General features: G+C 70.4%; 47 protein-coding genes, 2 tRNA genes and 4 pseudogenes (2 of these 53 only partly in view). 26 read left to right on the top strand and 27 right to left on the bottom strand.

The features are described 5' to 3' along the window. The 8 genes from OH735_RS18980 to OH735_RS18945 form a co-directional block, all read right to left on the bottom strand. Positions 1-1,303 carry the 5' portion of a long-chain fatty acid--CoA ligase gene (locus OH735_RS18980; RefSeq protein WP_406386637.1) on the bottom strand. The gene continues 350 nt to the left of window position 1, outside the view, so the window shows 1,303 of its 1,653 coding nt (coding positions 1-1,303); its start codon is at positions 1,301-1,303; its stop codon lies beyond the left edge, outside the window. Between the two features lie 145 nt (positions 1,304-1,448). Next, positions 1,449-2,177 carry a SigE family RNA polymerase sigma factor gene (locus OH735_RS18975; protein WP_406382717.1) on the bottom strand — a complete coding sequence of 243 codons (729 nt, stop codon included), beginning with the start codon at positions 2,175-2,177 and terminating at the stop codon, positions 1,449-1,451. A 142-nt stretch (positions 2,178-2,319) separates the two neighbouring features. Next, complete coding sequence (locus OH735_RS18970; RefSeq protein WP_406382716.1) at positions 2,320-3,486, bottom strand: lipid-transfer protein; 1,167 nt, start codon at positions 3,484-3,486, stop codon at positions 2,320-2,322. Continuing rightward, positions 3,483-3,917: a MaoC family dehydratase gene (locus tag OH735_RS18965; RefSeq protein WP_406382715.1), complete on the bottom strand. Its 435-nt coding sequence runs from the start codon at positions 3,915-3,917 to the stop codon at positions 3,483-3,485. The genes OH735_RS18970 and OH735_RS18965 overlap by 4 nt, the downstream gene beginning before the upstream one ends. Then, a complete protein-coding gene (locus tag OH735_RS18960; RefSeq protein WP_406382714.1) occupies positions 3,914-5,008 on the bottom strand; it encodes an acyl-CoA dehydrogenase family protein in 1,095 nt (364 codons plus the stop codon). The genes OH735_RS18965 and OH735_RS18960 overlap by 4 nt, the downstream gene beginning before the upstream one ends. Before the next feature lies 1 nt (position 5,009). Continuing rightward, complete coding sequence (locus tag OH735_RS18955; RefSeq protein ID WP_406382713.1) at positions 5,010-5,969, bottom strand: bifunctional MaoC family dehydratase N-terminal/OB-fold nucleic acid binding domain-containing protein; 960 nt, start codon at positions 5,967-5,969, stop codon at positions 5,010-5,012. Continuing rightward, positions 5,966-7,141 (bottom strand): acyl-CoA dehydrogenase family protein, encoded by a 1,176-nt coding sequence (locus OH735_RS18950; protein WP_406386635.1) that lies wholly within the window; start codon positions 7,139-7,141, stop codon positions 5,966-5,968. Before OH735_RS18950 ends, OH735_RS18955 begins: the two co-directional genes overlap by 4 nt. Positions 7,142-7,377: 236 nt before the next feature. Further along, positions 7,378-7,689 carry a hypothetical protein gene (locus tag OH735_RS18945; RefSeq protein WP_406382712.1) on the bottom strand — a complete coding sequence of 104 codons (312 nt, stop codon included), beginning with the start codon at positions 7,687-7,689 and terminating at the stop codon, positions 7,378-7,380. 338 nt (positions 7,690-8,027) lie between these two features. Between OH735_RS18945 and OH735_RS18940 the strand changes: the two genes are divergently transcribed. Next, positions 8,028-8,900, top strand: a complete 873-nt coding sequence (locus OH735_RS18940) for a bifunctional DNA primase/polymerase (protein WP_406382711.1) — start codon at positions 8,028-8,030, stop codon at positions 8,898-8,900. A gap of 68 nt (positions 8,901-8,968) precedes the next feature. On the opposite strand, the gene OH735_RS18935 is transcribed toward OH735_RS18940, so the two are convergent. Both OH735_RS18935 and OH735_RS18930 read right to left on the bottom strand, forming a co-directional pair. Next, positions 8,969-9,055, bottom strand: a tRNA-Ser gene (locus OH735_RS18935). Between the two features lie 47 nt (positions 9,056-9,102). Next, entirely contained in the window at positions 9,103-10,608 is a 1,506-nt protein-coding gene (locus tag OH735_RS18930) for a S1C family serine protease (RefSeq protein WP_406382710.1), read from the bottom strand. Between the two features lie 241 nt (positions 10,609-10,849). On the opposite strand from OH735_RS18930, the gene OH735_RS18925 reads away from it, so the two are divergent. From OH735_RS18925 to OH735_RS18915, 3 genes are all read left to right on the top strand, one after another. Further along, complete coding sequence (locus OH735_RS18925; protein WP_406382709.1) at positions 10,850-11,683, top strand: glycerophosphodiester phosphodiesterase; 834 nt, start codon at positions 10,850-10,852, stop codon at positions 11,681-11,683. A gap of 53 nt (positions 11,684-11,736) precedes the next feature. Continuing rightward, positions 11,737-12,342, top strand: coding sequence for an ATP-binding protein (locus OH735_RS18920; RefSeq protein ID WP_406382708.1), 606 nt, complete (start codon positions 11,737-11,739; stop codon positions 12,340-12,342). Positions 12,343-12,604: 262 nt separating this feature from the next. Continuing rightward, positions 12,605-13,570 carry a DUF5926 family protein gene (locus OH735_RS18915; protein WP_406382707.1) on the top strand — a complete coding sequence of 322 codons (966 nt, stop codon included), beginning with the start codon at positions 12,605-12,607 and terminating at the stop codon, positions 13,568-13,570. A 744-nt stretch (positions 13,571-14,314) separates the two neighbouring features. Here OH735_RS18915 and OH735_RS18910 read toward each other — a convergent pair. Beyond that, positions 14,315-15,037: a bifunctional DNA primase/polymerase gene (locus tag OH735_RS18910; RefSeq protein ID WP_406382706.1), complete on the bottom strand. Its 723-nt coding sequence runs from the start codon at positions 15,035-15,037 to the stop codon at positions 14,315-14,317. Positions 15,038-15,701: 664 nt separating this feature from the next. On the opposite strand from OH735_RS18910, the gene OH735_RS18905 reads away from it, so the two are divergent. Further along, positions 15,702-17,030: a PP2C family protein-serine/threonine phosphatase gene (locus OH735_RS18905; RefSeq protein ID WP_406382705.1), complete on the top strand. Its 1,329-nt coding sequence runs from the start codon at positions 15,702-15,704 to the stop codon at positions 17,028-17,030. Between the two features lie 140 nt (positions 17,031-17,170). Beyond that, positions 17,171-18,631: an aminopeptidase P family protein gene (locus tag OH735_RS18900; RefSeq protein ID WP_406382704.1), complete on the top strand. Its 1,461-nt coding sequence runs from the start codon at positions 17,171-17,173 to the stop codon at positions 18,629-18,631. Between the two features lie 64 nt (positions 18,632-18,695). On the opposite strand, the gene OH735_RS18895 is transcribed toward OH735_RS18900, so the two are convergent. Beyond that, entirely contained in the window at positions 18,696-19,223 is a 528-nt protein-coding gene (locus OH735_RS18895; protein ID WP_406382702.1) for an ATP-binding protein, read from the bottom strand. Between the two features lie 259 nt (positions 19,224-19,482). Here OH735_RS18895 and OH735_RS18890 point away from each other — a divergent pair, with 259 nt between their 5' ends. From OH735_RS18890 to OH735_RS18850, 9 genes are all read left to right on the top strand, one after another. Beyond that, positions 19,483-20,286, top strand: coding sequence for a hypothetical protein (locus tag OH735_RS18890; protein ID WP_406382701.1), 804 nt, complete (start codon positions 19,483-19,485; stop codon positions 20,284-20,286). Positions 20,287-20,479: 193 nt separating this feature from the next. Further along, positions 20,480-21,226, top strand: a complete 747-nt coding sequence (locus tag OH735_RS18885; protein WP_406382700.1) for a YcnI family protein — start codon at positions 20,480-20,482, stop codon at positions 21,224-21,226. Positions 21,227-21,331: 105 nt separating this feature from the next. Further along, on the top strand, positions 21,332-21,988 hold the full coding sequence (locus OH735_RS18880) for an SCO family protein (RefSeq protein ID WP_406382699.1): 657 nt from the start codon (positions 21,332-21,334) through the stop codon (positions 21,986-21,988). After that, positions 21,985-22,434 carry a copper chaperone PCu(A)C gene (locus tag OH735_RS18875; protein WP_406382698.1) on the top strand — a complete coding sequence of 150 codons (450 nt, stop codon included), beginning with the start codon at positions 21,985-21,987 and terminating at the stop codon, positions 22,432-22,434. Before OH735_RS18880 ends, OH735_RS18875 begins: the two co-directional genes overlap by 4 nt. Before the next feature lie 14 nt (positions 22,435-22,448). Further along, positions 22,449-24,437 (top strand): copper resistance CopC/CopD family protein, encoded by a 1,989-nt coding sequence (locus OH735_RS18870; protein WP_406382697.1) that lies wholly within the window; start codon positions 22,449-22,451, stop codon positions 24,435-24,437. 8 nt (positions 24,438-24,445) lie between these two features. Then, complete coding sequence (efeB, locus tag OH735_RS18865; RefSeq protein ID WP_406382695.1) at positions 24,446-25,822, top strand: iron uptake transporter deferrochelatase/peroxidase subunit; 1,377 nt, start codon at positions 24,446-24,448, stop codon at positions 25,820-25,822. Positions 25,823-25,849: 27 nt separating this feature from the next. Next, the gene (gene pheA, locus OH735_RS18860; RefSeq protein WP_406382694.1) at positions 25,850-26,785 is read left to right on the top strand and encodes a prephenate dehydratase; all 936 of its coding nucleotides are present in this window, start codon (positions 25,850-25,852) and stop codon (positions 26,783-26,785) included. Between the two features lie 789 nt (positions 26,786-27,574). Beyond that, a complete protein-coding gene (gene serS, locus OH735_RS18855) occupies positions 27,575-28,864 on the top strand; it encodes a serine--tRNA ligase (protein WP_406382693.1) in 1,290 nt (429 codons plus the stop codon). Beyond that, a complete protein-coding gene (locus OH735_RS18850; protein ID WP_406382692.1) occupies positions 28,861-29,658 on the top strand; it encodes an HAD family hydrolase in 798 nt (265 codons plus the stop codon). The genes serS and OH735_RS18850 overlap by 4 nt, the downstream gene beginning before the upstream one ends. 73 nt (positions 29,659-29,731) lie before the next feature. Here the strand turns inward: OH735_RS18850 and OH735_RS18845 are convergent. From OH735_RS18845 to OH735_RS18820, 6 genes and pseudogenes are all read right to left on the bottom strand, one after another. Next, positions 29,732-29,819, bottom strand: a tRNA-Ser gene (locus tag OH735_RS18845). Between the two features lie 309 nt (positions 29,820-30,128). Beyond that, positions 30,129-30,826 (bottom strand): annotated as a pseudogene (locus OH735_RS18840) (hypothetical protein). A 359-nt stretch (positions 30,827-31,185) separates the two neighbouring features. Then, positions 31,186-31,905 (bottom strand): ABC transporter permease, encoded by a 720-nt coding sequence (locus tag OH735_RS18835; RefSeq protein ID WP_406382691.1) that lies wholly within the window; start codon positions 31,903-31,905, stop codon positions 31,186-31,188. A 30-nt stretch (positions 31,906-31,935) separates the two neighbouring features. After that, a complete protein-coding gene (locus tag OH735_RS18830; protein WP_406382690.1) occupies positions 31,936-32,847 on the bottom strand; it encodes an ABC transporter ATP-binding protein in 912 nt (303 codons plus the stop codon). Beyond that, on the bottom strand, positions 32,844-33,752 hold the full coding sequence (locus tag OH735_RS18825; RefSeq protein ID WP_406382689.1) for an ABC transporter permease: 909 nt from the start codon (positions 33,750-33,752) through the stop codon (positions 32,844-32,846). Before OH735_RS18825 ends, OH735_RS18830 begins: the two co-directional genes overlap by 4 nt. Beyond that, positions 33,752-34,804 carry an ABC transporter ATP-binding protein gene (locus OH735_RS18820; protein ID WP_406386633.1) on the bottom strand — a complete coding sequence of 351 codons (1,053 nt, stop codon included), beginning with the start codon at positions 34,802-34,804 and terminating at the stop codon, positions 33,752-33,754. The genes OH735_RS18825 and OH735_RS18820 overlap by 1 nt, the downstream gene beginning before the upstream one ends. A gap of 318 nt (positions 34,805-35,122) precedes the next feature. On the opposite strand from OH735_RS18820, the gene OH735_RS18815 reads away from it, so the two are divergent. From OH735_RS18815 to OH735_RS18795, 5 genes and pseudogenes are all read left to right on the top strand, one after another. Continuing rightward, a complete protein-coding gene (locus OH735_RS18815) occupies positions 35,123-35,974 on the top strand; it encodes a M24 family metallopeptidase (RefSeq protein ID WP_406382688.1) in 852 nt (283 codons plus the stop codon). Then, positions 35,971-37,749, top strand: a complete 1,779-nt coding sequence (locus tag OH735_RS18810) for an SDR family oxidoreductase (RefSeq protein WP_406382687.1) — start codon at positions 35,971-35,973, stop codon at positions 37,747-37,749. The genes OH735_RS18815 and OH735_RS18810 overlap by 4 nt, the downstream gene beginning before the upstream one ends. Continuing rightward, positions 37,746-38,723, top strand: a complete 978-nt coding sequence (locus OH735_RS18805) for a MerR family transcriptional regulator (RefSeq protein ID WP_406382686.1) — start codon at positions 37,746-37,748, stop codon at positions 38,721-38,723. Before OH735_RS18810 ends, OH735_RS18805 begins: the two co-directional genes overlap by 4 nt. A 165-nt stretch (positions 38,724-38,888) precedes the next feature. Continuing rightward, complete coding sequence (locus OH735_RS18800) at positions 38,889-39,431, top strand: RNA 2'-phosphotransferase (protein WP_406382685.1); 543 nt, start codon at positions 38,889-38,891, stop codon at positions 39,429-39,431. Between the two features lie 80 nt (positions 39,432-39,511). Beyond that, a pseudogene (locus OH735_RS18795) lies at positions 39,512-39,751 on the top strand (LLM class flavin-dependent oxidoreductase); the annotation flags it as partial. 51 nt (positions 39,752-39,802) lie between these two features. Here the strand turns inward: OH735_RS18795 and OH735_RS18790 are convergent. Genes OH735_RS18790 through OH735_RS18775 form a run of 4 tightly spaced genes read right to left on the bottom strand, consistent with a single transcriptional unit; the run spans position 39,803 to position 42,092 of the window. Beyond that, positions 39,803-40,195 carry a DNA-binding protein gene (locus OH735_RS18790; protein ID WP_406382683.1) on the bottom strand — a complete coding sequence of 131 codons (393 nt, stop codon included), beginning with the start codon at positions 40,193-40,195 and terminating at the stop codon, positions 39,803-39,805. Further along, positions 40,192-40,473, bottom strand: a complete 282-nt coding sequence (locus tag OH735_RS18785) for a hypothetical protein (protein ID WP_406382682.1) — start codon at positions 40,471-40,473, stop codon at positions 40,192-40,194. Before OH735_RS18785 ends, OH735_RS18790 begins: the two co-directional genes overlap by 4 nt. A 49-nt stretch (positions 40,474-40,522) precedes the next feature. Next, the gene (locus tag OH735_RS18780; RefSeq protein WP_406382681.1) at positions 40,523-41,728 is read right to left on the bottom strand and encodes a hypothetical protein; all 1,206 of its coding nucleotides are present in this window, start codon (positions 41,726-41,728) and stop codon (positions 40,523-40,525) included. 52 nt (positions 41,729-41,780) lie between these two features. Next, a complete protein-coding gene (locus OH735_RS18775; protein ID WP_406382680.1) occupies positions 41,781-42,092 on the bottom strand; it encodes a hypothetical protein in 312 nt (103 codons plus the stop codon). A gap of 101 nt (positions 42,093-42,193) precedes the next feature. Here OH735_RS18775 and OH735_RS18770 point away from each other — a divergent pair. Further along, a pseudogene (locus tag OH735_RS18770) lies at positions 42,194-42,436 on the top strand (LLM class flavin-dependent oxidoreductase); the annotation flags it as partial. A 54-nt stretch (positions 42,437-42,490) separates the two neighbouring features. Here OH735_RS18770 and OH735_RS18765 read toward each other — a convergent pair. Together OH735_RS18765 and OH735_RS18760 are read right to left on the bottom strand one after the other, a co-directional pair. Next, a pseudogene (locus OH735_RS18765) lies at positions 42,491-42,892 on the bottom strand (DNA-binding protein). Beyond that, positions 42,889-43,143, bottom strand: a complete 255-nt coding sequence (locus tag OH735_RS18760) for a hypothetical protein (protein ID WP_406386631.1) — start codon at positions 43,141-43,143, stop codon at positions 42,889-42,891. Before OH735_RS18760 ends, OH735_RS18765 begins: the two are co-directional and overlap by 4 nt. 130 nt (positions 43,144-43,273) lie before the next feature. Between OH735_RS18760 and OH735_RS18755 the strand changes: the two genes are divergently transcribed. From OH735_RS18755 to OH735_RS18735, 5 genes are all read left to right on the top strand, one after another. Further along, positions 43,274-45,520, top strand: a complete 2,247-nt coding sequence (locus tag OH735_RS18755) for a plasmid pRiA4b ORF-3 family protein (protein ID WP_406382679.1) — start codon at positions 43,274-43,276, stop codon at positions 45,518-45,520. A gap of 184 nt (positions 45,521-45,704) precedes the next feature. Then, positions 45,705-48,488: a DEAD/DEAH box helicase gene (locus OH735_RS18750; protein ID WP_406386630.1), complete on the top strand. Its 2,784-nt coding sequence runs from the start codon at positions 45,705-45,707 to the stop codon at positions 48,486-48,488. Then, positions 48,485-49,720 carry an SWIM zinc finger family protein gene (locus tag OH735_RS18745; RefSeq protein WP_406382678.1) on the top strand — a complete coding sequence of 412 codons (1,236 nt, stop codon included), beginning with the start codon at positions 48,485-48,487 and terminating at the stop codon, positions 49,718-49,720. Before OH735_RS18750 ends, OH735_RS18745 begins: the two co-directional genes overlap by 4 nt. Positions 49,721-49,961: 241 nt before the next feature. After that, positions 49,962-50,861 (top strand): LLM class flavin-dependent oxidoreductase, encoded by a 900-nt coding sequence (locus tag OH735_RS18740; protein ID WP_406382676.1) that lies wholly within the window; start codon positions 49,962-49,964, stop codon positions 50,859-50,861. 303 nt (positions 50,862-51,164) lie between these two features. Further along, positions 51,165-52,031 (top strand): Cof-type HAD-IIB family hydrolase, encoded by an 867-nt coding sequence (locus OH735_RS18735; RefSeq protein ID WP_406382675.1) that lies wholly within the window; start codon positions 51,165-51,167, stop codon positions 52,029-52,031. A gap of 92 nt (positions 52,032-52,123) precedes the next feature. Here OH735_RS18735 and OH735_RS18730 read toward each other — a convergent pair whose 3' ends face one another. From OH735_RS18730 to cydB, 3 genes are all read right to left on the bottom strand, one after another. Continuing rightward, positions 52,124-53,830: a GAF domain-containing sensor histidine kinase gene (locus OH735_RS18730; RefSeq protein ID WP_406382674.1), complete on the bottom strand. Its 1,707-nt coding sequence runs from the start codon at positions 53,828-53,830 to the stop codon at positions 52,124-52,126. Between the two features lie 105 nt (positions 53,831-53,935). Then, positions 53,936-57,454, bottom strand: coding sequence for a thiol reductant ABC exporter subunit CydD (gene cydD / locus OH735_RS18725; RefSeq protein WP_406382673.1), 3,519 nt, complete (start codon positions 57,452-57,454; stop codon positions 53,936-53,938). A gap of 190 nt (positions 57,455-57,644) precedes the next feature. Beyond that, positions 57,645-57,671, bottom strand: the final stretch of a protein-coding gene (gene cydB / locus OH735_RS18720; protein ID WP_406382672.1) for a cytochrome d ubiquinol oxidase subunit II. It continues 975 nt past the right edge of the window; the window shows 27 of its 1,002 coding nt (coding positions 976-1,002); its start codon lies beyond the right edge, outside the window; its stop codon occupies positions 57,645-57,647.

Raw genomic sequence — 57,671 nt, 5'->3', positions numbered from 1 at the left:
TCAGGGTGAGGAAGCCGTCGTCGCTGATCACGCCGACGTCACCGGTCTTCAGCCAGCCGTCCTCGCTGAACTTGTCCTCGGGGCGCAGGTCCTCGCCGTCCGCGCCCCCGTAGTAGGCCCGGGCGATCCAGTGGCCGCGTACCTCCAGCTCACCGGCCGACTCGTTGTCCCACGGCAGCAGCTCGCCGCCGGGGCCGACCAGGCGCGCCTCGACGCCGGCCGGGAAGCGGCCCTGGGTGATGCGGTAGGGCCACTGCTCCTCCTCGGTGAGCCCGGCGGGCGGGTGGGCCATGGTGCCGAGCGGTGACGTCTCCGTCATGCCCCAGGCGTGGCAGAGGCGGACGCCGAGCTTGTCGTACGCCTCCATGAGGGACGGCGGGCAGGCGGCGCCGCCGATGGTCACGCGGGCCATGGAGGTGAGGTCGCGCGGGTTGGCGGTGACCTCGGCGAGCAGCCCCTGCCAGATGGTGGGGACGGCCGCGGCGTGGGTCGGCCTCTCGCGCTCGATCATGTCGGCGAGCGGGGCGGGCTGCAGGAACCGGTCCGGCATGAGCATGTTGATGCCGGACATGAACGTCGCGTGCGGCAGCCCCCAGGCGTTCACATGGAACTGGGGGACGACCACCAGCGTGGTGTCCTTGTCGGTCAGCCCCATCGACTCCGCCATGTTGACCTGCATGGAGTGCAGGTAGATGGAGCGGTGGGAGTAGACGACGCCCTTGGGGTCGCCGGTGGTGCCGGAGGTGTAGCACATGGCTGCGGCCTGGCGTTCGTCGAGCTCGGGCCAGTCGTAGCTGGTCGGGCGGCCGGCGATCAGCTCCTCGTACTCGTGCACCCGGGGCGCAGCGCCGTCCAGGACGGATCGGTCGCCCGGCCCCGTGACGATCAAGTGCTCGATCGACGTCAGATGGGGAAGGAGCGGCGCGAGCAGCGGCAACAGGGAGCCGTTGACGATGACGACCTTGTCGTCGGCGTGCTCGACGATCCAGATCAGCTGCTCGGCGGGGAGCCGGAGGTTGAGGGTGTGCAGGACGGCACCCATCGAGGGGATCGCGAGGTACGCCTCGAGGTGTTCCGCGTTGTTCCACATGAGGGTGCTTATGCGCTGGTCGCCGTCGATACCGATCTCGTCGCGCAGCGCGTTCGCCAGCTGGGTGGCGCGTCGGCCGATCTCGGCGAAGCTGCGCCGCTGCGGCTCGGGCTCGCCGGTCCAGGTCGTGACCTGCGACTTCCCATGAATGGTCATCCCGTGTCGGAGGATGCGGGTGACAGTCAGCGGTACGTCCTGCATGGTGCTCAGCACGGCGTCCTCCCGGTGGGCGCTACGCGGCAGTTGGGTTCCGCTGATTCTGCTCACATACCACGCGGTATGTCACTAGTCCCGGGAGTACGAATCGGTGTCGTCCGGCGGAATCGGGCCCGCCCGCGCGCGCCGTCGTCGCCCGAGGTCAGCGGACCGGAGCCAGCTCCGGGTCCTCCCTGAGCTTGCCGAGCGCCCGCGACACCGCGCTCTTCACCGTGCCGACGGACACCCCGAGCACCTCCGCCGTCTGAGCCTCGCTCAGATCCTCGTAGTACCGCAGGACGACCATCGCGCGTTGCCGGTCCGGGAGCTTCAGCACGGCACGCCACATCGCGTCGTGCAGCGTCTGGTGCTCGGCCGGGTCGGGAGCCCCGGGGGTCTCCTGCTCGGGCAGTTCGTCGCAGGCGTACTCGTCGACCCTGCGCTTGCGCCACTGCGAGGTCCGGGTGTTCAGCAGTGCCCGGCGGACATAGCCGTCGAGCGCCCGGTGGTCCTCGATCCGCTCCCAGGCGACATACGTCTTGGTGAGAGCGGTCTGCAGCAGGTCCTCGGCATCGCTCGGGTTCGCGGTGAGCGAGCGGGCGGCGCGCAGCAGTACGGGCCCCCGGGCCCGTACGAACGAGGAGAACGACGGATAGGGGGCGTACGGAGCCCGTGAGGCGTACGACGAAGCACGCGAGGCGAACGGCGCGTGCGCGGCGTGTGTCGCAGACGCGGCGTGCGCGGTGTGCGCCGCAGGCGACGCGGTGTGCGTGGTGTGTGTCGTGTGCGCGGCGTGCGCGGTGTGCGCTCCGTGCGTCGTGTACGAGCCGTGCGGGATGTGTCCGGTCATGGCAGCTCCCCCGGAGGTGCCCGTGCAGACTGGCGTGGTCATGGCTCCACGCTAGGAGCGGGCGCCGCCCCGGGGATCGGCCCCAGGTCCCGAAACGGCGTCCCCCTCAGGGTGTAGGGGTGGGGCCTGCCCGACCTCCTGTAGGTGGAGCCGTCGTCTTCAGGGCTCAGGGTCGACCTCCCAGTCATTCGTCCGCGCCCAGTATCAGCGCGGAGGTGGGTACGCCGGTGCCTGCCGTGACCAGGGTGCGGGCCGCCCCGGTCAGCTGGTTCACCGACGAGCCCCGGATCTGCCGGACGGCCTCCGCGATGCCGTTCATCCCGTGCAGGTACGCCTCCCCCAGTTGGCCGCCGTGCGTGTTCAGGGGCAGCGCGTCGGCCGCGACGAAGTCGGCCGCCTCGCCCGGGGCGCAGAAGCCGAACTCCTCCAGCTGCATCAGGACGAACGGTGTGAAGTGGTCGTAGAGGATGCCCACATCGATGTCGGCGGGGGAGAGGCCGGAGCTCTGCCACAGCTGCCGGGCGACCACCCTCGTCTCGGGCAGCCCGGTCAGACCGTCGCGGTAGAAGCTGGTCATCTGTTCCTGCGCCCGCCCGGCCCCCTGGGCGGCGGCGACGATCACGGCGGGCGGCTGCGGGAGGTCCCGGGCCCGTTCCGCGCTGGTGACGACGATCGCCTGCCCGCCGTCGGTCTCCTGACAGCAGTCGAGCAGCCGCAGGGGTTCGACGATCCACCGCGACGCGGCATGGTCGGCCAGGGTGATCGGCTTCCCGTAGAAGTACGCCGCGGGGTTGCGGGCGGCATGGCGCCGGTCGGTGACCGCGACATGGCCGAAGGCCTCCGGCGTCAGGTTGTACGTGTGGAGATAGCGCTGGGCTGCCATGGCGACCCAGGAGGCGGGCGTGAGCAGCCCGAAGGGGAGGTTCCAGCCGAGCGCCGTGCCCTCCGCGGTGGGCTCCCGCTGCTGTACGCCGGAGCCGAATCTGCGCCCGGAGCGTTCGTTGAACGCGCGGTAGCAGACCACGACGTCGGCCACTCCGCTCGCCACGGCCATCGCTGCCTGCTGGACGGTGGCGCAGGCCGCCCCGCCGCCGTAGTGGATGCGGGAGAAGAACGACAGCTCACCGATGCCGGCCGCCTGGGCGACGGTGATCTCGGGGCTGGTGTCCATGGTGAAGGTGACCAGACCGTCGACATCGGCGGGGGTCAGCCCGGCATCGTCGAGGGCGGCCCGCACCGCTTCGACGGCCAGTTTGAGTTCGCTGCGACCGGAGTCCTTGGAGAACTCGGTCGCCCCGATCCCCACCACCGCCGCCTTGCCGCCGAGCGAGTCGGCTCTGCGCAGGCTCATGCCGCCCCCTGAGGAGCGCTGTCGGCCACACCCACGGGCACAGTGGGCACAGGCAGGGTCACCGTCACCGTGCCCGTGACGTGCCTGCCGAGACCGTTGGTTCCGACGATCGACACCTCGGCCGTCCCGTCGGCCCCGATGGCGGTGACCGTGCCGCTCAGGACCATGGTGTCCCCCGGGTAGTTGGGCGCGCCCAGCCTGATGGCGACCTTGCGGAGCACGGCCGACGGGCCGAAGCGGTCGGTGACGTACCGGCCGACCAGGCCGTTGGTCGTCAGGATGTTCATGAAGATGTCCGGGGAGCCCTTCTCCCGGGCCAGTTCCGCGTCATGGTGCACGTCCTGGTAGTCGCGGGAGGCGAGGGCGCCCGCCACGATCAGGGTGCGGGTCACCGCGATCTCCAGCGGCGCCAGCTTCTCGCCGGCTTTCACTCCGGTCCCTCCTTCACCAGCAACTGGCCGAGTTCCTGAAGTACTTCGCTGCCGCATCCCAGATAGGCGTCGAGCTGACGGCCCCAGAGGAAGTGACGGTGTACGGGGTGGTCGAGGTCCGCGCCCGTTCCGCCGTGCAGATGCTGTCCGGCGTGCACGACCCGTTTCCCCGCCTCCGACGCCCACCAGGCGGCGGTCAGCGCCTGCGGCCCGTACGGAAGCCCCGTGTCATGGCGCCATGCCGCCTCGTACGCGGTGACCCGGATCGCCTCGGTGTCCATATGGGCGTCGGCGGCGCGCAGCAGTACCGCCTGCTTGGTGGAGAGCGGGCGCCCGAACTGCTCCCGGGTATTGGTGTGGGCGACGGCCCGGGCCAGCGAACCGGCGCACACCCCGGCCTGCAGCCCGGCGAACGCGATCCGGCTTGCAGCCAGCACTTGTTCGTACGCCCCGGGCCCCCTGAGCCGCTCCTCGGTCACCCCTTCACCACCGGGCCCTTCCCCGCGCGCCCGGTCACCAGCGAGCCGCTCCCCGCGCGCCCGGTCCAGGACGAGTCGCGCGGCCGACCACGGTGCCGTGGTCTCGACGGGCTCCGTCGCCACCCCCGGATCATCGGTCCGTACGATCCACAGCTCCCGGTCCGAGTCCGCGACGAGGACGAGCGACGCGTCGCGCAGCCACGGCACGTACGGCACGCTGCCGCTCAGCCGCCCATCCCCGTCCGCCCGCGTCCCGCCGCGTGCCGGGAACGCCCCGGTGGCGACGGCCGTGCCGTCCCGCAGCGAGGGCAGCAGCCGGTCCCGTTGTTCGTCGGTGCCGTGCGAGGCGACGGCGAGCAGCCCGTACACACAGCTCGCCGCGAACGGCACCTGCGCCGTCGTCCGGCCCTGCTCCTCCAGCAGCAGCACCAGGCCGAGCAGCCCGATCTCCTCGACCGCCGCGGTCAGTCCGGCCGCGCAGAGCTCCTTCCACAGCTCGGCGTCCGTCCCCGTGCCGGCCCCGGCCAGGCGTTCGTGCGTCGACAGATCCCCGAAGATCCGCGCCGCCAGCCCCTGCGCCGCGGTCTGTTCCTCGGTGGGTACGAAGTCCATGTCAGCCCTCGCCTCCCCGGAAGACCGGAAGCTCCAACTCAGGGTCTGCGCGGAGGAATTCCAGCCGCACCGGCATTCCCGTCCGCACCTTGTCGTACGGCACCCCGATCACATTGCTGATCATCCGTACCCCCTCCGCCAGCTCAATCAGCGCCACCGCGTACGGCCCGCCTTCGTCCGAGGCGCTGAAGGCGGGGAACGGCGGGTGGTGCATCACGACATGGCTGAAAACGGTGCCGTCGCCACTCGCCTCGACCGCGTCCCATTCCTGGCAGCCGCACGCGTTGCAGCCGGGCAGCCAGGGAAAGCGCAGCGTGGCGCACTCGCCGCACCGCTGGATCAGCAGCCTGTGCTCGGCGACGCCCTGCCAGAACCCGGCGTTGTCCCGGTTGATCACCGGCCTCGGGCGCGGGCTCCGGCCGCCCGGACGTGCCGTCCGCTTCGCCGCGGCCGGCGCGTACTTGAGGATCCGGAAGCGGTGCGTCCCGGCGAGTTGCCCCTCCGCGCGGACGTCCATCCGCGTCGTCACGAAGTACCCCGTCCCCAGCTTGGTCGTCTTGCGCTCCGAGACGGACTCGATCACCGCGTCGAACGTGATGCGGTCGCCGGGCCGCAACGGCCGCAGATACTCCTGCTCGCAGTCGGTCGCGACGACCGAGGTGCAGCCCGCACCGTCGAGCAGCCCGAACAGCTCCTCGTACGCTTCGGAGCGGTCGGTGTGCCCCGACAGACCGCCCATCGTCCACGCCTGCAGCATCGTCGGCGGGGCGATCGCGTCCGGTCCCGCGTAGGCGGGGCCGGTGTCCCCCATCGCCTCGCACCAGTGCCTGATCATCGGCTCGTTGACCGGGTCCTTGCCGACGCCCGCGGTCGCGGCAGGCCGCCCCACGAACTCCTTGAGCCGTTCGTACAGCCGGTCCGGCCCGCCCCGTTCCTCCCGTCGTTCCCGCGCGTCCGTCACCGCTTGCCCCTCTTCATGCCGAGCCGCATGGTCGCGACGATCTCCCGCTGCACCTCGCTCACTCCGCCCCCAAAGGTGTTGATCTGCGCCGCCCTGTTCATCCGCTCCAGCTCCCCGTCCCCGAATGCGCCGGGCGAACCGCCCCGGATCGTCCCGGCCTCGCCCGTGATCTCCTGGCAGATCCGGTACACCTCGACCGCGCTCTCGGTTCCCGCGAACTTCACGCCGCTCGCGTCGCCGGGGGCCAGGGAATCCGCGCCGACATCCCCCACCAGGCGCCAGTTGAGCAGGCGCGTCGCCGCCAGCCGGGCGTACGCCTCGGCCAGCCGGGTCCGCACCCAAGGCTCGTCGGCCGGACGCCGGCCCGTGACCGGGTCGGGGGTGCGGGCGAAGGCGAGCGCCGCCTCGTAGAAGTCCTCGGCCTGCATTCCGATGGCGGCGAGAGCCACCCGTTCATGGTTCAGCTGGTTGGTGATCAGCCCCCAGCCCTCGTTCTCCGCGCCGACCAGACGGGTGGCGGGCACCCGTATCCCGTCGTAGTAGGTGGACGTCGTGGTCAGCCCGCCCACGGTCTCGATCGGCGTCCAGGAGAACCCGGGGGCGTCCGTGGGAACCAGAATGATCGAGATGCCCCGGTGCTTCTGCGCATCCGGGTCCGTACGGCAGGCGAGCCAGATCCAGTCCGCGTTCTGCGCGTTGCTGGTGAAGATCTTCTGCCCGTCGATCACCCAGGAGTCACCGTCCCGCACCGCCCTGGTGCGCAGCGCCGCGAGGTCCGTACCGGCCTCCGGCTCGCTGTAGCCGATGGCGAAGACGAGATCGCCGCGGAGGATCCTGGGCAGGAAGTACGCCTTCTGCTCGTCGGTCCCGTATTTCATCAGCGTCGGTCCGACGGTGTTGACGGTGACCATCGAGACGGGCGCCCCCGCCCGGTATGCCTCGTCGAAGAAGACGAACTGCTCGTCGGGTCCGCGGCCCTGGCCGCCGTACTCGACGGGCCAGCCGAGCCCGAGCATCCCGTCCGCGCCGATCCGGCGCAGCAGCCGGCGCTGCGCGGCCGGATCCTCGGCCCCGGGCGCCGTCCGCGCGTCCCTCCTGGGCATCACCTTGCTGAAGTACGTACGGAGTTCGGCGCGCAGCTGTTGCTGACGCTCCGTCTGGGCGAGGTGCACGACAGCTGCCTCCCGGACACAGGCGTACGGATACGGACGTACGGATTCGGGCACGCACTCAAGGTTTCTGACTGTCCGTCAGATTCGCCTGCCCTGTCAAGGTCGACGACGCCCCGACCCGACCTCCGGCACAACACGAAGCGGCCTGCGTGAGCGCACCCAAGTGCCCTCGCGCAGGCCGCCGTTCAACCAGCCGTGACCCGGCCCCCCCGACCGACTCATGGCCGGGACCCGGCTCACCAGAGGTTGGTGAAGTTCACCACGAGATTCTCGTTGTGCTGGTCGACCACAGTGAACGCCGAGCCGTTCACCTGCGCGGAGTTGCTCCGGTTCGACGCGCCGGCACCGACGGCCTGCTGCTGCGACGTGGACGAATTGCCGGAGTTGTTACCGCCGACGCCGCTGCCGACGATCGTGGCAACAGCCGCGTTCGATCCGTCGTTCGCGAACGAGCCGCTGTCGGCCTGGGCCACGCCACTGAAGAGTGCGGCGGCGAGAGGCAGAGCTGCAACAGCGGCGAGGGCACGAGCGGTACGGATGCTTGCCATGTCAATTCCTCCAGGAACCGAAAGTACGGCTTGTTCCGGGGCAGTTGGCCGACCGTCCCGGCTTGGTCACGACGTCGCGACAGCAGAGTTGCCCACCGGATCCCCGGCGAACCACCCAAGCGATCCGATTCCCCCGCAAGCGTGAGGAACATCCAATAAACCCACTCGCGCCGCCAAAGCCCCAGCTCAAGCCCTTCCGCGCCCCCTCTCACAGCCTCCACCCCCGCCCGACCCCGTACCCCGCAAGAGAAGAAGCGTTCCGGCACCCCAGCCGTCCGACACCCCACCGACTTCCCCGCCCCCTTCCCTTCTTCGAACGTCTGTACGAAAATGAAGCCATGGCCACCATTGACCGGCGGACCGCCACCCTGGCCCTGGCCCACGCGCTCTCCGCCGCCGAGCGCGGGCTCCCCGTCATCCCGCTCTCCGCCGGAAAGCTCCCCGCCCTGCCCTCTCCGCACCGCAACGAGGACCGGCCGGTCACCTGCCGGGGCGCCTGCGGCCTTCCCGGACACGGCGTCCACGACGCCACCACGAACCCCGCCGCCGTCCGCGCCCTCTTCGCCGCCGCCCCCTGGGCCACCGGCTACGGCATCGCGTGCGGCCGGCCCCCGCACCACCTCATAGGCATCGACCTGGATATCGACACCACCGGCAGAAACGACTCCGCCGCATCCCTCCAGCAGCTCGCCCTGCACCACCTGTTCACCATCCCGCCGACCGTCACCGTGCTCACGCCCAGCGGCGGCCGCCACATCTGGCTGACGGGCCCGCCCGGCGTCTGCGTACCGAACTCCGCGAGCCGCCTCGCCCCCGGCATCGACGTCCGGGGCACCGGCGGCTACCTGGTGGGCCCCGGCTCGGTCACCGCCCATGGCACCTACCGGATCGCCCCGGGCACCGCCGACCTCCCGCCGGCCCCCTGCCCCCGCGCACTCCTGCGCCTGCTCAGGCCCCCCGCACGCCCTCACCACCCCACGGCCGGGCCCGAACAGGGCCGCGGACTGGTCCGGTTCGTCCGCGCGGCACACGAGGGCCAGCGCAACACACGGCTCTTCTGGGCAGCCTGCCGCGCCTACGAACACGGCTTCGGCGACGCCCTTGCGGACGCCCTCACCCACGCCGCCGTCCACACCGGCCTCACCGAACGCGAAGCCCGCGCCACCATCGCCTCGGCGGCCCGCCTCACCACGGGCTGTCAACGAGACTGACCCCACGAAAAAGGGGGCGCCCCTGACGAGGTGCACCCCTTCCGGCCGGCGCGCTCGCCGACCTGCTGCGGTGGGTGTGGGATTTGAACCCACGGTGACATCGCTGCCACGACGGTTTTCAAGACCGTTCCCTTAGGCCGCTCGGGCAACCCACCTCGCGTCATCGGTCCATGGACCGATGACGCGAGGACAGCCTAGCCGGTCAGCTGTCGCCCTTGCGCTCCCCCAGGGTGACTTCGGTCGTCGCCGTCCTGCCGTCGCGCTTGTAGGTCACGGTCACCCGGTCGCCGGGCTTGTGGGTCCAGATCTCGCCGATCAGGGTCGGGCCGCTGTCGATCACGGTGTCGTTGAACTTCATGATGACATCGCCCGCCCGGAGGCCGGCCCTGGCCGCGGGGCCGTCCTTCGACACGGCTGCCGTACCGCCCGCGCCCTGGTCGGAGATGACCGCGCCACCGGTCTTGCCGTCCATCATGACCGTGGCACCGATCACCGGGTAGACCGGCTGGCCGGTCTTGATCAGCTGCTGGGCGACGTTCGTCGCCTGGTTGATCGGGATCGCGAAGCCGAGGCCGATGGAGCCCGCCTGGGTCTGACCGACGCTGCTGCCGGCCGACTGGATGGCGGAGTTGATGCCGATGACCGCGCCGCGCGAATCGAGCAGCGGGCCGCCGGAGTTGCCCGGGTTGATCGACGCGTCGGTCTGCAGGGCACTCATGTACGAGTTGCTGCCACCGGAACCGTCACCGGAGGCGACCGGCCGGCTCTTGGCGCTGATGATGCCCGTGGTCACCGTGTTGGACAGACCGAACGGGGCGCCGATCGCGATCGTCGAATCGCCGACCGCGACCCGGTCCGAATTGCCGAGGGACAGCGGGGCGAGCCCCGACGGCGGGTTCTTCAGCTTCAGAACGGCGACGTCGTAGCCCTGCGCCCGGCCGACCACCTCGGCGTCGTACTTCTTGCCGTTGGAGAACGTCGCCGTGAGCTGGCCGCTGTCCGCCGCGGAGGCCACCACGTGGTTGTTCGTGAGAATGTGACCTTCCTTGTCGTACACGAAGCCGGTGCCCGTACCGCCCTCGCCGTCACCGCCCTGCGCATCGATGGTGACCACACTGGGCAGCGCCTTGGCGGCCACGCCCGCGACCGTGCCGGGATCGCGCTTGAGGTCCTGCGGATCGGCCGACGCCGAGACCGTGGTCGAGCCGTTGCCGCCGTTCCGGTCAGCCGCCCAGTAGCCGAGGGCGCCGCCGATACCACCGGCGACCAGCGCCGCCGCCGCCACCGCGGCCACCAGGGCGCTGCCCGTGCCCCGCTTGCGCGGGCCTTCGGGGGAGTGGAGCTGAGCCGGGGCACCCCAGACCGGACCGCCGCCGTCCGCGCCGTGGTGCACGTACGCGGGGACGGCGGGAGGGGGCGGAGGCCAGTTGGCTTCGGCGGCCGACTGGAACCCGGGGGGAGGCGTGGCCGGAAGGGGAGCGGTGTGCGCGGTCGCGTCGGCCGGTTCGCCCATCGGGGCGAACGGCTGCCGCGCGGTCGCCGCGTCCGGCGCCTCCGGGTGCGCCGGGGCGTGCGTGGCTCCGGGTGGGGACGCGGGCGTGCTCCCGGACGGCCCCTGAGGAGCGGCGGCCGGCACTGGAGGTGCGGACGGAACGGACGGAACGGCCTCGCCCGCAGTGCCCTCGTTGCCCTCGTTCTCTGTGCTCACAGCTCTTTACTCCTCGGTTCCACATCATTTTCGGCAAGAGATCCGCTGCGTACGTGTCCCGGGACAGCTTTTCCCACGACACGTCAGGCCACTGTAAGCAGGACCTGTGCATCCGCGCGCCAATCTTTACATCCGGCAAAACGGACCCGCGGCGTGAGGTGCGCGGGGTCGCGGCGCGAAGCGCGCGGGGTCGCGGCGCGAGCTGTACCCAGTGCCCCCTCCTCGGTGACACCATGACGCAGTGACCCACGCACGGCAGCAATCCACGCAACCTCCCATCCAGGTCATCGCCCACCGGGGCGCGTCCGACGACGCCCCCGAGCACACCCTGGCCGCATACCGGAAGGCGATCGAGGACGGCGCCGACGCCCTGGAGTGCGATGTACGGCTCACGGCCGACGGTCACCTCGTCTGCGTACACGACCGCCGGGTGAACCGCACCTCCAACGGCCGCGGCGCCGTCTCCGCGCTGGAACTCTCCGAGCTCGCCGCCCTCGACTTCGGTTCCTGGAAGGACCGCGAGGAGTCGGAGTCCCCGGACTGGGATCCGGTGCCGGGGGAACTCACCTCCGTGCTCACCCTGGAACGGCTGCTCGAACTGGTCGCCGTGACGCGGGCCGCCGGGCGCCCGCTCCAGCTGGCCATCGAGACCAAGCACCCCACCCGCTGGGCGGGCCAGGTCGAGGAGCGGCTGCTGCACCTGCTGAAGCGCTTCGAGCTCGACGCGCCGCCGGCCGACGGCCCGTCCCCGGTGCGGATCATGAGCTTCTCGGCACGCTCCCTGCACCGCATCCAGGTCGCGTCGCCCACCCTGCCCACCGTCTATCTGATGCAGTTCGTCTCGCCACGCCTACGTGACGGGCGGCTGCCTGCGGGGGCGCGGATCGCCGGTCCGGGGATGCGGATCGTACGCAGTCACCCCGGCTACATCGAGCGTCTGCACCGGGCGGGCCATCGCGCACATGTCTGGACGGTCAACGAACCGGAGGACGTGGAGCTCTGCATCGACCTCGGAGTCGAGGCAATCATCACGAACCGCCCGAAACAGGTTCTGTCACAACTGGGACGCTCTTAACGTCAGTTACAGGGAGTACACCGGCGCATTCGAACCGTACTCGATCGTTACGAATGCGTCACTGGCAGGCGATTGGCCGGTTTCCGGTCCAGTCCAGGGGGGCATCCACTCCGTGGCGTGGGGCAAAGGAGGTCTCGGGGGTGGCGTTGGTGGTGGCACAGGAAGTGCCCACGTCGTCGAGCATGGCCGTACCCCATGGCCCTGCGGGCGTGGGTCAGGCGCGGCACCGGATGCGTGAGCAGTTGCGCAGCTACGGAGTGCCGGATTCGGTCGTCGACGATGCTGTATTGATCCTTTCCGAACTACTCAGCAATGCCTGCCGGCACGGCAGGCCACTGGGACGACACACAGATGTGGGTGACGGCGACATCCGCGCCGCATGGCGCGTGGACGGAACGGGCGGGCTGACCGTCGAGGTGACGGACGGAGGCGGTCCGACCCGACCGATTCCGGCCACACCGTCGGTGACGGCGCGCGGCGGCCGCGGGCTCAACATCATCAGCGCGCTCGCCGAGGAGTGGGGCGTACGCGACAGCGTTTCCGGTGAAGTCACCGTGTGGGTCCTCGTCAGCGAGGGGCACGGGCGGGCATCCGGAGTGCCGGGGGTGCCCGGGCTCGACGGGCTGGACTTCGCGGACGCCTTCGACGACGTGGGCTGACGTCTCCCGCATCGGCATGGGTACGGGTACGGGTACGCGCACAGCCACGGGTACAGGAGTGTGCGACGACTGCGGCACGCGCACCCGCACCGGCACACGAATCGGTGGACGGACGTACACGCGGCCGGGCCGGCGGGCGTTACGCGCGGGCGTTCCGTACCCCCGCAACCGCCGGGCGCGCGGGCGCATGTGCCCCGGACGCGACACGGGCCGCTAGGCTCGCGGCCCAGACCGCACTGTCGCAATCGGGAGAAAGCCCACCATGGCCAAGAAGCGCCCTCAGACCAAGGCCGGGAAGCAGCAGCTCAAGGATGGCGAGATCCCGGTGGTGGGAGCTCGCGAGCCCTGCCCGTGCGGTTCGGGCCGCCGCTACAAGGCGTGCCACGGCCGCGCCGCCGCCCAGGCCGTGACCGAGCTCGTCCACCGGCCCTTCGAGGGGCTGGTCGGTGAGTGCGACTGGGTCGCTCTGCGCGAGCTGGTGCCCGCCGCCACGGTCGAGCTCGCGCTGAAGGGCGGGCTGCCCGAGGGCGTGCCCTCGGTGACGCTCGCGACCGTCCTTCCGATGGCATGGCCGGCGCTCCGCCGCGACGACGGTTCGGTGCTGCTCGCGCTGCAGAACGACACCCCGTCCGGTGACCTCAGCCGTGACCTCGCGGACACGCTGCAGCGGGCGCTGGCCGCCGAGCCCGGTTCGCCCGTGGCCGCCCGGCGCGCGCCGGCAAAAGGTCCGCGGCTGCAGGACCTGCTCGACCCGGGCGCCGCGTTCGAGCCCGTGGTCCACTCCGGCTTCGAGTTCTGGGTTCCGGACGCGGAGAACGCCACGCCCGAGGTGTCCGCGTCCCTGGCGCGGGCGAACGAGGCGGCGATCCCGACGTCGCGGCTCTCCGGTGTGGACGCCGCGTACTGGTGCGAGACCCCGGAGAAGAACCACCTGCGCTGGGTCATGCCGCACCCCGAGGAGCAGCTCCTCGACGCGCTCGCCCGGCTGCACGCCGCCGGTACCTCGTCGCTGGGCGAGGGGACGCGGCTGGTCGGCTCCTTCCGGGCGCACGGGCTGATGGTCCCGGTCTGGGACCTGCCGAGTGCGATGGGAGCCGCGGAGTGCGAGAAGCCCGCGGCCGAGCTCGCCGAGCGGCTGACCGCGGCGCTCGCTTCGGACGCTCCGCTCACCGCCGAGGAGCGGCGGGCCCGCGGCGGGCTCACCAACCGCCAAGTGACGCTCAGCTGACAGTGACGATTCCCGGGGTCGTACGGTGATACGCGTCACAACTCCCCGCACTCGCAGGTAAATCACTGCCCGAATACGTGAGATCGAATTTGCGAACGGCAGATCTCTTGTTACCGTTCTAGAAGCCCGGTCGCTGGTGCATCCCCCGTCACCAGCGATCGGGCATCCTCATTTCCGGATACGGCGCACGGCGCGGCGCACGAGCCCGCGCACAACCCCCTCGCCGGTACGCCCCCAAGCCACTGATCCCCTCCCCCCGCGACCGGCCCCGGCTTCCCCGTACCTGCGCGCCGCCGTCAACCCGGCACGCCAGAGCCCGGATTGACGGCACGTCCGTCTCCACAGCGGCCGCACACCCGGAAAGCTTCGCGAATAGCGTTCCACAGAGTTATTCGAATAGGCTTTCGAAGAATCCTTCGAGGGGATTCGGAAGACCCATCAGAAAGCCCTGCGCCGCCCCACTTTGCAGCGGCAGACTTTGCTTGGACCGACAAGAAAACGAGGGTGGAGAGAACCGGGGCGGAGAGAAGATCCGAAAAAGTCGCACGACCTCATCCACAGACACCCATAGACCCCATAGACCCCATGGATACCTGTCGCCACTGTCTACAGCTATTGGCTACATCCGAATTCCTGACGGCCCGACGGGGATATCGATGGAATATGAACTCCTCGACCCCGAACGCCCCTTTTGTTGCGGTGCTCCGAATCGGCTCACGCCCGAGCGGGTGAGCCGACCGCCCGTCAGTAGGCGAGCCGGCTGCCGCCGTCCGGCGCTCCGTTGCTCGCCTCGACCAGCGCGTCGAGCACCGTGCCCACATCCGGCAGCCACGGCGCGGCAGGCCCGGGGACGGGGGTGGAGGCTCCCCGGTTCGAGCGCGGCCGGGGGCCCGCCGCGGGAGCCCGCTCCCAGCGCACCTGCCCCGCCCCCACCTCGGACGGCGGAAGAACGAGATAGCCGCCCTCGCCATGGAACCGCAGCGAGCTGGGCACCCAGTCCTGGGCGTGCAGCAGCTCACCGAGCCGTTCGAGGGTGTACGGGGCGACCAGCAGCGACCACCGGGTCGGCGTCGCCACCACGGGGCCGAGCCGCGTGCCCATCCGGTCCAGCTCGGCCAGCGCCCGGGCGGCGGCCACGGCCGGCAGGCTCAGCGCGCACGGGGCACGGCCACCGGTGGCCAGCACGATCGGAGCGGTCGGGCGGTTCGTCCACCACCAGCGCACCATGCGCTCGTCGGTGGTCGCCGCGAGGAGACCGGGATCGAAGGGGTGTGCGCCGGGTACGACGCACTCGGGATCGGGACAGGCGCAGCCACGGCCGCGGTCACCGCGGCCACCGGCCGCCTCCGGTCCCACTCCGGGAAGCACGGGCCACTGCCATGCGGTGACACAGGTCAGGACCGCGTCGAGCTGGGCGGGCCTTCCCCTGCGCCGGAGCCTGCGTCGCCTACCGAGGATCTCGCGCATGAGCGCTCGTTCCTTTCCGTTGAACGCCGAGGGTCCACATCACACCACGCGTACGTCACCACACGCGTTGATCACTTCACTGTGCGTACATGCTCTTCAAATCTGCGGTACGGGTGGGTCGTCGGTACCGAGCATGGGCCGAGCCTGGTCGAGCAGGGGCGAGACGGGTCCGGACACGATCATGGCGAGGAGCGGCGCACGCATCACGCCTGTCGTCCCACGGTGCAGACCCCGCCACTCGGGGGTGGGGCGCGGCCGCCACAAGAGAGGACGTCCGGGCCCGCTGCCGGGTTCCGGGGCGATCAGAACTGCCCCTGGCCTTCATCGGATTACGTACCCAGCATGCCCGAAACAACGCTCCCTCCGGGACTCAGCCCCGAGAACACCCCTTGTCGAGCACACCCAGTCGACCGCAAATAGCCGCCACAGGGTGCATTTTTCAGCCAACTTGGCAGTAGCTCGGACACCACAAATCCCGCAGGGACAATGCTGGACATCGCCTCACTTGTGCGTGTACATGTGGATGCTACGTGTACACGTGGATGCACTGATAGCGGCGCAGAATGACATGGGGGTTTGCGATGCTATTCAACGAATCGCACCGGCGGGAAAGCCGACTGCCATGAGCGCCCCGCACTTGCCAAAAGTGGCTGGAATCGATCCCATGGTTCCTGTTTCAGCGCACACTGCCGGTTCTCTGTCCGGAGTACCGGCCGCCACCGGAGCCTTCATCCAGGACCGACTGGCCGCCTGGATCTCCGACCTCACCACGCTCCACGAACTCACCGAGCGACTGGCCAGAACCAGCACACTCGACGATGCCCTGCACGAACTGCTGGACGCCGGAGCCGCCCTGGTCGGCGCCCGTCGCGGACTGGTCGTGTTCGAACCGTCCGACCGCCGCGGCCCCGTCAGCACCATCGGCCTCGGACTCGCCCATGCCGAGCTCGGACACATCGAGACGGTGCCGCGCAGCGCCACCTCCTACGGCCGCATCCTGGAAGGGCTCCCAAACACCGAAGGCGCCCTGACCACCCCCGATCTACTCGGCGACAGCAGCCTCGACCCCCGCCGCCGCGAGGTCGCCGCCCGGCTCGGATACGCCGCCAGCCACGCCCTGCCGCTCACTGCCGAAGCGACCGGCAGACTCGGTGCCGCCGTCTGGTTGTACGACGAACCCGCCGAACCGCTGGAACGCCAACGCCATCTCCTCGACCTGTACGCCGGACACGCGGGCGAGCACCTGGCCAGGCTGCTGGAGCTGGAACGGGCCAGGGCCGATGTCGCCACCGTCACGGAGGAGCTGCTGCCCACCCGGCTGCCCCGGGTCCCCGGCGTACAGCTGGCCGCCCGCCATCGCACGGCACCGCAGGGCGGCGGCGACTGGTACGACGCGCTGGCACTGCCGGAAGGCGCACTCGGTCTCGCCGTGGGCTCCGTGAACGGCTCCGGGCCGAGCGCCCTGGCCGCCATGGGCCGGCTCCGCGCCGGCCTGCGGGCGTACGCCGTAATGGAGGGCGAGGATCCGGTCGCCGTGCTCTCCGATCTGGAGCTGCTGCTGCGGCTGACCGAACCCGCCCGTTCCGCGACCGCCCTGTTCGCCTACTGCGAACCCGCCCGCCGCACGATACTGCTGGCCGGCGCCGGCCACACCCCGCCGCTCGTGATCGGCGACCGGCGCACCGAGTTCATCGAGACCTCGGTCTCCGCGCCGCTGGGCATGCTCGCCTGCTGGGAGGCGCCCAGCGTGGAGATCACCCCGGCGCCCGGCGAGACCGTACTCCTCTACACCGACGGGCTGCTGCGCCGCACCGGCGACTCGATGGACCGGGCGTTCGCACGGCTCCACTCGGCGGCGGCGCGCGTACCGAGGGCGCTGCGTGACGACGCCGGATCCGTCGCCGACCACGTACTGCGGACCGTCCTGCCCGACGAACTCGACCAGGACGACAGCGCGGAGGACGTGGTCGTTCTGGCCGCGCGCTTCGACTGAGATCTTTACGGCCCGCCCCGGCCGCCCCCTACGGCCCGCCCCGGGCCGGGCTCGGTGTAACAGGTCTTCCGGCCCTGTGCCCCCTTCCGCACGCCCGTACGATGGACGGGGTCCAGTGTCGTATCAAGGAGAGACAAGTCGTGGCTGAGGAGCTCACCCCGGAGACCCCGGAGACCGAAGAAGAGACGGTCAAGCAGCGGAAGAACGGCCTGTACCCGGTCGTCTCCGATGAACTCGCCGCGAACATGAAGTCCGGTTGGGCCGATACGGAACTCCACGGCCTCGAACCGATCGCCCAGGCCGAGCACACCGCCGCCCGCCGCGCCGCGCTGTCCGCGCGCTTCCCCGGTGAGCGCCTGGTCATTCCCGCGGGCAACCTGAAGACCCGCTCCAATGACACCGAGTACGCCTTCCGTGCCTCCACCGAGTACGCGTACCTCACCGGCGACCAGACCCAGGACGGCGTCCTCGTCCTGGAGCCGACCGCGGACGGGCACGAGGCGACCATCCACCTGCTGCCGCGCTCCAACCGCGAGAACGGCGAGTTCTGGCTCGACGGCCAGGGCGAGCTCTGGGTGGGCCGCCGTCACTCCCTCGCCGAGGCCGAGCAGCTGCTGGGCATCCCGGCGAATGACGTGCGCGAGCTGCCGGCCGCGCTGACCGAGGCCACCGGCCCCGTCCGTAACGTCCGCGGCCACGACGCCGGCATCGAGGCCGCGCTGACCGACAAGGTCACCGCCGAGCGCGACGAGGAACTGCGCGTCTTCCTCTCCGAGGCCCGACTGGTCAAGGACGCCTTCGAGATCGCCGAGCTGCAGAAGGCCTGCGACGCCACCGCGCGCGGCTTCGAGGACGTCGTGAAGGTCCTCGACAAGGCCGAGGCCACCAGCGAGCGCTACATCGAGGGCACGTTCTTCCTGCGCGCCCGCATCGAGGGCAACGACATCGGCTACGGCTCGATCTGCGCGGCTGGCCCGCACGCCACCACCCTGCACTGGGTGCGCAACGACGGCCCGGTGCGCTCCGGCGAGCTGCTGCTGCTCGACGCCGGTGTGGAGACCAACGACCTCTACACCGCCGATGTGACGCGCACCCTTCCGATCAACGGCACGTTCACGCCGCTGCAGCGGAAGATCTACGACGCCGTGTACGAGGCCCAGGAGGCCGGCATCGCGGCCGTCAAGCCCGGCGCCGACTACCGCGACTTCCACGACGCGGCACAGCGCGTACTCGCCGAGAAGCTCGTCGAGTGGGGCCTGCTCGGCGACCTGTCCGTGGACAAGGTCCTGGAGCTCGGCCTCCAGCGCCGCTGGACGCTCCACGGCACCGGCCACATGCTCGGCATGGACGTCCACGACTGCGCCGCCGCGCGCACCGAGACGTACGTCAACGGCACGCTGGAGCCCGGCGTCTGCCTCACGGTCGAGCCCGGTCTGTACTTCCAGGCCGACGACCTGACCGTGCCCGAGGAGTACCGGGGCATCGGCGTCCGGATCGAGGACGACATCCTCGTCACCGAGGACGGCAACCGGAACCTCTCCGACAAGCTGCCGCGCCGGGCCGACGAGGTCGAGGCGTGGATGGCACAGCTCAAGAGCTGATCCGAACGGCCCGGCCTGCCCGGCAGGCCCGGTCACGGGTTCCACGCGTCGAAGGACGCCCCGCTCAGGACACCATGAGCAGGGCGTCCTTCCGCCATTTCAGGACCTTGTCGAAGCTCACCACGGCTCCGCAGCCGGGACGGTTGCCGAAGTGCACATGGTCGGCGAGCTGCTCGATCAGACAGAGCCCCCGGCCGTCCTCCGCGCCGAGCGACGGGTACTGCAGGGAATCGCGCTGCTGCGCGGACCTGCGCAGCGTGCGCCTGGCGGGGAAACCCGGCCCCGAATCGGCGACTTCGATACGGCACTTCTCGCCGTCCAGATAGGCGGTGACCTGGTACTGCCCGGAGGCCGTCCCGGGCAGCTCGTCCCATACGTCCCACGGATCCCGGTCGTCGCTCTGCTCGCACTGGACCCTGTGGTCGCCTCCGTGCTCAACAGCGTTCGCACAGGCCTCGGTGAGCGCGACCGACAGGTCGAAGGAGATCTCCGGGTCCACGCCCGCGGTCTCCATCGTGCCCAGCAGGAAACGACGGGCGAGCGGAACGCTCGCAGCCTCGCGCCGCAAATGGAGGGACCACCAGATGCTCATGCTCCAGCCTCCTGGCTGCGGCTCGACATACCGATACCTATTGCCGCGCAGGCGCGTTCGTAAGCACAGACCTGATGTGAGACCGCTCATTCGGCGGATACCAGCACTCCGCACACCCGTGTATGCCGAACCCGGCCGATCTCCCCACCCGGTGCCCGAACCCGGCCACAGCAGCCCCAGCCGCATCCAATCGGCTGGAAGGTGACCTTCCGGACCTGCCGTACGGAGGCCCGGGGCGCGGTGCGATGATGGCCCCGCCATGTCTATGCCTGTCGCACGCGCCGGAGCCGGTCTGCGGCTCCTGAGGGCCGCGGTGTTCACCGCGGTCTGCATCGCGCTGTCCGCGACAGGTCACTCCCTGGCCTCCTGCGCCGCCGTCCCCTGGTGGACCCTGCTCGCCGGATTCCTCGGGGTCTTCGCGGTGGTGGCACCGCTCGCCGGACGCGAGCGCTCGCTGCCGTCCATCGTCGCCGCGCTGGCCGGCGGACAGGTCGCCCTGCACACCCTCTTCGGCATGGGGACGCACCCCGCCCCGACGGACACCGCGGCGGCCGACGACCCGCTGATCCGGTTCGCGGCCAGCCTCGTGTGCGGCATGGGACCGGCGCAGTTGAACGCCGCCGAAGCGCACCGCATCGTCACCACCGCGGGCATCGACCCGGCGTCGGTGGCGGCCCGGGGAGACCAGCACATGGCCTCCGCAGCCGTCTCGGACCCGGCCGGCCTCGCCGGTCTGCTGCCCAGCCTGCCCATGCTGCTCGGCCACCTGCTGGCCGCCGTGGCCAGCGGCTGGCTGCTGCGGCGTGGCGAGATCGCCCTGTTCCGGCTGGCCCGGCTGTCCGCACACGGCGCCCAACAGATCGCGGCCGGGGCCCGGCTGCGTGCGCTGCGCGCCGCGCTCGCGCTCGTGAACGCCCTGCGCGCCGGGCTTCCCGGGGGCCCGACGACCGGGCCGCGTACCCTCCGTACCGCGGCCGACGCCCCGGCCCCCGCCACCGGGGACCCCTTGCAGCACATGGTGATCAGGCGCGGGCCGCCACCCGCATACGCACTCGCAGCCTGACGCGACACCCTCCGCCCAATGCACGCACCACTCGACGCACGGACCACCCGGCGCGTTTGAGCCGGTGTCGTGCAAGTCGGTGCCGCACATGTCGTGCACGTACGCCGCATGTGGGGAAGAGGTGTCGCGATGCCGTCGCGCAGCCGCGCGCCGGACCACCTTTTCTTCGTGCTTCTGTGGAGTGATCCCTGTCATGAACGTTTCCCGCATCGCCCTCGCCGGCGGCGTCGCCGCGTCCACCGTCCTGATCCTCGCCGGTACGGCCTCCGCGCACGTCAGCGTGCAGCCGCAGGGCGAGGCCGCCAAGGGCGGTTACGCCACCGTCAACTTCAAGGTCCCCAACGAGCGCGACGACGCCTCGACGACCAAGGTCGAGGTCAACTTCCCGACCGACCACCCGCTGGCTTCCGTCATGCCGCAGGCCGTGCCCGGCTGGGACATCCAGGTCACCAAGAGCAAGCTGGCCAAGCCGCTGGACATGCATGGCCAGAAGATCAACGAGGCCGTCTCCAAGGTCACCTGGACCGCCACGGGCGACAAGAACGACCGCGGCATCCGCCCGGGCGACTTCCAGCAGTTCCCGCTCTCCATCGGCCAGCTCCCCGAGGAAGCCGACCAATTGGTGTTCAAGGCCATCCAGACGTACGACAACAAGGAAGTCGTCCGCTGGATCGAGGAGCAGAAGGACGGGGCCGAGGAGCCCGAGAGCCCGGCACCGGTCCTCAAGCTGACCGCGGCAACCACCGACGAGCACGGCGCGAGCGCCGACGACAAGAGCGGTGCCGACGCCACCGCGCAGACCGCGGACAAGCAGACGACGGCCGCGGCGGCCGCGTCCTCCAGCGACACCACGGCCCGCGTCCTCGGCATCGTCGGCATCGTCATCGGCGCCGCGGGTGTCGCCTTCGGCTTCCTCGCAGGCCGACGCCGCGCCGCCTGACCAAAGCCCCAAGTCCCACGCAGCACCACGGCACGCAAAGTTCCACCAGTCCCACTCAGCCCCACAGCCCCACCGACCCACCGACCCATCAGGAATCAGTGCTCCATGCGTAAGAAATCTGTGCTGGCCGCGGCGTTCGTCGCCGCGGCCGCACTCACCCTGTCCGCCTGCGGCAGCAGCGACAACAGCGGCGCGAAGAAGCCCATCGCCGATGTGTCCGTCCAGCCCAAGACCAAGGCCGCGACGGTACTCGACCAGCCGTTCACCAAGCCCGACCTCGTCCTCACCGACACCCACGGCAAGAAGTACGACCTGCGCGAGCAGACCAAGGGCAAGCCGACGCTGATCTACTTCGGCTACACCAACTGCCCCGACGTCTGCCCGCTCATCATGAGCAACATCGCCATCGCCAAGAAGGCGCTCCCCAAGGCCGACCAGGAAAAGCTCCAGGTCGTCTTCGTGACCACCGACCCCGAACGGGACACCCCGTCCTCGCTCGGCAGCTGGCTCAAGTCCCAGGACGCCTCCTTCATCGGCCTCACCGGCGACTTCCCGACCATCCAGGCGGGCGCACGCCAGATCGGCATCGGCATCGACGCGCCGAAGAAGGAGAAGGACGGCACCATCGTCTCGATGCACGGGTCCCAGGTCATCGCGTTCTCCCCGAAGACCGACAAGGGCTACCTCGTGTACAGCGAGGACACCTCGCCCGACGACTACACGAAGGACCTCCCCAAGATCGTCAAGGGGGAGAACCCGTGAACCGCCGCACCACCCTCGCCGGCGTCGTCGCCCTCGCCACCGGGCTGACGCTGGTGGGGTGCTCGTCCTCGGACAGCAAGCCCGAACTGAGGGTGACCGGCGCGTTCATGCCGCAGCCCGTCAGCGACATGGCGGCCGGTTTCCTCGTCGTACAAAACAGCGGCGGCGCCTCCGACCGGCTCACCTCGGTCACCAGCTCCCTCTCGGACGACATCACGATCCACGAGACGAAGAACCAGACGATGCGCATGGTGACGTCCTTCGACGTGCCCGCGGGCGGCGAGCTGGATCTGGAACGCGGTGGAAACCACATCATGTTCACGAAGCTCAAGCAGCAGCCCAAACGGGGCGAGAGCGTGCCCGTGGAGCTGCACTTCGAGAAGGCCGACTCGATAAAGGTCGACCTTCCCGTGAAGGAGACCACCTACAACCCGAAGAAGCAGTGAGGGACTGACTCGCCATGACAGCCGCCACCGCCCCGCCCTTCGGACCACCCCCCGCCGCTCCCGCACCGCGCCGACCGCTCGCCGCGGCCGCACTCCTCGCCGCCCTCGTCGGCATGGTGTTCGGCCTGCTGCTGGGCGGCGCGGGCCCCGCGTCCGCGCATGCCGCACTCACCGGGAGCGATCCGCAGGACGGGGCGGTGGTCGACACCGCGCCCAAGCAGGTCACGCTCACCTTCTCCGAACAGGTCGCCATGAGCGACAGTTCCGTCAGGGTCCTGGACCCCGACGGCAAACGCGCCGACACCGGCGCCGCACCACGTGATCTGCAGAGCGGCTCCACCGTGAAGTACGGGGTTTCACTGCACAGCGGACTGCCCGACGGCACGTACACCGTCGCCTGGCAGGCCGTCTCCGCGGACAGCCACCCCATCTCGGGCGCCTTCACCTTCTCCATCGGAGCCCCCTCCAAAACCACCGTCGCCCTCCCCACGGACGAGGCCGGGGGCGGCCTCGTCGGCACCCTCTACGGCATCGCGCGCTACGCCGCGTACGCAGGTTTCATCCTGCTGGCCGGGGGCGCGGCCTTCGTGCTGACCTGCTGGCAGCGCGGGGCCGGCGCACGCCCGCTGCAACGACTGGTCGTACGCGGCTGGATGACCCTCACCGTGGCCACCCTGGCCATGCTGCTCCTGCGCAACCCGTACACCGGCTCCGGGAAACTGGCGGACGCCTTCGACCTCGACGGCCTGAAGGCCGTGCTCGAGACCAAGCCTGGGGCAGCGCTGGTATCCCGGCTGCTGCTGCTCGGCGCTTCCGCGCTCTTCATCGCCGTGCTGTTCGGGACGTACGCGAAGCGCGAGGACGAGCGCGAGAAGAAGGACCTCACCCTCGGACTGGCCATCGGCGGCACCGTGATCGCCGCCGGGATCGCCGGGACCTGGGCGCTCGCCGAACACGCCTCGACCGGGATCCAGCCCGGCATCGCCATGCCGGTCGACGTGCTCCACCTGCTGGCCGTCGCCGCCTGGCTGGGCGGGCTGACCGCCCTGCTGGTCGCGCTGTACCGGACGCCGGACATCGGAGCGGCGGCCGTACGGCGCTTCTCCCGTGTCGCGTTCGGCAGCGTGCTCGTGCTCGCCGCCACCGGGATCTACCAGTCCTGGCGCCAGGTCGGCACCTGGTCCGCGCTGACCGGCACCGGCTACGGGCAACTGCTGCTCGTGAAGGTGGGACTCGTCGCCGTCCTGATCGGCATCGCCTGGATTTCGCGCCGCTGGACCGCACGACTGGTCACGAACGGAGCCGACGCGGTGGGAACGGAGGACGGGGCCGAAGTCGCGGTCGAGGAACTCCCGACCGCGGCCGCGCCGTCGTCCACTGTCGAGGAGTCCCGAACCCCGGCCGCGCTCTCGCCCGCCGACGAGGACCCCGCGCGGGCGGCGCAGCTCGCCCGGCAGAGGGTCGCCGTGGCCACCGCCGAGAAGAAGAGGGTCCGCGATGCCGACCCCGACCGGTCCGGGCTGCGCCGCTCGGTGCTGGCGGAAGTCGGGGTCGCCGTGGCGCTGTTGGCCGTGACGACCGTACTGACCGCGACCGAGCCGGGACGTACCGAGGAGGAAGCGGCCCGCAGTTCGACGGCGGCATCCGCCCCGGCAGCCGAGGGCCCGGTCAATCTGACGCTGCCGTTCGACACGGGCGGCCAGAACGGCAAGGGATCGATACGGATGGACATCGAGCCCGCCCGTACCGGCGTCAATGAGATCCACATCTGGGTCGACAGCACCGACGGCAAGGCCATGGACGTCCCCGAACTGAAGCTCGCCTTCACTCTGGAATCCAAGGACATCGGCCCGCTTCCCGTCACCCCGGTCCGGCTCACCGAGGGCCACTGGACCGCGAGCGGCGTCCAGATCCCGATGGCGGGCAACTGGAAGGTCGCGGTGACCGTACGCACGTCGGACATCGATCAGACGACCATCGACAAGAACGTGAAGATCGGCTGAGCAGCATCGTGAGTGGAAACAGCGCAATCAGCGGAACCGGCGGAGTGGGCGGAGCGGGCGCGAACAGCCGCAGGGCCTCCACCGGCAAGGGCAAGACCTCCGCAGGCGACAGGGACGGCGGAGCCCCCGGCAGCGGTGCCATCTCCCGGCGGCGGCTGCTCGGCAGCGCCGGCGCGGCCGGTGCGACCGGGCTGGTCCTGGGCGTGGCGGGCGGCGCGACCGGCTATGCCGCGACCCGGCCCGACCAGCCGACCGCGCTGGCCTCGGTCGGCTCCACCCAAGTGATGTTTCACGGGAAACATCAACCGGGGATCACCACTCCGCTTCAAGCACGCGGCCATCTCGTCGCCTTCGACCTGGCGCCCGGCGCGGGACGGAAGGAAGCGGCGGCCCTGATGCGCCGATGGTCGGCCGTCGCCGGGCGGCTGATGGCCGGTGAACCCGCCGACAGCGGTGCCGCGGACGGCGCGGCCCATGACACCGGGATCGCGCTGGACGCCGGACCGTCCTCGCTGACCGTCACCTTCGGATTCGGCCGCACCTTCTTCGAACGCACGGGCCTGGTCGGCCACCGGCCACCAGGGCTCGACCCGCTGCCGCCCTTCTCCTCCGACCACATCGACGCCAAGCGCTCCGACGGTGACCTCTGGGTACAGATCGGCGCCGACGACGCGTTCGTCGCCTTCCACGCGCTGCGCGCCGTGCAGAAGGAGGCCGCCCCCGCCGCCAGGGTCCGCTGGCAGATGAACGGCTTCAACCGCAGCCCCGGCGCCACCGCGCGGCCGATGACCGCCCGCAATCTGATGGGCCAGATCGACGGCACCAACAACCCCGAGCCCGCCGAGAGCGACTTCGACGGGCGCATCTTCGTCCCGGACGGGACGGACAAGAAGTACGACTGGCTGGCCGACGGCTCGTACGCCGTCGTACGCCGGATCAGGATGCTGCTCGACGACTGGGAGAAGCTCCCGGTGGAACGGCAGGAACAGGTCATAGGGCGCCGCAAGAAGGACGGTGCTCCGCTGAGCGGCGGCACCGAGACCACCGCGATGGACCTCGACAAGGCGGGCCCCGACGGCAAGCTCCTGATCCCGGACAACGCCCACGCCCGGATCTCCTCCCCCGAGAAGAACAGCGGCGCGGCCATGCTGCGGCGCCCCTTCTCGTACCACGACGGCATCGCGGCGGACGGCACGCCGGACGCGGGGCTGCTGTTCATCTGCTGGCAGGCGGATCCGCTGCGGGGATTCGTTCCGGTGCAGCGCAAGCTGGACCGGGGCGATGCCCTGTCGCCGTTCATCCGGCACGAGGCCAGCGGCCTGTTCGCGGTGCCGGGCGGTGCGGCGGACGGCGAATACGTGGGGCAGCGACTTCTGGAGTCCTGAGCGCCCGGGGCGCATTAGGGTGACGGTATGTCCGCCACGCGCTACGCATATCTCGGCCCCGAAGGCACCTTCACCGAGGTCGCCCTCCGTACGCTCCCGGAAGCCGCCACCCGCGAACTCGTCCCGATGGTCTCCGTACCGGTGGCTCTGGACGCGGTGCGCAACGGCGAGGCCGCGGCAGCACTCGTACCGATCGAGAACTCGGTGGAAGGCGGCATCACCGCGACGCTCGACGAGCTGACCACCGGCGCACCGCTGATGATCTACCGCGAGGTGCTGCTCTCCATCAGCTTCGCGCTGCTGGTGCGGCCCGGTACGAAGCTGTCGGACATCAAGTCGGTCACCGCGCACCCGGCCGCGCAGCCGCAGGTGCGCAATTGGATGGCCGCCCACCTCCCGGACGCCGTGTGGGAGTCCGCGGCCTCCAACGCCGATGGCGCCCGGCTCGTGCAGGAGGGGCGGTACGACGCCGCCTTCGCCGGTGAGTTCGCGGCGGCGACCTACAGTCTCGAACCGCTGGTGACCGAGATCCATGACGCGGTGAACGCGCAGACCCGGTTCGTCCTGGTGGGCCGGCCGGCCCGGCCGGCGGCGCCGACGGGTGCGGACAAGACGTCGGTGGTCATCTGGCTGGGCGAAGACCACCCCGGCGCGTTGCTCGAACTGCTCCAGGAGTTCACGGTGCGCGGGGTGAACCTGATGCTGATCCAGTCGCGGCCGACGGGGGCCGGAATCGGGAACTACTGCTTCGCGGTGGACGCCGAGGGACACATCGCGGACCGCCGGGTCGGCGAGGCGCTGATGGGGCTGAAGCGGATCTGCCCGAAGGTGCGGTTCCTCGGGTCGTACCCACGGGCCGGGGTGACGCGGGAGGACGTACGGCCGCTGCGGGCTGGTACGTCGGACGCGGAGTTCACCGAGGCCTCCGACTGGCTGGCACGCAATCTGGACGGCCGGGGCTGACGGTCCCGGGCGGGCGGTCATGGGCCCCGCGTTCACGGGCCGGCGGTCCCGGGCGGGCCGGGGCTGACGGTTTCCGGCGGGTGGTCATGGGTCGGCAGTCACAGATCGTCGGTCGCGAGCGGGGAAGGGCAGGGCCGGCGCGCCGCGCCCGGACAGCCACCAGTAACTATCCGCCGGTCCGAGAATCCGCCGATCTGTTCTGCCGATTCTCGGCATCCACAAAGTTATCCACAGGGGCGGTTCTCGACCTGGGGACAAGTCGACACTCGCCACTACCCTAATGCGACATGGTCGACATATCGCTCAAGCCACCCCAGATACATCCACAGGCCGATAGAGCGCGTGGGGCGCCCCGTGTCACCCCAATTCCGTTGATCAACCCTTCAAGGTGGAGAATTCCCACCCGAACGAGCGTCTGAAGCGGGTTTGAACGGGTAATCCGTGAGCCCTGAAGCGACTTTCGGAACGATCTCCTCCGGTATCCACAGCTCTTCCTCACAGCCTGTGGATAACTTCGAGGAGCGCCCACACCTGTGGACAAGTAAGCTTCAACTGCCCTTTCACGCAAGGAAGATGCGTCAAGACAGCTGACGCCTTCCGCCCCATTTAGGGGAATAAGCTCTTTTTTTATTGACAGCCGAGAGCGGTCGGGATCGGCCACGCTCGACCGGGATCGAGTCCAGCCAATGCAATACCGGCCAGCATTATCAATTCAGGCAATTCGGGCAAAATGACACGCTTGGCAATATCGGTTCGAGCTGGAGAAGCACACACCGGTAGCCTGGAGGGGTGATTGACCTTCGCCTGCTCCGTGAGGACCCCGACCGTGTTCGCGCCTCCCAGCGCGCCCGTGGAGAGGACGTCGCGCTCGTCGACGCCCTTCTCTCCGCCGACGAGCGGCGCAGGTCGTCCGGTGTCCGCTTCGACGAACTCCGCTCCGAGCAGAAGGCGCTCGGCAAGCTGATCCCCAAGGCTTCGCCCGAGGAGCGCGCCGAGCTCCTGAAGAAGGCCGAGCAGCTGAAGGCCGACGTCAAGGCGGCCGACGCGGCACAGGACGAGGCCGACGCGGAGACCAAGCGTCTGATGCTCCAGCTCGGCAACATCGTCCACGAGGACGTGCCGGTCGGCGGCGAGGAGGACTTCGTCGTCCTGGAGACACACGGCACGATCCGTGACTTCGGGGCCGAGGGCTTCGAGCCCAAGGACCACCTGGAGCTCGGCGAGATGCTCGGCGCCATCGACATGGAACGTGGCGCCAAGGTCTCCGGTTCGCGCTTCTACTACCTGACGGGTGTCGGCGCGCTGCTGGAGCTCGCCCTCGTCAACGCGGCGATCGCGCAGGCCACCGAGGCCGGATTCGTCCCGATGCTGACGCCGGCGCTGGTCCGCCCCCGCGCCATGGAAGGCACCGGCTTCCTCGGCCAGGCCGCGGAGAACGTGTACCACCTGGAGAAGGACGACTACTACCTGGTCGGCACCTCCGAGGTCCCGCTCGCCGCGTACCACATGGACGAGATCATCGAGGCCGACAAGCTGCCGCTGCGGTACGCGGGCTTCTCCCCGTGCTACCGCCGTGAGGCCGGTACGTACGGCAAGGACACCCGAGGCATCTTCCGCGTCCACCAGTTCGACAAGGTCGAGATGTTCTCGTACGTCGACCCGGCGGACGCCGAGGCCGAGCACCGCAGGCTCCTGGACTGGGAGAAGCAGTGGCTCACCGCTCTTGAGCTGCCCTTCCAGGTGATCGATGTCGCCACCGGCGATCTGGGGGCCTCGGCCTCCCGGAAGTTCGACTGCGAGGCGTGGATCCCGACGCAGGGCAAGTACCGCGAGCTGACGTCCGCGTCGAACTGCGACAGCTTCCAGGCGCGCCGCCTGTCCGTCCGGATGCGCGAAACCCGCGACGGCAAGAAGGTTCTCCAGCCGCTGGCCACGCTGAACGGCACGCTCTGCGCCGTACCGCGCACGATCGTGGCGATCCTGGAGAACCACCAGCTGGCCGACGGATCGGTGCGGGTGCCGGAGGTGCTCCGGCCGTACCTGGGCGGGCGCGAGGTTCTGGAACCGGTCGCCAAGTGACCTTTCCGTACAAGCTCGTCGCGACCGACCTCGACGGCACGCTGCTGCGTAACGACGACACGGTCTCCGAGCGCACCCGTGAAGCACTGGCCGCGGTGACCGCGGCCGGTGCCGCACACATCATCGTCACCGGCCGCGCGGTCCCGTGGACCCGGCACATCCTGGACGACCTCGGCTACGAGGGGCTCGCCGTCTGCGGCCAGGGCGCGCAGGTCTACCACGCGGGCGAACACAAGCTGCTGACCTCGCTGACGCTGGACCGGCAGCTCGCCGGTCTCGCGCTGTCCAAGGTCGAGGCCGAGGTCGGCCCGTTGGCACTGGCGGCGAGCCGCGACGGGCTCGACGGCGATGTGCTGGTCGGCCCCGGCTACCGCGTACAGGAAGGCCCCCTTCCGGCCGTCTTCACCGAGGACCCGGCCGAGATGTGGTCGGCTCCCCTGAACAAGATGTACATCCAGCATCCCGATCTCGACGACGACGCACTGGCGAAGGCCGCGCGAGCGGCAGTCGGGAACCTGGTGGACGTGGTCATGGCCGGTCCGGGCGTGGTGGAGATCCTGCCGCTGGGGCTGAGCAAGGCGACCGGACTCTCGCTGGCCGCGCGCCGGCTGGGCGTGACGGCCGCGGACACGCTGGCCTTCGGCGACATGCCGAACGACATCCCGATGTTCGGCTGGGCGCAGCGGGGTGTCGCGATGGCCAACGCGCATGCGGATCTGAAGGCCGTGGCCCAGGAGATCACCGCTTCCAACGAGGACGACGGCATCGCTGTGGTGCTGGAGCAGCTGCTGTAGCCGTACAGGTCCGCTGAGCCCGTACCCGTACCCGTTGCCGTACCTGTGGTCGTACTCGACGGCGCTGCTGCTGCGGAGGATGCGCGGATCGAACGCGCGCGGGGTTCACCGCCCCGACGACGGCTTAGCAAGCCGCTGCCTTACCACTCGGCCAATCCTCCGGGAGGGCGGCCGCGCGATGCGCAGAGAAACCGCCCCGGGCGTCCTGCTCCGATCGGCACGGCGGAGTCGTCGGTGACTACTCCGGTGCCGGCTCGGGCCCGCCCTGCTGGGAACTCGACGGACTCGGACTCTCGGTCATCGTCGCGCTCCTCTCCCGGCCTGTGGAGTGCATGTCGGCTTGTGGACGATCCTGTCGGGGCGTTCTGCACCGACTTCGGCAGGTGCTGCACCAACTACTGTGCCCGGCACGGCCTTTCGGTGCCACCCATTTTCCGGGCAGCACCGAAGGACCGCGCACACCCGTCGGATCAGCGCTGCTTGTTGCTGCGGTGGCTCAGATCCTTCAGGTGACGGGCGAGATCATCGATCCTGCCGTCGATACGGACGAGGTCCTCGGACACGTGCCCCAGCCGCACGCTCATGGCGCCGACGACCTGATGTGTGACGTCCAGCCTCCGATCGAGGCTGTCGAGCCGGAGCGACATCCGGTTGAGGACGGGCCCGAGCTCCTGAAGCGCGCTGCCCACTCCGGCGAGGCAGCTCTCGACCCGGGTGACGCGGTGTTCGAGCGAGGCGTAGCCCGCGCGCAGGTCCTGCTCGGCGTCGAGCAGATATGTACGGACGCATCGGGCGATGTCGCTGTCGCGAAGAAGCATCGCGACGTTGAGCACGGTCCGGCGGGTGTAGAGGGTGAGCTGCGTGGCAGCCTGTGGATAACTTTCGTCCTCCCCTCCGCCCCATAGGGACAACATGTCCCTATGGAATTCCCGCAGCTCAGAGCCGCGCAGAAGGGTGAGCCCATTCTCTGCGACCTCGACTCGATGCCGCTGGGTCACCTTTTTGATGACCTCTGTGGATACTTCGAAGTAACGAGCCACGTCCTCTGTGCGAAGGTGAATTCCATCCGGGAGCATGACAAGGCTCTTGACTTGTCGAGGACATCGACGCGCCCCATCTGTTCGACGCGCAGCGAACGCGATTCGAGCAGGGCTGCTTCCGTGGGCATGGACATGCCTTCCGATCGTGAAACCGATGCTGGACAGCCCTGTCCCGGGCCTGAGGGACAAAGGACGCTCACGGTTGCCACTCACTCAATGACCGACCCGACGGGGTACTCCCTCGCCGCCATCGGCAATCCCTGTTTCACGAAAGCTACGACGCCACGGATTCCAGTTGCCTCCACTCGCCCTGCCCAACGAACCGATAACCGTACAGTTACGCGTACTACTGTCCGAAATGAATCAACCCCCGCCCAGAAGGCGAGGGTTGATGACCGACGAGTGCGGCAGGGATCAGAAACAGCACACAGGGCGAGGTGTCCGGAGGGAAATGTCCGGAGGGTGCCCCCTGGTCACTCTTCCCCGGTCACTCTTCCCCGGCCAGCTTCAGCGCGCGCAGCTTCTGCCCCGCGTACCAGGTCGCCACGACCGTGACCGCCGCCAGCAGGACGGTCGCGACCGGCAGTCCGACATCGGACGTGATCGTGCCTGCGCCGCCGACCTTCTCGGCGACCGCGAGGGACCACTGCTGCACGCTGAGCGTGCGCGCCCCGGGCACCAGGGTGCCGAACAGGGCCTCCCACACCAGGGCGTAGACGAGGCCGAAGACGACCGCGTGCCTGCTGACGGTGCCCAGCAGCAGGAACAGCGAGCTGTACGCAATCGAGGCGACCAGCGCGGCAATGGTGTACGCCACCGCGATCTGCTGGCCGTTGCCGTTGAGGATCAGTCCCGCGATCAGCGTGGGCAGCGCGGAGAAGACCATCGTGACGGCGATGGCCACGATCAGCTTGGTGAAGATGATCGTCGGCCGCTTCACCGGCTTGGCCAGCAGATAGACGATCGATCCGTCGTCGATCTCGGGACCGATGGCTCCGGTTCCGGCGATCACGCCGATCAGCGGCACCATCGTGGCGATGGCGAAGCCGCCCAGCACATCGGAGGCGACCTGGTCATCGGCTCCCGCGAACGTCCGTACCGCGACGGCGATGATCACCAGCAGGGCCGGCAGGACGAAGAGGATGGCGGCCCGGCGCCGGCCGAGCAGGGCCCGGTAGGTGAGCCGGGCGACTGTGGGGTCGTACATGACGCTTCACAGCTCCTTTCAGGCCACTACTCAGGCCGCTACGAGATAGGAAAAGACCGATTCGAGGGACTCGTCGGACGGCGAAACGGTCAGAAGGCGAATCCCGTGTTCACGTGCGACCTTCGGCAGCAGCTCGGTGAAGCGTCCGAAGTCGACCGCCTGGATACGCAGGGCCTGTTCGCCCAGGTCCACCTCGATACCGGCCGTCGACGGGTCGGCGATGAGCGCGGCGGCGAGCGCGCGGTCGTCGCTGGAACGTACGAGATAGCGGTGCGGGCGGTCCGTCATCAGCCGGCGGATCTTCCGGAAGTCACCGGACGCCGCGTGCCGTCCCGCCACGATCACCTCGATGTGCGAGGCGAGTTGTTCGACCTCTTCGAGGATGTGGGAGGAGAAGAGCACCGTACGGCCCTCGGTCCCCATCCGCCGCAGCAGCTCCATCAGCTGCATCCGCTGGCGCGGGTCCATCCCGTTGAACGGCTCGTCGAGCAGCAGTACCGACGGTTCGTGGACCAGGGCGGACGCCATCTTCACGCGCTGGCGCATGCCCTTGCTGTACGTCGAGATCTTGCGGTCCTGCGCGTACTCCATCTCGACCGTGGCCAGCGCCTTCTGCGCCTCCGCGTCACCCAGCCCCTGCAATTCGGCATTGGCGACGACGAATTCGCGGCCGGTCAGGAAGTCGTACATCCCTTCCCGCTCGGGCACGATCCCGATCTCCTTGTACACCGCTTCGTTGCGCCAGATCGTCCGGCCGTCGAGTGTGACGGTGCCCGTCGAAGGGGCGAGGAAGCCGGCCATCATGTTGATCAGCGTGGACTTCCCCGCGCCGTTGGGGCCGAGCAGCCCGGTGACGCCCGGGCCCACCTTCATGCTCACGTCGTTGACGGCGACCACATTGCCGAACCAGCGCGAGGTGTGGTCGATCTCGATGGTGGTCACAGCCCGACCCTCCGGTAGCGGCGCATCAGTACGGCGTACGAGCCGGCGACGAGCGCGAGAACAACGATCAGATAGACCACGCCGGCCCCGGCTCCCGGGCCTTCCCCTCCGGGGAAGGCCGATTTGGCTCCGAGGAACGCGGTCTGCACACCGTCGATCAGCGTGATGGGGGAGAAGAGCCCCAGCCACTCGATGGCCCCGGCGGAGTCCGTCTGCCAGGCAATGGCCTGGACCGTGGAGACCGCGCCGTAGGAAATGGTCAGCACGGCGATGACCGCGGCGACACCGAACCCGCGACGCGGCGTCAGCGCGGCCATCACCAGCCCCAGGCCGGCGAAGAGTACGGAGAGCAGCGCCACCGACACCATCCCCTGTCCGAACCCCTTGGTCTGGTCGACGAAGTCGAACTTCCCGAGCAGCGCCCCCACGTAGAGGATGACGAGCGGCGCCCCGGTGAGGATGAAGAGCGCGGACGCCATGGCCGCCAGCTTCGCGACGACATAGTCGACCCGCTCGATCGGCCGTGAGAAATATAGCGGCACGCTCTTGAAACGCAGGTCCCGGGAGACCGACTGGGGTGCCTGCGCGGCGAGGAAGAGGCCGATGACGGCCTGCAGATAGATCGCGTACGCCGTGTACTTGATCGGCAGGGCCGTGCTCCCCGGGGTGGCGATGGCCACCGCGACGATGATCGCCGCGATCACGCACATCACACCGAAGAGCAGCATCGGAAGCACCTTGGACTTGGCGGACCGCCCCAGTCCGAATGAACCTCGCAGGGACTGCGAGTAGAGCGAGCGCCGCGCATAACCGCGGCCCAGCCGCGCGCCGTCGTAGGAGCGGTACCCGATGTTGTGGATCCGGGAGGTCTCGCTCCCGCTCACGGCCCCGGTCTCAGTGCTCATCACCGACCGCTCCCCTTCTGCTGTACGGCCCCGACGACCGCGGGCGCGTTCTGCGCCACGGCTGCGGCCTGCGGTTCCCCTTCGGCACGGAAGACCTCGGCGATGTGGTGGCGCCGCTGCTCCATCCGTACGAGACCGAGTCCGAGCCCGGCGACGCTGTCGCGCACGATGTCGTACGTCTCCTCGCCGGTTGCCTCGATCAGCAGGATGTGGCCTGCACCGGGCAGCCCCTGCCCGTCGAGACCGTCGTGGCCCACGAGCTTGACGCCGGCGCCGGTGAGGACCTGGCGCAGCGCGTCGGTGCCGTCCGGGTGGGTGTCGCTGTCGGTGACCTCGACCGCGAGGGTCGTGGTGGTCTGGGTGAAGTCGCTGGTGGAGCTGGAGCGCAGCAGTGTGCCGCCGTCGATGACGACGACGTGGTCACAGGTGCGTTCCAGCTCGCCCAGGAGGTGCGAGGTGACCAGGACCGAGATGCCGAAGTCCGTGTATACGCGGCGGATCAGCCCCAGCATCTCGTCGCGGCCGACCGGGTCCAGGCCGTTGGTCGGCTCGTCGAGCAGAACCAGCTGCGGGTCGTGGACCAGTGCCTGGGCCAGTTTCACGCGCTGCTTCATGCCGGTCGAGTAGCCGCCGATGGGGCGGTAGCGCTCTTCGTACAGACCGACGTGGCGCAGGGTGTCGGCGGTGCGCTCGCGCGCGGCTGTCGGTGGCAGTCCGGACATCCGCGCCATGTGGACGACGAACTCGGTGGCCGAGACGTCCGGTGGCAGGCAGTCGTGCTCGGGCATGTAACCGACCCGTTCCCGGATGGCGGCGCCACTGGTGGTGACGTCGAGCCCAAGCACCGCGGCCCGACCTTCGGTGGCGGGGGACAGACCCAGCAGGATCTTGATCAATGTGGACTTGCCGGCCCCGTTGGAACCCACCAGGCCGGTCACACCGGGTCCGATGTCCAAGGAGAGCCGGTCAAGCGCGGTCACCCGGGGGAACCGCTTGCTCAGGCTTTCGGTCGCGATCACAGTCACGTCTTCGAAGATAGTGGCGCGGGCCACAGCGGACGTCAGCCCAGGCGGCTGGATCCGCATCAGACTCCAGGCGTACGGACCCGTAGGGGGCCACCACGAGGGAGGAAGTCCCGGAGTCGGGGCCCGGGGGCTGGAGTCGCGGGCAGAGGCCGGAGTCGGGGACGGGGGCCGGAGTCGGGGACGGGGGCCGGAGTCGGGGACGGGGGCCGGAGTCGGGGCCGGGGCCGGGAGCCGAAGTTGTCCACAGGTCTCCGCACGCCCCTTGACGTAGTCGCCGGACATTGTCACATTCATCAGTGTCACGTTACGGACACGTACCGCACACGGCAGGGAACGGACGGTGGCATGGCCTCGGCAGTGAAGGACGAACAGGCCCCGGAGCTGCGGGGATTCAGAGAGGTGCAGCGTCTCGCGTACGAATGTGCGGAGGCGGTCGCCGCCCGGCTCCGGCCGGGGGTGACCGAGCGCGAGGCGGCCCGGATGCAGCGCGACTGGCTGCGGGAGCGCGGGGTGCGGGACTGGTTCCACCTCCCCTTCGCCTGGTTCGGGGACCGTACGGCCTTCGCCGGCTTCAAGGTGCCCCTGCAGTTCTTCCCGACCCACCGGAAGCTGGAGCCGGGGATGCCGTTCATCCTCGACATGGCCCCGGTGTACAAGGGCTTCACGGCGGACATCGGCTACTCCGGCTGCCTCGGGCTCAACCCACTGCACGACAAGCTCATGGCCGATCTGGAAGTCCACCGCGAGCTGATTCTGCGCGAGGTGCGGGAGCGGCGTCCGCTGCGTGAGATCTACGAGGACGTCGAACACCTGATGATCAAGCAGGGGTACGCCAACAGACATCGCGCGTATCCCTTCGGCGTCATTGCGCACAAGGTCGACCGCGTCACCGAGCGCCGCTGGTCCCCGCATGTGTTCGGGTTCGGCACCCAGTCGCTCAAGGGACTTGTGAGCGACGCACTGCACGGACACCGGGAGGGCTGGTCGCCGCTGTGGAGTCCGTACCGCTTCTCCGACCATCCGCCGCAGCCCGGGCTGTGGGCGGTCGAACCCCACCTCGGATTCCGGGGTACGGGCGCCAAGTTCGAGGAGATCCTGGCGGTCACCGACTCCAAGGACCCCGAACAGAGCGCCTTCTGGCTGGACGACGATCTGCCGCATGTGCGGCGCTGGGCCGAGGAGAGGGTGGCGGCATGAGTCCGCAGAGTCTGCCGGGGGCGCGCGAGCGCCGGGTTCGTACGGGCGGAATCGAGCTGTGCGTCGCCGAGGTGGGCGACGAGTCGCGGCCGACGATCGTCCTCGTCCACGGCCACCCGGACAGCAAGGAAGTCTGGACGGAGGTGGCAAGGCAGCTGGCCGATCAGTGGCACGTCGTGCTTTACGACGTACGCGGGCACGGCCGGTCCACGGCACCGACGCCGCTGCGCGGCGGCTTCACCCTGGAGAAGCCCACCGATGACTTCCTGGCCGTCGTCGACGCGGTGAGCCCGGACCGGCCGGTGCATCTGGTCGGGCACGACTGGGGGTCGGTCCAGTCCTGGGAGTTCGCCACGGTCAAGCGGACCGAGGGCCGGATCGCCTCGTTCACCTCGATGTCCGGGCCTTCCTTGGACCACTTCGGCCACTGGATCAAGCAGCGGATGACCCGGCCCACCCCGCGCCGCGTCGGCCAGTTGCTGGGACAGGGCGCCAAGTCCTGGTACGTCTACATGCTGCATACTCCTGTCCTGCCGGAGCTCGCCTGGCGTGGCCCGCTCGGCAGGCAGTGGCCGCGGATCCTGCAGCGGCTGGAGAAGGTGCCCGCGGGCGACTATCCGACGTCCTCCCTGCCCAACGATGCGGCGCACGGCGCCTGGCTCTACCGCGACAACGTCGGGGCCCGGCTGCGCCGACCCCGTACCGACGCCTATGCGCATGTACCGGTCCAGCTGATCACACCGACCGGCGACATCTTCCTGTCGGAGAAGCTGTACGACCAACTGGAGTTGTGGGCCCCGCAGTTGGTACGCCGCTCCCTACCGGGCAAGCACTGGGTTCCGCGCACCAGGCCGGACCGGCTCGCCTCCTGGATCAGCGAGTTCGTCACCGCCAACGAGTCGGCGCGGGCCGAGGGCCGACCGGTGCAGGACACCGCGCCGACCGGGGCGTACGCGGACCGGTTCGGCGGACAACTGGTCCTCGTGACGGGCGCGGCCGGGGGCATCGGCCGGGCCACCGCTTTCGCCTTCGCCGAGGCGGGCGCCCGGGTGGTGGCCGTGGACCGGGACGCGGAGGGGGCGGCCAGGACTGCGGAGATGGCCCGGTTGATCGGCTCCCCGGCCGCCTGGGGCGAAGCGGTCGACGTCAGCGACGAACAGGCGATGGAGAAGCTCGCCGAGAAGGTCGCCGGCGAGTACGGCATCGTCGACGTCCTGGTCAACAACGCCGGGATCGGCCTGTCCGGCTCCTTCCTGGAGACGACGAGCGAGGACTGGAAGAACGTCCTCGACGTCAATCTGTGGGGGGTCATCCACGGCTGCCGGATCTTCGGCAGGCAGATGGCCGAGCGCGGTCAGGGCGGCCATATCGTCAACACGGCTTCCGCCGCCTATCAGCCCTCCCGGGCGCTGCCCGCCTACAGCACCTCCAAGGCAGCCGTGCTGATGCTCAGCGAGTGCCTGCGAGCCGAGCTCGCCGACCGGTCGATCGGGGTCAGCGCGATCTGCCCCGGCATCGTCAACACGAACATCACCGCGACGACACACTTCGCCGGTGTCGACGCGGAGGAGGAGAAGCGGCTACGGAAGCGGGCCAGCCGCTTGTACGGGCTCCGGAACTATCCGCCGGAGAGGGTCGCCGACGCGATCCTCAAGGCAGTGGTGCGCAACCAGGCCGTCGTGCCCGTGACGCCGGAGGCCCGCGGTGCCCGGTTCCTGTCGCGTTTCAGCCCCGGTGCGCTGCGCGGGATCGCCCGGCTGGAGCCGCCGCTGTGAGCGGCCGCGGGCAGTCGTCGGCGGCGGCCGGCCGGTCCGCCGCCGAGTACCGGATCGAGGACCTGGCGCATGCGAGCGGCGCCACGGTCCGGACGATCCGCGCCTATCAGGACCGCGGCCTACTGCCGACGCCGGAACGACGCGGCCGGGCCAACGTGTACCGCGACACCCACCTCTCCCGGCTCCGGCAGATCGCCGATCTGCTGGACCGCGGCTACACCCTGGCCAGCATCAAGGAACTCCTGGAGGCCTGGCACACGGGCCGCGGCCTGGGCGGGGTGCTCGGGCTCGTCGCCGAGGTGCACGGCCCCTGGACGGACGAGCAGGCCGACCGGATCACCCGGGCCGCGCTGAACACCAGGTTCGGCGGCAATCCGGACGACGAGGCGATCGCCGAGGCGGTGGACCTCGGCGTGCTCGAACGCATACCGGGGCGGGACGACGAGTTCCTGGTGCCAAGCCCGCAAGAGCTGGCCGTAGAGGTCGAGTTGTATGCCGCCGGCGTTCCGCTCGGCGCAATCTCCGGCCACCTTAGGGAACTTCGCGGCCAGGTCGAGCACATCGCCTCACGTTTCCTGGAGTTCACCACCGAGCACATCTTCGCGCGGTATCTCGGCCATCGCCCGCCGACGGAATCGGACGCGGCGGAAGCGGCCACGATGGTGCGCAAGCTGCGCCCACTCGCCCAGCAGACAGTGGACGCCGAACTGGCCCGCGCGATGAGGATGTTCGCCACCCGGCATCTGCAGCACCACCTCGGCGCGGACAGGCCGCTCACATCGGCGACCACGCCGTCCGTGACGTGCCAGGTGGATCTGCCGCCGGAGACAATTCGTGCCGTGCAACACCTGGTTGGGCCGGAGAACGTGTCCGCCTTCGTCGCGGCTGCGGCAGAACGCGAGGTGCAATCAAGGACATTGGATGCACTTGCCTCATCCACCAATGAAGTGAAGGGAATTACCCAAAACGGTTGATTCTTCCGTCACTTGTCCACAGAATCCCCAATCAGCCTGTGGATAACTTGAGTTGGCTGTGGATCAAACCTGTGGACGAAAATTGCTACAGCGAATAAAATTACTGTAGTGAATCGAGGTGAAATCCGAATGCGCGTGAGCGACCGCCGCGGGCACCCTGGCGGAATGGACGAAAGACGCACCATCAAGGTGTCCAAGTACCTCTCGAAACACCTGCGGCACCAGCCGGAGCGGATCGGCATCACGCTCGACGCCAACGGCTGGGTGCCGATCGGCGAGCTGCTGCGCGCCACGGCCCGCAACAACTTCCCGATCACCCGGAGCGAGCTCGACCATGTAGTCGCCGTCAACGACAAACAGCGCTTCGCCGTCGAGAACGGCCGTATACGCGCCAGCCAGGGCCACACCGTCCCGGTGGACCTCGCTCTCCCGCCGGCCGAGCCGCCCGCGTACCTCTACCACGGCACGGTGAACAGTGCGCTGGGCGCGATCCGAAGGGAGGGCCTGCGGCCCATGAACCGTACGCACGTCCACCTCTCGCCCGACCGTGAGACCGCGACCAGGGTCGGGGCCCGGCGCGGCCGCCCCGTGGCCCTGTCCGTGGACGCGGGCGCCCTGCACCGCGCGGGTCACACCTTCTACGTCAGCGCCAACGGAGTCTGGCTCACCACTGCCGTGCCGCCCGCGTTCCTGAGCTCCCGCGACTGATCCGACGACCTGTACACCGGGGGCCGGTGCTCGCCCGCGGAGGCCGACCCGCCCGTTTCCGGACCCGTATGGTCGTAGCCATGCGTCGGAGCGCTGTCATTCTGCCGATCCACCGCTGGAGCGAGGGCCAAAAGCTCTGGCAGCGTGCCGAGGAGCTGGGGTTCCGCTCCGCCTACACCTACGACCACCTGGCCTGGTGGACCTTCCGCGACGGGCCGTGGTTCGGTGCGGTGCCGACCCTCACCGCCGCGGCCGCCGCCACCCAGCGGCTTCGCCTGGGCACCCTCGTCACCTCAGTCAAGCCTTGTTCACCCATCACGCGCTGACCTGCGGAAACATGGCAAGGGTGCAGGAAGGGCCGACGTGGGCACTTAGATCGGCTCGACGGCGATGCGAGGGTGGCACAGTCGGCGCAGGTCATCCGTGTCGCTCGTGATGACAGTGACGTCGCTGTGTTCCACGTGAGCCGTGGCCGCGAGCATCGCAGCGATGGCGTACTTGTGACCGTGCAGGCTTTCTGCGGCGAGCAGGCTGCTTGCCGCACGTGCGATTTCCTCCGTGACGGGGCGCACCTTGGCCAGGGAAACGGCATGGTCGAACGCAGCCTGCGGCACCTTCGGGTCGCGTGCCTCTACCAGCGTGGCGGCGCTCGTCACGACGAGCAGGTCCAGTCTGCGGGCGACGTCCAGCCATACGGCCATGTCACGGTGCCGACGGGAGAGCTTTGAGAGGGCCTCGCTGTCGAGAACGAGAGTCCCGCTCATGCGGCGTCCGCTGGAGCGGCCTCACCGTGGTGGGCAGCGTGGTGGGCGCGGATGCGCTCGGCCTTGTCCGCCACCTCAGCAGGGTCGACAGGGCCGTGCTCCGCTTCAGCGGTGGCGATGTACTCGTCGATGGCCTCGCGCTGGAGCTGCCGCTGTACAGCCTCCTCGATATAGGAGGAGACGCCTTGTTTGCCGGCGCGTGCGCGGATTGCCTCCAGGGTCTCGGCGCGTAGGGAGACGCTGGTGACTCGGGTCTTGCCGGGGCGGGACGTGTCCATAAGGGGAGTGTAGTACATGACCTATTAACTCGCTGGCTCTTCACGATGCCTACCGGCTGCCGGCGGCGAGCCTGCTGAGGCGGTCGCCGATGACGGAAACGCCCGGACGGGGCTCGTTCTCGTAGTACCAGGGCTTGCGTCGGCGCAGCAGCGTCTCACCATGCTCGCTCCAGGTGAAGCCGGGTTTCCGCAGGAGCTTCCGGAACACCTCGTCAGCGGTCTCCGGGTGAGCGGCGGCCAGACGGCGGATCGGCAATGGCGCGATCGACTCCTCACGCAGATACGTGCGCAGCAGATCCTGGTGTGGCCTGCGGCCCGTGAGGGCGGGGTCCGCAAAGAGGTCCCGCAGCATCCCGTAGTCGGCGTAGAAGTTGAGCCCGTCGATCTGGTCGTAGATGACACCGATGGTGTCCGAGTCCGCCAGTTCCGGCGGAAGTTCGAAGAAGGGCAGGTCCAGGCAAGGGAGCCGCCTGCGCCGGGCACGGCCGGGCTGTGCGGCGACGGCGGCCTCCTGACGGTGGCGGTAGTAGGCGTTGAGGAGGTCCTCGGCTTCGGCAGGCGAAAGGACCAGCTCGTCGCTGCCGCAGAAATCTACGAACGCGGCCCGGTCCTCCCGCATCCGCTGCCACCCCTGATCGATTTTTTCGGGGTTACGGAAGACCAGCTCGGGTTGGCTGGTGGCCAGTTCGAGCGCCGCATTTGCGATGTCGGTGGCACTGGACCTGGGGTAGTACGACATCGCCCCGGAAACCAGCCACGCCCCGTCGCCCGAGTGGACGGGTACCAGGCAGGTGTGGAGAAATCCCCCCTTGGACACTCCACGGAACGCCGCCGGTCCGACATTCGAGTACGTGCGGTACTCCAGGTCGTCGACAAGGTTCAGCAGGACGACGGCATCCCCGTCCTTGCGCTGAATCTCGAAGATGCCCTCGACCGGGTCACGCCAGCCGAGCAGCATCTCCCGGTCGGCCGCGGTCAAGTCCTTCCGTATGGCGACGAACCGCTCCACCACGGTCGAACCGTCCGGCAGCCGATACCGCAGGATGAAGTGGTCGGTGATCCGGATCGCCTCGCCCTCGTCCAGCTGCCTTGCAGGCCCAGCGGCATCCAGCAGAAGGGGCGTCAACCACCGGTCGAAGCGGGCGCTCTGAGCGAAGGTGACCAGTTTCCCTTTCAACTCGGCGCTGTGCTCGATGAGATCGGCCAGCGACGGTTCACCGGCACCCTGATGCGCGCCTTGTACGGCCTCAGCCACGTTCAGCCCTTTCGTACGAGCCAGTTCCGCGTGAAGTGAGAGGTGCCCGGCCTCAACCGGCCCAGTGGCGGTACGCCTCGATCCACTCTGCCCCCTCGGGCGCCGGGCTGGGCAACGGCAGCTCCAGGATGTCGATCGACTGCCGGACGCGGCCACGAGAGCACAGGGCGACGATCCTGCCGTCGGGCGTGAGGTCGACGCCGTGCGCAGTTACCTCGACGCCGAGAACCGCAGTGGTGAAAGGCAGGTCGAGGCACTCCTCAAGCATGGTGAACAGACCGGTCAGCTGCTCGTCCTCGTTATAGGCGTCGACAGTCGCCTCTTCGATCATGGCCTCGATTTCGGCTCCACCCAGCGTGCCCATGACGCCACGGTAGCGGCCCCCGTCGCGACGTCGGCGTGGCTTCCCGAATCTGCTCCGTCGGCATATCCGTGGCGGCGGGAAGCGCGCGTATCGTCGGGGTCATGCGTCTGAGCACGGTTATCCTCCCCATCCACCGGTGGGTCGAAGGACAGAAGATCTGGCAGCGGGCCGAAGACCTCGGGTTCCATGCCGCGTACACGTACGACCACCTCTCCTGGCGGACCTTCCGGGACGGGCCGTGGTTCGGCGCGATCCCCACACTCACAGCCGCAGCAGCCGTGACACAGCGTATGCGTTTGGGCACCCTCGTCACCTCAGTCAAGCCTTTTTCACCCATCACGGTGTGACCAGGACGGATTCCCTCCGGGGCCGGCGCACGGGCACCTGCGCCCGTCCGCTCAGATGCCGATGAGCCGGACGCGGCCCCCACACAGCCGCGTCATGTTGTCGATGTCGGACGTCAATACGACCACCGGCCCCCGACTGGCGCAGTGCCACCTCGGCGACTGTCGCGTCGATCGCGTACTTGTGGCCGTGCAGGCCCGCGGCCTTGAGCAGTTCCGCGGACGCTTTCGCCGCGCCCTCGGTCACCGGCTCTACTTTGACCCGGGGCAGCGCCCACCGCAGCCGAGGCATGTTCACGCGTGCATGGCTGACTTCCACAATGGTGTTGGCGTCGATGACGAAATCGGCACCATGGCGTGGAGCACCTGGAACACGGCAAGGATCTTGCGGTCCTGCGCGATCCAGGCGAAGAGTCCTTGGGAGTCCGGGACCACGGTCTCGGCATGATCGTTCACGCCGCGCTCGCCGACCCGTCGGCGCTCGCCGTCCCGGAGATCCTGGAACGGGCCTCCGCCAGCTCCTCCTCGGTGAAGGCCCCGTGTTCCTCCTGGTGGCGCAGCAGGTCCGCCCCCAGAAGCTGGTGCCGCAACTGCCGCGCCACCGCCTCGGCGACATAACCGGAATCGTTGTCCGTGAGCTTCCTCAGTTCGGCGACCTGCCTCCGCGAATGGCGGGGCCGCGAGGTCGGTGCGCGGACGCAGGGTATCCGCTGCGAGCGATACCGGGGCCCCCACGACCGAAGTGGCCTCCGCCGAAGTGATCCGGTTTGGGCTGGGTCACACGCGACCGTCATGCTGGGGCCATTCGAGCGGCCTCGGACGGGTGGGAGACAAAGGATGCGACGAGACACGGGGGCGGCACCGTCCGATCTCCAGCTGAAGATCGCGCTGCACGGCACCCAGCCACCTCTGTGGCGGCGCCTCGTACTGCCGTCCGACACCTCTCTTCGCACCCTGCACGACGCCGTCCAGGCCGCCTTCGGCTGGCAGGGTGGCCATCTGCACCTCTTCACCGACGAGTCCGGCCGGGTGTACGGCGACGCGGCCCGGCTCACCGACATCGATCTCGGCTTCGGCCCCGGCAGCAGCGACCAGCACGCCACCGCGCTCGGTGATGTTCTGCCCGAGGACGGGGCGCGGCTGCGCTATGTCTACGACTTCGGCGATGACTGGGAGCACCGGATCACGCTGGAGAAGACAATGCCGCGACCGGTCGGCGCGGAGCGAGCGGTGCGCTGCGTCGGCGGCCGTCGTGCCGACGTACCGGCTGAGGACATCGGCGGGGTGTGGGGCCTGGGCGAGGTACTGGCACGCCTCGAAGTACCCGACAGGGCGGGAGACGGCCCGTACGACGAGCTGGTCGCCGAGCTGCGGTCGGCCGGCTACGACCCGGCAGCCTTCCCCCGGGACGGGATCGCTGAGCGGCTGGCCCGTTTGACGCCGGACACGGCGCCCGGTACGGCGAAGCCGTCGGCCGGTACCCGGGCCGGGCGCGGCGGTGGGGGACAGCCGGCTGCCGAGGACACGGCATCGTGCGCCTGCGGGCGCTGCCGAGGGTCGGGCGGCCCGGTCGACCCCGGAGTCGACGGGCCGGTCGCGAGTATGCCCGTGCTGCGCCCGGTCACCCTGGCTCCGCGGGAGGACCTCGCGGCGGCTGTGCGGGATGTCCCGCTCTTCGATTCGGCGCTGCGGCTCACCACCTGGTGTCGCGAGGGACGGCAGGTCACCGCGAGCCGGGTGCTGCGGCCCGCGCTCGCCCGTGAGGCCGTCGAGGATCTCCGGCTATGGGAGTTCGCCGACGAGGCCTCGCCGTACGCCGAGGCCGCCGCCCGGGCCCGTGCGTTGAAGGCGCTGCGCAGCGCCAAGGACGTGGACGTTCTCGACGAGCCGTGGAGTTTCGCCGTGAACCGCGGGCTGATCACGATCAGCGGGGGCCGCGCCTGGGGCGGCGAGACGGCCGACTTCGCCGACGAGAATCTTCTGGAGCTCTGGTCCGTCACCCTGGGCGACCTGCTGGAGGAGATCGACGAGACGGGGGTACTGGACGAACCGCTCGGCGAGTTGGGCGAGCTGTCGGCCGAGATCGCCGACGCGCTGATCGGGCAGCTGTACGACGCCCTGGACGGCGCCTGGGTGGAGATCGACGACCTGCGGGCGAAAGCCCGAGAGGCGGGTGCTGAAGGGCCCGAGCTCGATTTCCTCCTGGCCTTGTTCGCGACGACCTTCCGGGGCCTGGCGGAAGAGCTCGCCCACCTGGGCGCGGTGGAGTTCGTGCCCGGTGACCATGATGTCGTCGCGGCCGAGGATCTCCTGGCCACGCCCCTGAACGCCGTCAGCGGGCGCGGGCTCGCCGGTTCGGATGCCTGGTCGGACGCGTCGGGCCGGCCGTGGGACCACGAGAACGGGGACCGCATGCGGCTCACCCCGCTCGGCCGCCACGGGCTGCGCGCCTACCTGATGGAATGCGGTGCGCTCGCACCGCTGCTCGGCGAGTACGCCGAATCCGACGCAGACACCCTCCTCCAGGGCCTTCTGGGCTACTCCCCCGAGGAGACGCGCCAAGAGGTCGAAGGGTGGCTGAAGCACCGTTCCGGGGCCGACGCCGCGGTGGGACTGCTCGACGCCTGTGCGGGCGACGGCCCCGACATCGCGGCCAGACGCGCCGTGGTCCAGCCGGTGCTGGCCGTACTCGACGACTCGCGAGCACTGCGCGTGCTGCGCAAGGCGGCGGACTCCGACGTCGAGGGATGCCGCCAGGTGGCCGCCGCGGCCCTGGGCGCACGCCCTGAGGCGGACGCGTACGCGGATGCGGCGCGCGCGGAGCAGGCCCGGTTGTGGCTGTTCATCGACGGTCTCTCGCTCTTCGTCGGTGCCCAGGAGGACGAGGAGCTGCTCCTGGGCTTCCAGGAGAACCCGAACGTGGCACCAGAGGTGCTCGAACAGCGGGTGGACGACCTTTGGCGAGTGGAGCACCCGGCCACCGCCCAGGTGCTTGCCGAGCTGGGCGAGAGCCTGCGCGACATCGACAAGCGGCTGGCCAAACGCATCCGCACCGCGGCGAACAAGGCGCGCTCCCGCCGGTGACGGCGGGGCGGCGGAACTCACCGGAGGACGACCGGTACGTGGTGATGAGCGAGGCACGGTGCGTCTCGCTCACAGAAGGATGGAGTTGAGGAAGGTGGCACGAGTCGTCGCACGGGAGCCGAGCACGGGCCGCAGGAGTGTGCTGCCGCTGGCGGCACCTGAGTCGGCCTCCTGGGCGCGGGGCCTGCTCGACAACGGCTGGGCGGCGGTGTTCCTGCCCGGGGAGCCCGCCCGCCTCGGCCGACTGCTGCTGTGGCAGCCCGCCGGGGCGGCCGCCGCCGAGGACACGGCACCCACCGGCGTCGAGACCGACACGGCGGAACTGGTGCTGCCGCACGGCCGTTCGGTCAGGCGGCGCAAGGTGACGGGCCACGCGCTGCCCGCCGCCCTCGCCGTCGCCGCCCTGACCGGGGCACAGCCACCGAATCCGTCCGCCGCCGCCTGGCAGGCCGCCGCCCGCCTCGCGCTCCGGCTGCTCGCCGACGGCCGCCTCCACCCCGCCCTCACCCCCGCCGGCTACGACACCTGGCAGGCGGGGCCTTACACCGCCGCCCAGCGTCAGACCCTGGACGCCCTCGCCGCCGCGTTCCCGCCCCACGCCCACTGTCTGCCCGAGCCCGGCCCCCCTCCGGTGCGGATCGCCGAACCCGCCGCGCTGGTACGCCAGTTCTGCGACGCGGTCGCCGACGACCTGGTCCGCACCCCGGCCGCGCCGCTCGCCATGGGGGCGCTGCCGTACGCCTGGCGCGAGACGCGTGCCGTACCCGCCCTGCGCGAGTGGGCCGAGGAGACCGCCGCCGCGTTCACCGCCGATGTCGGCGTCTCCTTGCGCGTCGACCCCCCGGAGGGACGGCGCCGAGTGTTCCGGGCCGTGCCGCAGCTGCACACCGCGGCGGATCCGGGGCTCGTCGTCGAGGCCGCCCGGCTGTGGAGCGAGCCGGACGAGGTGGAACGGCTGCTCGGCCCGCGCGCCGAGACCGAGACGCTGCTGGCGCTGCGCCGCGGAGCCCGCGCCTGGCCTCCGCTTCAGCGGCTGCTGAGGGACGCCGCTCCCGACGAACTCCGCCTGTCCGACGACGAGGCCCTCGACCTGCTGGGCGACGCCACCGACACACTGCGTTCGGTCGGCATCGACGTGCACTGGCCGCGTGAGCTGGTCAAGGCACTCACCGCGACCGCGGAGATCGGGCAGCGCACCGCCCCCGGCTCCAGTGCGGGCGGACTCCTCGGCGCCGACGCAATCCTCGACTTCCGCTGGCAGATCTCGCTCGGCGGCGAGCCGCTCACCGAGGCCGAGATGGACGCCCTCGCCGAGACGCGCCGCCCTCTGGTCCGGCTGCGTGACCAGTGGGTGGTCGCCGACCCGAAGCTGGTGGCCCGCGTCAGGCGCCGCCGGATGGAACCGCTCACGCCCATGGAGGCGCTGAGCGCCACGCTGACCGGCGAGGTGGAAAGGGACGGCGAGCAGATCCCCTGTGAGGCGGTCGGCGCGCTCGGCGACCTCGTCGCCCGTATCCGCGATCCCGAGTCACGTACTCCCGCCCCGCAGCCCGCCGCGCTCAAAGCCATGTTGCGCGACTACCAGAGGCGGGGCCTCGCCTGGCTGGCCGAGATGTGCGAGCTCGGCCTCGGCGGCTGCCTCGCCGACGACATGGGCCTGGGCAAGACCATCACCCTTCTCGCCCTGCATCTGCACCGCCAGACCGACCCCGCGACCGCCGGCCCCACCCTCGTCGTCTGCCCAGCCTCCCTGCTCGGCAACTGGGAGCGCGAGGCGGCCCGGTTCGCGCCGTCCACTCCCGTGCGCCGCTACCACGGCGGCGAGCGCCACCTCGACGACCTGGCCGGCGACGAGATCGTCCTGGTCACCTACGGGGTGCTGCGCCGCGACCGCGAAGCCCTCGCCGGGACCGACTGGTCGCTGATCGCCGCGGACGAGGCGCAGCACGTCAAGAACCCCTACGCCGTCACCGCCCGCGAGCTGCGCGCCCTGCCCGCCCGCGCCCGCGTCGCCCTCACCGGCACGCCCGTGGAGAACAACCTCTCCGAGCTGTGGGCGCTCCTCGACTGGACCACTCCGGGGCTCCTCGGCCCCCTCGCGGCCTTCCGAGACCGGCACGCCCGCGCCATCGAGTCGGGCGAGGCCCCCGAGGCCGCCGAACGCCTGTCCCGTCTCGTGCGCCCTTTCCTGCTGCGCCGAAGGAAGTCCGACCCGGGAATCGCGCCCGAGCTGCCGGCCAAGACCGAGACCGAGCGGGTCGTGGCGCTGACGGCCGAACAGGCGGGCCTCTACGAGGCAGTGGTCCGCGAGACCATGGCGAAGATCGAGGAATCCGAGGGCATCGCCCGCCGCGGTCTGGTGCTCAAACTACTGACTGGGCTGAAACAGATCTGTAACCACCCCGCCCAGTACCTGCGCCAGTCCACGCCGCTCGGCGGCCGCTCCGGCAAGCTCGACCTGCTCGACGAGCTGCTCGGCACCATCACCGCCGAGGGCGAGTCGGTGCTGGTCTTCACCCAGTACAAGCAGATGGCGACCCTCCTGGAGAAACATCTCGCCGAACGCGGCACCCCCACCCTCTTCCTGCACGGCGGCACCCCCGTCGCGCGGCGCGAGGAGATGGTGGAGCGCTTCCAGCGCGGTGAGGTACCGGTGTTCCTGCTGTCGCTGAAGGCGGCGGGCACGGGACTCAACCTCACCCGCGCCACCCACGTCGTGCACTACGACCGCTGGTGGAACCCTGCGGTCGAGGACCAGGCCACCGACCGCGCCTACCGCATCGGCCAGGACAGGCCCGTCCAGGTGCACAAGCTCATCGCGGAGGGCACCGTAGAGGACAAGGTGGCGCAGCTGCTGGAGTCCAAGCGCACGCTCGCCGACGCCGTCGTCGGCTCCGGCGAGGCCGCCCTGACCGAGCTGTCCGACGCCGAACTCGCCGAACTCGTCGCCCTGGGAAGGCAGTCATGACCCGCGCACTCCCCGGCCAGCGCCGCGCACCCGCCCGCGGCAAGCGCGCCTTCGCCACGACCTGGTGGGGCCAGGCGTGGGTGACGGCCCTGGAGGACTCCACCCTGGACGCCGGACGCCTGTCCCGCGGACGTACCTACGCCCGTCAGGGCAAGGTCGGCCCAGCCGATGTCGCCCCGGGCCGGGTCAAGGCCGCCGTCCAGGGCAGCCGGCCGAGCCCGTACCGCTCCTCGGTCCGTCTGCCCGTCCTCACCGACGCCCAGTGGGACACCCTGCTCGACACCGTCGCGGCCCGTGCCGGGCATCTGGCGGCGCTCCTCGACGGCGAGATGCCCGCCGAACTCGTCGACGACGCCCGCCAGGCGGGCGTCCCCCTTCTCCCTCAGCCCACCGAACTCGACCCGGACTGCTCCTGCCCCGACTGGGGATACCCCTGCAAACACGCCGCCGCGCTCTGCTACGCCATCGCCGCCGCCATCGACGCCGACCCGTTCGTGCTCTTCGCGCTGCGCGGCCGAGGCCGCGAGGAGGTCCTCGCCCAGCTGCGCACACGCCGTACGGTGCCCCGGCAGGCAGCGAGCCCGCCGGCCCCGACCGGCGTCCCGGCCTCCGCCGCGTACACCGACTGGGCCGAACACGCCCCCGGGCTGCCAGAACTCCCCGCACCGGCCGCCCACACCACGACCCTGCCCGTAGCCCCACCACCCGGCAGCGGCCTAACCTCCACGGACCTGGAGCACCTCGTAGCCGACACCGCCTCACGCGCCGTACGGCTCCTCGCGGGTGACACCGCCGACCTGCACCTGACCCAGCACCAGGACACGGTACGGATCGCCGCGTGCAGCCCCGGCCCCGAGTGGTTCCACCACCTGATCGAGAACACCGGCACCAGACCGACCGAATTCGCCCGCCTCACCCGCGCCTGGCGCCACGGCGGCACGACGGGCCTCACCGTCGCCGAACAACCCCACACCCCAGCCCCGGCGACGATGTCGGCCGCCCGCGCCACTCTGACCACAGCCCTCACCGAGATGACCACCACACCCGGCCCTCTCCGGACCTGGCGCAACCGCCTCACCCTCACCGACCACGGCATCCAGCTGCGCCTGGGCCCCGACACCTGCTGGTATCCCTACCTCCGGGGTGACGACGGCGAATGGTGGCCCGCGGCACCGGCCGATACCGACCCGATCACAGCGCTCACCGCGGTCTGGCAGCAGACCGAGGCGTGACACGAACGACAGGCCCGTGGGCGGTGGGGCACAAGTCCACGTCACTCGCGCCTCGTTGATGCATCATGCGCTGACCTGCGAAACCGACCGGCACCCTGCTCTTGCGGACTCCGGTGACCGACTTCGGGACAGTGCTGCGGTCAGAGGCCGATGAGCCGGACCTTGCTGCCGCACAACCGGGACAAGTCGTCGACGTCGGACGTGAGGATGGCGACCTTCGGCCGCCGCGTAGGCTCTGCCCATGCGTCTGAGCACCGTGATCCTTCCGATCTACCCCTGGACCAAGGGGAAGAAAGTGTGGCAGCGAGCCGAGGAACTCGACTTCCACGCCGCCTACACCTATGACCACCTGTCGTGGCGGAGCTTCCGCGACCAGCCCTGGTTCGGCGCCGTACCCACCCTTACCGCTGCCGCCGCATCAACCGAGCGTATCCGTTTGGGAACGCTCGTGACGTCCCCCAACTTCCGGCACCCCGTCACGCTGGCCAAGGACCTCATCACGCTGGACGACGTCTCCCGCGGACGCGTCACCCTCGGCATCGGCGCCGGCGGCAATGGATTCGACGCCACGACGCTGCGCCGGAGCGACGAGGAGGCATGGACGCCGCGCGAACGGGCCGATCACTTCGACGAGTTCGTACCGCTGCTCGACCAGCTGCTGCGCGAGCCCTCGGTGACGCACGAAGGCCGGTTCTACGCGGCGTACGAGGCCCGGAACATCCCCGGCTGTGTGCAGCGGCCGCGGCTGCCCTTCGCGGTGGCCGCCACGGGGCCGCGCGGGATGAAGCTCGCTGCGCGGTACGGCCAGGCCTGGGTCACCACGGGCGACCCGAAGCTCTACGAAGAGGGCACCCCCGAGCAGTCCGTGGAGGCCATGCGCGGGCAGCTCACCAAGCTGGGCGCGGCCTGCGAGTCCAGCGGCCGGGATGTCGCCGAGCTGGACAAGATCCTTCTCACCGGTTTCACGCCGGACCGCCCGCTGCGGTCCTTCGACGCCTTCGTGGATTTCGCGGGCACCCACTTCGCGCTGGGCTTCACGGAGATCGTCATTCACTGGCCGGTCCCCGACTCCGACTTCGCAGCGGACGAGAAGATCTTCGAGCGCATCGCCACCGAGGGCCTGTCCCAGCTCGGCCGCTGACCGGACTCGGGCGGCCGGGCCGGACCAGCCCGCGTACCCAGCACGGACCGACTCGGGCCGAATCGGGCCAACTCGGGCCGGGCCCGGGCGGCTCGGTCCGGACCCGGGCGGCTCGGGCCGGGCCCGGGCGGCTCGGGCCGGGCCCGGGCGGCTCGGTCCGGGCCCGGGCGGCTCGGTCCGGACCCCCTCGGCCGGGCCAACCCGCTGGCATATGCGTCAGGCATGTTCCCCGGTCAGGGGCGCGCATCCTCATATGCGCGCCCCTCTGCACGCCCGTGCACCGTCGTACGCGAGAATGTGCCTGTGACCTCAGCTACCGACTCGCCTTCGCCTGCCGCTCCCCGGCTGATCGCCACCGACCTGGACGGCACCCTGCTGCGCGACGACAAGACCGTCTCGGACCGTACGGTCGCCGCGCTCGCCGCCGCCGAGGAGGCCGGGATCGAGGTCTTCTTCGTCACCGGACGCCCGGCGCGCTGGATGAATGTCGTCAGCGACCACGTCCACGGCCACGGCCTGGCGATCTGCGCGAACGGCGCCGCGGTCGCCGATCTGCACGCGGGCGGCAAGCTGGTCAAGGTCCGCCCGCTGGCACGCCCCATCGCCCTCGACGTCGTGCACACCCTGCGCACCGCTGCCCCCGGCACTTCCTTCGCCGTCGAGCTGACCACCGGCATCCACTACGAGCCGACCTACCCGCCCTTCCACCTGGACCCGGGTGCCACCGTCGCCGTCGCCGAGAAGCTGCTCCACGAGGAGACGCCGGGCGCCGGCGCCCCCGTGCTGAAGCTCCTCGCCCACCACGCCGAACTGGCCCCGGACGACTTCCTCGCCCTGGCCCGTACGGCAGCCGGCGACCGGGCCTCGTTCACCCGGTCCAGCCCCACGGCCCTGCTGGAAGTCAGCGGCCCGGGGGTCTCCAAGGCCAGCACCCTGGCGCTCTGCTGCGCCGAGCGCGGCATCTCGCCCGCCGAGGTCGTCGCCTTCGGTGACATGCCCAACGACGTGGAGATGCTCAGCTGGGCGGGCACGTCGTACGCCATGGGCAACGCCCACCCGGCCGCGCTCGCCGCCGCGTCCGGCCGGACCGCCACCAACGGCGACGACGGCGTCGCGGTCGTCATCGAGCGCATCCTCGCCGAGCGCCGGACGCCCGACGCCCCGCACTGAGGCACACTGCTCCCGACGCCCCACGCCGGCGCGCACCGCCGAGACCCACGCCCCGACGCGCTGCGGGGCCGGGCCCCGAGCTGCTGGCGGCCTCAGATCGGCGCCTCCCACACCACCGTCGTGCCGCCCCCGTCCTCCCCGATGCCGGGCCCGAACCAGCTCGCGCCACCGAGCGATTCCGCCCGGCGCGCCAGATTCCGCAGGCCGCTGCGCCGGCCGCCCTCCGGGATGCCCACCCCGTCGTCGGCGACCGACAGCCGCACCGCGTCCCTCCCGTCGGGCAGTGCGACGGTCGCGTCGACGACCACATCGATCGACGAGGCCTCCGCGTGCCGGAAGGCATTGGACAGCGCCTCCCGCAGCGCCGCGATCAGGTTCTTGCCGGTCAGCTCGCCGACGAGCGAGTCGACCGGGCCGAGAAAGCGGTGCGAGGGTTTGAACCCCAGCGGGACCGCCGCCATGTTGATCTCGCGCAACACGCGGGTGCGTAGCCCGGACGGCGCCTCGGCCGGTTCCTGCTGCAGCGCGAAGATCGCGGTACGGATCTCCTGAATGGTCACGTCCAGTTCGTCGACCGCCCGGCCGACCCCCGTCCGCACCTCGGGGACGACCGACCGGCGCTGGGCGCTCTCCAGCATCATTCCGGTGGCGAACAGCCGCTGGATGACCAGATCGTGCAGATCACGGGCGATCCGGTCGCGGTCCTCGTACACCGCGAGCCGCTCCCGGTCCCGCTGTGCCTCGGCCATCATCAACGCGAGCGCGGCCTGCGAGGCGAACTGGGTGGCGAGGGTCCGTTCCGTCTCCGTGAACGGCCGGTCGCCCCGGGCGCGCGGGATGGCGAGCGCGCCCAGCACTCGTCCACCGCTGTGCAGGGGCAGCAGCATGCTCGGGCCGAAGTGCTGGGCCAGCCTGGTGATCATGCCGCGATCGGTGGCCGAGTCGTCGATGAAGACCGCCTCGCCGCTCAACAGCCTCGCCACCACCGGGCTCTCCGGCCCGATGATCACCCCCAGCGGGACACCGGCGTCGTCCGCGGAGACGGCGACGATCTCCAGGCCGCCCCCCTCGGCCGGCAGCAGCACGATCCCGGCGGCGGACGCGGCGAGATTGCGGGCCTGCTCGGCGACGACGGAGAGTGCGTCATCGGCGTCACCGCCGGAGAGCAGGGCGGTGGTCACCGCCACCGACCCGTCGATCCACCGCTCACGCTGACGTGCCGCCTCGTACAGCCGGGCGTTGCCGATGGCGATCCCGGCCTCCGTGGCGAGCACCCGCAGCATGTGCAGGTCGTAGTCGTTGAACTCGCCCCCGTCGTCCTTCTCCGCCAGATAGAGGTTTCCGAAGATCTCCCCCTGAACGCGGATCGGGACGCCCAGGAAGGTGTGCATCGGGGGATGGCCGGGCGGGAATCCGGCGAATCGGGGATCGGCCGTCAGATCGGCGAGCCGCACCGGGGCAGGGTCGTGGATCAGCGCGCCGAGCAGTCCGCGGTGCCCGTCGGGACGGTGGCCGATCTCGTCAGCCACCTCGTCCGGCACTCCGTAGGTGACGAAATCGGAGAGCCCCTCGCCCTCCTCGTCGACGACGCCGATGGCGGCGTAGCGGGAGTGGGCGAGTTCGGCCGCCGTCTCGCAGATCCGGTCGAGGGTGGAGTGCAGTTCGAGGCCCGTGCCGACGGAACGCATGGCTTCCAGCAGCTGTGGGACCCGGGCGGTGAGTTCGGTGGACAGTCCCTGCAGGCTGCGGGTCGCCCGGGTCGCGGCTTCGAGTGAGTCCTTCGGGTCCGGCTCTGGCATACCCCGAGACTAGTTAGTCCCCACTAGTGAGGAAAATTAGCTTTCGTGCCGCCCCGCTCGCACCCGCACGCCGACGGCTCCCTCAAAACCCCTGCGCGATCCCGCTCACACCCGTACGCCCATCGCCTCCTCAGCCACCGCTCCGGTCTCCCGCTCGCGCTCCAGCATCCGGCGCAACGGGCCTTCCTCGGCGGCGAGATCGGCGTACGGGCCCCGCTGCACGACCCGGCCGGCCTCCAGCACCACCACCTCGTCGACGGCTTCGAGTCCTTGCAGTCGGTGGGTGATGAGCACCGTCGTACGCCCCCGGGTGGCGGCCAGCAGGTCCGCGGTCAGGGCGTCCGCGGTCGCCAGGTCGAGGTGTTCCGCGGGCTCGTCCAGGACGAGTACGGGGAAGTCGGCGAGGATCGCCCGGGCCAGGGCGAGGCGCTGGCGCTGGCCGCCGGAGAGGCGTGCGCCGTGTTCGCCGACGAGGGTGTCGAGCCCGTCGGGCAGCGCCTCGGCCCAGTCGAGCAGCCGTGCCCTGTCGAGGGCGGCCCGAAGTTCCTCGTCCGTCGCGCCGGTACGGGCCAGCCGCAGGTTCTCCCGGATGGAACTGTCGAAGATGTGGGCGTCCTGGGCACACAGCCCGACGAACCCCCGCACCGTGTCCCCCTCCAGCGCGTGGGCATCGACGCCGCCGATCCGGTACGTCCCCCTCCGTGCGTCCAGGAAGCGGAGCAGGACCTGCGCGAGAGTCGTCTTGCCGGAGCCGGAAGGCCCGACCACCGCGATCCGGCGACCGGCCGTCAGGCGCAGGTCGACGGAGTCCAGGGCATCCCGTTCCGCTCCCGCGTACCGGGCGGACAGCCCCCGTACCTCCAGCGGGAAGGGCGATCCGGGCGTCCCGGCCGGGCTGTCCGGTTCGCGCACGGGCAGCGGGGCGTCCAGCACCTCGTACACCCGCTCCGCGCTGCGCTTGACCCGCTGCCGGTACTGCACGGCGAGCGGCAGACCGGTCACGGCCTCGAAGGCGGCCAGCGGCGTGAGCACCACCACCGCGAGCTCCACGCCCGCGAGCCGCCCCTCGTGCACGGCGGGGAGGGCGACGAGTGCGGTGGCGACGACGGTGAGTCCGCCGATCAGGGCGATGAGGCCGCCACCGAGCGCGGTGACGGTCGCCGCGCGGGCGGCGATGCGGGTGAGAACGCCGTCGGCCTCCCGGGTCCGCGCCTGGCGGGCGGGCAGGGCGCCCGCGACGGTCAGTTCGGCGGTCCCGCCGAGCAGATCGGTGATCCGGGTGGCCAGATCGGCACGTGCGGGGGCCAGTTGGCGTTCCGCGTGGCGTGAGCAGGCGCCGATGACCAGCGGCACCCCCGCTCCGGCGAGCAGCAGTCCGGCAGCCAGCACGACGCCCGCCGCCGGCAGCAGCCAGCCGATGAACCCGGCGGCCGCCGCTCCCACGACGACGGCGGTCCCGGCGGGCAGCAGCCAGCGCAGCCAGTAGTCCTGCAGGGCGTCGACATCGGCCACGAGCCGGGAGAGCAGGTCCCCGCGCCGGGTCCGGCGCAGACCGGCCGGCGCGATGCGCTCCAGCCCGCGGTAGACCGCGACGCGCAGCTCGGCGAGCATCTTGAGCACCGCGTCGTGCGACACCAGGCGCTCGGCGTAGCGGAAGACGGCCCGTCCGAGGCCGAAGGCGCGGGTCGCGGTCACGGCGACCATCAGATAGAGCACCGGCGGCTGCTCAAAGGCGCGGGAGATGAGCCAGCCGGAGACGGCCATGAGCCCGACGGCCGAGCCCAGGGCGAGGCTTCCCAGCAGCAGCGCGAGTGCCAGCTGTCCGCGTTGCGCCCCGGCGGACTCCCGGACCCGGGCGAGGACCCGCCCGGGGCGGGCCGCCGTGTCCTGCAACGCCTCGGGCTCCGGCGGCGCGGGACTTCCTGCGGCGGGTGCGTCCGTGGGACGTGGCACCGCGACGGACTCCTCGGGCTTCTCCGGCCGGAGTGTCACTCCAGGCTCCAGTCCCACCACCCGGTCGGCCAGCGGAAGCAGCGCCGGGCGGTGCACGACCAGCAGCACGGTCCGCCCCTGCGCCAGTCTCCGTACCGCCTCGACGATCCCCGCTTCCGTCTCGCCGTCCAGGCTCGCGGTCGGCTCGTCGAGCAGCAGCAGCGGGCGGTCGGCGAGGAAGGCGCGCGCGAGGGCGAGTCGCTGGCGCTGACCGGCGGAGAGGCCCGCACCGTCCTCGCCGAGGAGCGTCTGCGCACCGTCCGGCAGTTCCGCCACGAAGTCGTAGGCCCCGGCGTCCCGCAACGCCGCCGTCACCGCGCCGTCGTCCGCGTCCGGCCGGGCCAGCCTTACGTTCTCCGCGATGGTGCCCGCGAAGAGGTGCGGGCGCTGCGGGACCCAGGCGATCCGTTCCCGCCAGCGTTCCGGGGCCAGGGTCGCCAGATCGACGCCGCCGACCCGTACCCGCCCCTCGTCCGGCGCCGTGAAGCCCAGCACCACGTCGAGAAGGGTGGACTTCCCGACGCCGCTCGGGCCGACCAGGGCAACGGTCTCCCCCTCGTCCACCACCAGCGAGGCATGGTCCAACGAAGGCTCGCCGCGGCCCTCGTGCCGTACGGTCACGCCCTCCAGCTCCAGCCGCAGCGACTGCGGGACGTCCGCCGTGCCGCCCCGCCGGGGCTCGGTCTCCAGGACCGAGAAGATCTCCTCAGCGGCCGAAAGCCCCTCGGCGGCAGCGTGGTACTGCGCTCCGACCTGGCGGATCGGCAGATAGGCCTCGGGGGCCAGGATCAGCACCACCAGACCGGTGTAGAGGTCGAGTTCGCCGTGCACGAGCCTCATGCCGATGGTGACGGCGACGAGGGCCACCGACAGGGTCGCCAGGAGCTCCAGGGCGAAGGACGACAGGAACGCAATCCGCAGGGTCCGCAGCGTGGCCCGCCGGTACTGCGAGGTGATGGCGCGAATGGATTCGGCCTGCGCCTTGGCCCGGCCGAACACCTTCAGCGTCGGCAGTCCGGCGACCACGTCGAGGAAGTGCCCGGAGAGCCGGGACAGCAGCCGCCACTGTCGGTCCATCCGTGACTGGGTGGCCCAGCCGATGAGGATCATGAAGAGCGGGATGAGCGGCAGCGTGACGACGATGATCGCTGCCGAGACCCAGTCCTCGGTGACGATCCTGGCAAGGACGGCCACGGGCACGACCACCGCGAGACCGAGCTGTGGCAGATAGCGTGCGAAGTAGTCGTCGAGCGCGTCGACACCCCGGGTGGCGAGCGTCACCAGGGAGCCGGTGCGCCGGTCGCTCAGCAGGCCGGGCCCGAGCTCCGCGGCCCGCTCCAGCAGCCGGCCGCGGAGTTCGGACTTGACCGCCGCGCTGGCCCGGTACGCGGCCAGTTCGGTCAGCCAGGAGACCAGTGCCCGGCCGAGAGCCACCGCCGCGAGCAGGATAAGCGGGGTCCGCAGCCCGGAGACGGTCAGCCCGTCCTCGAACCCGCCCACCACCACTTCGGCGACGAGCATGGCCTGGGCGATGACCAGCGCCGCCCCGACGACCCCGAGCGCCACCACGGCTGCCAGGAAGAGGCGGGTGGCGCGCGCGTAGCGAAGCAGGCGCGGGTCGATCGGTTTCACGTGAAACAGCCCCTAGCGAACTCGGTCGATGGGCCGGGGCCTGTCCGCCGGCCCGGGTCCCGACAGGCCCCGGATACGTGCCGGGAGGTCCGGCCCCGGGTGCTGTGCCCGGCGGTTCAAGGCCGGACAGGCCCCGGATGCGTGCCCGGCAGTTCAGCGCCGGACAGGCCCCGGATGCGTGCCCGGCAGTTCAGCGCGCTTCGGCGATGTGCTGCGT

This window comes from Streptomyces sp. NBC_01618 (assembly GCF_045209435.1).
In the GTDB taxonomy this organism is placed as follows: Bacteria; Actinomycetota; Actinomycetes; order Streptomycetales; family Streptomycetaceae; genus Streptomyces.
The sequence above is the reverse complement of the archived record's forward strand: the minus strand, read 5'-3'. Positions and strand labels throughout refer to the sequence as shown.

Bases quoted from the DNA above. Each gene is read 5' to 3' on its own strand.
- OH735_RS18975 (WP_406382717.1), bottom strand. From the start codon at position 2,177: ATGACCACGCCAGTCTGCACGGGCACCTCCGGGGGAGCTGCCATGACC.
- OH735_RS18970 (WP_406382716.1), bottom strand. From the start codon at position 3,486: ATGAGCCTGCGCAGAGCCGACTCGCTCGGCGGCAAGGCGGCGGTGGTG.
- OH735_RS18960 (WP_406382714.1), bottom strand. From the start codon at position 5,008: ATGGACTTCGTACCCACCGAGGAACAGACCGCGGCGCAGGGGCTGGCG.
- OH735_RS18945 (WP_406382712.1), bottom strand. From the start codon at position 7,689: ATGGCAAGCATCCGTACCGCTCGTGCCCTCGCCGCTGTTGCAGCTCTG.
- OH735_RS18940 (WP_406382711.1), top strand. From the start codon at position 8,028: ATGGCCACCATTGACCGGCGGACCGCCACCCTGGCCCTGGCCCACGCG.
- OH735_RS18920 (WP_406382708.1), top strand. From the start codon at position 11,737: ATGCGTCACTGGCAGGCGATTGGCCGGTTTCCGGTCCAGTCCAGGGGG.
- OH735_RS18915 (WP_406382707.1), top strand. From the start codon at position 12,605: ATGGCCAAGAAGCGCCCTCAGACCAAGGCCGGGAAGCAGCAGCTCAAG.
- OH735_RS18910 (WP_406382706.1), bottom strand. From the start codon at position 15,037: ATGCGCGAGATCCTCGGTAGGCGACGCAGGCTCCGGCGCAGGGGAAGG.
- OH735_RS18905 (WP_406382705.1), top strand. From the start codon at position 15,702: ATGGTTCCTGTTTCAGCGCACACTGCCGGTTCTCTGTCCGGAGTACCG.
- OH735_RS18895 (WP_406382702.1), bottom strand. From the start codon at position 19,223: ATGAGCATCTGGTGGTCCCTCCATTTGCGGCGCGAGGCTGCGAGCGTT.
- OH735_RS18890 (WP_406382701.1), top strand. From the start codon at position 19,483: ATGTCTATGCCTGTCGCACGCGCCGGAGCCGGTCTGCGGCTCCTGAGG.
- OH735_RS18885 (WP_406382700.1), top strand. From the start codon at position 20,480: ATGAACGTTTCCCGCATCGCCCTCGCCGGCGGCGTCGCCGCGTCCACC.
- OH735_RS18880 (WP_406382699.1), top strand. From the start codon at position 21,332: ATGCGTAAGAAATCTGTGCTGGCCGCGGCGTTCGTCGCCGCGGCCGCA.
- OH735_RS18870 (WP_406382697.1), top strand. From the start codon at position 22,449: ATGACAGCCGCCACCGCCCCGCCCTTCGGACCACCCCCCGCCGCTCCC.
- pheA (WP_406382694.1), top strand. From the start codon at position 25,850: ATGTCCGCCACGCGCTACGCATATCTCGGCCCCGAAGGCACCTTCACC.
- OH735_RS18835 (WP_406382691.1), bottom strand. From the start codon at position 31,905: ATGTACGACCCCACAGTCGCCCGGCTCACCTACCGGGCCCTGCTCGGC.
- OH735_RS18825 (WP_406382689.1), bottom strand. From the start codon at position 33,752: ATGAGCACTGAGACCGGGGCCGTGAGCGGGAGCGAGACCTCCCGGATC.
- OH735_RS18815 (WP_406382688.1), top strand. From the start codon at position 35,123: ATGGCCTCGGCAGTGAAGGACGAACAGGCCCCGGAGCTGCGGGGATTC.
- OH735_RS18810 (WP_406382687.1), top strand. From the start codon at position 35,971: ATGAGTCCGCAGAGTCTGCCGGGGGCGCGCGAGCGCCGGGTTCGTACG.
- OH735_RS18800 (WP_406382685.1), top strand. From the start codon at position 38,889: ATGGACGAAAGACGCACCATCAAGGTGTCCAAGTACCTCTCGAAACAC.
- OH735_RS18790 (WP_406382683.1), bottom strand. From the start codon at position 40,195: ATGAGCGGGACTCTCGTTCTCGACAGCGAGGCCCTCTCAAAGCTCTCC.
- OH735_RS18785 (WP_406382682.1), bottom strand. From the start codon at position 40,473: ATGGACACGTCCCGCCCCGGCAAGACCCGAGTCACCAGCGTCTCCCTA.
- OH735_RS18775 (WP_406382680.1), bottom strand. From the start codon at position 42,092: ATGGGCACGCTGGGTGGAGCCGAAATCGAGGCCATGATCGAAGAGGCG.
- OH735_RS18755 (WP_406382679.1), top strand. From the start codon at position 43,274: ATGCGACGAGACACGGGGGCGGCACCGTCCGATCTCCAGCTGAAGATC.
- OH735_RS18745 (WP_406382678.1), top strand. From the start codon at position 48,485: ATGACCCGCGCACTCCCCGGCCAGCGCCGCGCACCCGCCCGCGGCAAG.
- OH735_RS18740 (WP_406382676.1), top strand. From the start codon at position 49,962: ATGCGTCTGAGCACCGTGATCCTTCCGATCTACCCCTGGACCAAGGGG.
- OH735_RS18730 (WP_406382674.1), bottom strand. From the start codon at position 53,830: ATGCCAGAGCCGGACCCGAAGGACTCACTCGAAGCCGCGACCCGGGCG.